Origin of the sequence: Runella sp. SP2, from assembly GCF_003711225.1 — a bacterium.
Taxonomy (GTDB): Bacteria; Bacteroidota; Bacteroidia; order Cytophagales; family Spirosomataceae; genus Runella.
Genome location: NZ_CP031030.1, coordinates 5,740,001 through 5,797,671 on the forward strand (window position 1 = coordinate 5,740,001; position 57,671 = coordinate 5,797,671).

At 45.1% G+C, this 57,671-nt stretch carries 37 protein-coding genes (1 of these 37 cut by a window edge); 7 read left to right on the plus strand and 30 right to left on the minus strand.

What is annotated here, in order from left to right; all coding sequences use genetic code 11:
* From DTQ70_RS23080 to DTQ70_RS23105, 6 genes are all read right to left on the minus strand, one after another.
* Nucleotides 1-869, minus strand: partial view of an ABC transporter permease gene (locus DTQ70_RS23080; RefSeq protein WP_122932992.1) — the 5' end (the start) only. 1,816 nt of this gene lie to the left of the window's left edge; 869 of the gene's 2,685 nt are visible here — the first part of the coding sequence; the start codon lies at nucleotides 867-869; the stop codon falls past the left edge of the window.
* A 3-nt stretch (nucleotides 870-872) separates the two neighbouring features.
* On the minus strand, nucleotides 873-3,491 hold the full coding sequence (locus DTQ70_RS23085; protein WP_122932993.1) for an ABC transporter permease: 2,619 nt from the start codon (nucleotides 3,489-3,491) through the stop codon (nucleotides 873-875).
* Nucleotides 3,492-3,504: 13 nt separating this feature from the next.
* Nucleotides 3,505-3,840 carry a PadR family transcriptional regulator gene (locus DTQ70_RS23090; protein WP_122932994.1) on the minus strand — a complete coding sequence of 112 codons (336 nt, stop codon included), beginning with the start codon at nucleotides 3,838-3,840 and terminating at the stop codon, nucleotides 3,505-3,507.
* A gap of 262 nt (nucleotides 3,841-4,102) precedes the next feature.
* The gene (locus DTQ70_RS23095) at nucleotides 4,103-6,502 is read right to left on the minus strand and encodes an ABC transporter permease (protein WP_122932995.1); all 2,400 of its coding nucleotides are present in this window, start codon (nucleotides 6,500-6,502) and stop codon (nucleotides 4,103-4,105) included.
* A gap of 128 nt (nucleotides 6,503-6,630) precedes the next feature.
* Nucleotides 6,631-9,285 (minus strand): ABC transporter permease, encoded by a 2,655-nt coding sequence (locus DTQ70_RS23100; RefSeq protein ID WP_122932996.1) that lies wholly within the window; start codon nucleotides 9,283-9,285, stop codon nucleotides 6,631-6,633.
* Nucleotides 9,282-9,620 (minus strand): PadR family transcriptional regulator, encoded by a 339-nt coding sequence (locus DTQ70_RS23105; protein ID WP_028523024.1) that lies wholly within the window; start codon nucleotides 9,618-9,620, stop codon nucleotides 9,282-9,284. Before DTQ70_RS23105 ends, DTQ70_RS23100 begins: the two co-directional genes overlap by 4 nt.
* 357 nt (nucleotides 9,621-9,977) lie before the next feature.
* On the opposite strand from DTQ70_RS23105, the gene DTQ70_RS23110 reads away from it, so the two are divergent.
* A complete protein-coding gene (locus DTQ70_RS23110) occupies nucleotides 9,978-10,409 on the plus strand; it encodes a hypothetical protein (protein WP_122932997.1) in 432 nt (143 codons plus the stop codon).
* 56 nt (nucleotides 10,410-10,465) lie between these two features.
* Here DTQ70_RS23110 and DTQ70_RS23115 read toward each other — a convergent pair whose 3' ends face one another.
* From DTQ70_RS23115 to DTQ70_RS23150, 8 genes are all read right to left on the minus strand, one after another.
* Nucleotides 10,466-12,844, minus strand: a complete 2,379-nt coding sequence (locus DTQ70_RS23115) for an ABC transporter permease (protein WP_122932998.1) — start codon at nucleotides 12,842-12,844, stop codon at nucleotides 10,466-10,468.
* 11 nt (nucleotides 12,845-12,855) lie between these two features.
* Entirely contained in the window at nucleotides 12,856-15,492 is a 2,637-nt protein-coding gene (locus DTQ70_RS23120) for an ABC transporter permease (RefSeq protein WP_206019575.1), read from the minus strand.
* An 82-nt stretch (nucleotides 15,493-15,574) separates the two neighbouring features.
* A complete protein-coding gene (locus tag DTQ70_RS23125) occupies nucleotides 15,575-18,241 on the minus strand; it encodes an ABC transporter permease (RefSeq protein ID WP_122932999.1) in 2,667 nt (888 codons plus the stop codon).
* Nucleotides 18,242-18,256: 15 nt separating this feature from the next.
* Nucleotides 18,257-18,601, minus strand: coding sequence for a PadR family transcriptional regulator (locus DTQ70_RS23130; RefSeq protein ID WP_122933000.1), 345 nt, complete (start codon nucleotides 18,599-18,601; stop codon nucleotides 18,257-18,259).
* Nucleotides 18,602-18,718: 117 nt separating this feature from the next.
* Nucleotides 18,719-19,282: a hypothetical protein gene (locus DTQ70_RS23135; RefSeq protein ID WP_122933001.1), complete on the minus strand. Its 564-nt coding sequence runs from the start codon at nucleotides 19,280-19,282 to the stop codon at nucleotides 18,719-18,721.
* Between the two features lie 12 nt (nucleotides 19,283-19,294).
* Nucleotides 19,295-21,652 carry an ABC transporter permease gene (locus DTQ70_RS23140; RefSeq protein ID WP_122933002.1) on the minus strand — a complete coding sequence of 786 codons (2,358 nt, stop codon included), beginning with the start codon at nucleotides 21,650-21,652 and terminating at the stop codon, nucleotides 19,295-19,297.
* A 92-nt stretch (nucleotides 21,653-21,744) separates the two neighbouring features.
* Nucleotides 21,745-22,422 carry an ABC transporter ATP-binding protein gene (locus DTQ70_RS23145; RefSeq protein ID WP_028523031.1) on the minus strand — a complete coding sequence of 226 codons (678 nt, stop codon included), beginning with the start codon at nucleotides 22,420-22,422 and terminating at the stop codon, nucleotides 21,745-21,747.
* Between the two features lie 130 nt (nucleotides 22,423-22,552).
* Nucleotides 22,553-23,803, minus strand: coding sequence for an efflux RND transporter periplasmic adaptor subunit (locus tag DTQ70_RS23150; protein WP_122934527.1), 1,251 nt, complete (start codon nucleotides 23,801-23,803; stop codon nucleotides 22,553-22,555).
* A 441-nt stretch (nucleotides 23,804-24,244) separates the two neighbouring features.
* Here DTQ70_RS23150 and DTQ70_RS23155 point away from each other — a divergent pair, with 441 nt between their 5' ends.
* Together DTQ70_RS23155 and DTQ70_RS23160 are read left to right on the plus strand one after the other, a co-directional pair.
* Nucleotides 24,245-25,621, plus strand: coding sequence for a sigma-54 dependent transcriptional regulator (locus DTQ70_RS23155; RefSeq protein WP_122933003.1), 1,377 nt, complete (start codon nucleotides 24,245-24,247; stop codon nucleotides 25,619-25,621).
* Nucleotides 25,618-26,946, plus strand: a complete 1,329-nt coding sequence (locus DTQ70_RS23160; RefSeq protein WP_122933004.1) for a PAS domain-containing sensor histidine kinase — start codon at nucleotides 25,618-25,620, stop codon at nucleotides 26,944-26,946. The genes DTQ70_RS23155 and DTQ70_RS23160 overlap by 4 nt, the downstream gene beginning before the upstream one ends.
* A gap of 3 nt (nucleotides 26,947-26,949) precedes the next feature.
* Here the strand turns inward: DTQ70_RS23160 and DTQ70_RS23165 are convergent, their stop codons facing one another.
* The 4 genes from DTQ70_RS23165 to purU all read right to left on the minus strand — a co-directional run bounded on the left by DTQ70_RS23165 (nucleotide 26,950) and on the right by purU (nucleotide 32,273).
* A complete protein-coding gene (locus DTQ70_RS23165) occupies nucleotides 26,950-28,161 on the minus strand; it encodes a DUF1501 domain-containing protein (protein WP_122933005.1) in 1,212 nt (403 codons plus the stop codon).
* Nucleotides 28,162-28,190: 29 nt separating this feature from the next.
* Nucleotides 28,191-29,627: a DUF1800 family protein gene (locus tag DTQ70_RS23170; protein ID WP_122933006.1), complete on the minus strand. Its 1,437-nt coding sequence runs from the start codon at nucleotides 29,625-29,627 to the stop codon at nucleotides 28,191-28,193.
* 124 nt (nucleotides 29,628-29,751) lie between these two features.
* Nucleotides 29,752-31,365 carry a sodium:solute symporter family transporter gene (locus DTQ70_RS23175; protein ID WP_122933007.1) on the minus strand — a complete coding sequence of 538 codons (1,614 nt, stop codon included), beginning with the start codon at nucleotides 31,363-31,365 and terminating at the stop codon, nucleotides 29,752-29,754.
* 98 nt (nucleotides 31,366-31,463) lie between these two features.
* Nucleotides 31,464-32,273 (minus strand): formyltetrahydrofolate deformylase, encoded by an 810-nt coding sequence (gene purU / locus DTQ70_RS23180; RefSeq protein ID WP_229600161.1) that lies wholly within the window; start codon nucleotides 32,271-32,273, stop codon nucleotides 31,464-31,466.
* A 193-nt stretch (nucleotides 32,274-32,466) separates the two neighbouring features.
* On the opposite strand from purU, the gene DTQ70_RS23185 reads away from it, so the two are divergent.
* The 3 genes from DTQ70_RS23185 to DTQ70_RS23195 all read left to right on the plus strand — a co-directional run bounded on the left by DTQ70_RS23185 (nucleotide 32,467) and on the right by DTQ70_RS23195 (nucleotide 38,036).
* Nucleotides 32,467-34,896, plus strand: a complete 2,430-nt coding sequence (locus DTQ70_RS23185) for a TonB-dependent receptor (RefSeq protein ID WP_122933008.1) — start codon at nucleotides 32,467-32,469, stop codon at nucleotides 34,894-34,896.
* 113 nt (nucleotides 34,897-35,009) lie between these two features.
* The gene (locus DTQ70_RS23190) at nucleotides 35,010-35,519 is read left to right on the plus strand and encodes a helix-turn-helix domain-containing protein (protein ID WP_122933009.1); all 510 of its coding nucleotides are present in this window, start codon (nucleotides 35,010-35,012) and stop codon (nucleotides 35,517-35,519) included.
* A gap of 114 nt (nucleotides 35,520-35,633) precedes the next feature.
* On the plus strand, nucleotides 35,634-38,036 hold the full coding sequence (locus tag DTQ70_RS23195; protein WP_122933010.1) for a 3-hydroxyacyl-CoA dehydrogenase/enoyl-CoA hydratase family protein: 2,403 nt from the start codon (nucleotides 35,634-35,636) through the stop codon (nucleotides 38,034-38,036).
* A 360-nt stretch (nucleotides 38,037-38,396) separates the two neighbouring features.
* Here DTQ70_RS23195 and DTQ70_RS23200 read toward each other — a convergent pair whose 3' ends face one another.
* The 8 genes from DTQ70_RS23200 to DTQ70_RS23235 form a co-directional block, all read right to left on the minus strand.
* Nucleotides 38,397-39,026 (minus strand): outer membrane lipoprotein carrier protein LolA, encoded by a 630-nt coding sequence (locus DTQ70_RS23200; RefSeq protein ID WP_122933011.1) that lies wholly within the window; start codon nucleotides 39,024-39,026, stop codon nucleotides 38,397-38,399.
* A gap of 168 nt (nucleotides 39,027-39,194) precedes the next feature.
* A complete protein-coding gene (locus tag DTQ70_RS23205; RefSeq protein WP_122934529.1) occupies nucleotides 39,195-41,729 on the minus strand; it encodes a DNA translocase FtsK in 2,535 nt (844 codons plus the stop codon).
* 171 nt (nucleotides 41,730-41,900) lie between these two features.
* The gene (locus tag DTQ70_RS23210) at nucleotides 41,901-42,962 is read right to left on the minus strand and encodes a quinone-dependent dihydroorotate dehydrogenase (RefSeq protein WP_122933012.1); all 1,062 of its coding nucleotides are present in this window, start codon (nucleotides 42,960-42,962) and stop codon (nucleotides 41,901-41,903) included.
* A 46-nt stretch (nucleotides 42,963-43,008) separates the two neighbouring features.
* Nucleotides 43,009-43,758 carry a DUF2490 domain-containing protein gene (locus DTQ70_RS23215; protein ID WP_229599997.1) on the minus strand — a complete coding sequence of 250 codons (750 nt, stop codon included), beginning with the start codon at nucleotides 43,756-43,758 and terminating at the stop codon, nucleotides 43,009-43,011.
* A gap of 5 nt (nucleotides 43,759-43,763) precedes the next feature.
* On the minus strand, nucleotides 43,764-44,921 hold the full coding sequence (locus DTQ70_RS23220; protein WP_122933014.1) for a chromate transporter: 1,158 nt from the start codon (nucleotides 44,919-44,921) through the stop codon (nucleotides 43,764-43,766).
* Nucleotides 44,922-44,998: 77 nt separating this feature from the next.
* Nucleotides 44,999-45,826 (minus strand): chromate resistance protein ChrB domain-containing protein, encoded by an 828-nt coding sequence (locus DTQ70_RS23225; protein ID WP_122933015.1) that lies wholly within the window; start codon nucleotides 45,824-45,826, stop codon nucleotides 44,999-45,001.
* Between the two features lie 93 nt (nucleotides 45,827-45,919).
* Nucleotides 45,920-47,242: a hypothetical protein gene (locus DTQ70_RS23230; RefSeq protein WP_122933016.1), complete on the minus strand. Its 1,323-nt coding sequence runs from the start codon at nucleotides 47,240-47,242 to the stop codon at nucleotides 45,920-45,922.
* 17 nt (nucleotides 47,243-47,259) lie between these two features.
* Nucleotides 47,260-49,668, minus strand: a complete 2,409-nt coding sequence (locus tag DTQ70_RS23235) for a TonB-dependent receptor plug domain-containing protein (RefSeq protein WP_122933017.1) — start codon at nucleotides 49,666-49,668, stop codon at nucleotides 47,260-47,262.
* A 292-nt stretch (nucleotides 49,669-49,960) separates the two neighbouring features.
* On the opposite strand from DTQ70_RS23235, the gene DTQ70_RS23240 reads away from it, so the two are divergent.
* Nucleotides 49,961-51,301, plus strand: a complete 1,341-nt coding sequence (locus DTQ70_RS23240; RefSeq protein WP_122933018.1) for a sialidase family protein — start codon at nucleotides 49,961-49,963, stop codon at nucleotides 51,299-51,301.
* Nucleotides 51,302-51,363: 62 nt separating this feature from the next.
* Here DTQ70_RS23240 and DTQ70_RS23245 read toward each other — a convergent pair whose 3' ends face one another.
* The 4 genes from DTQ70_RS23245 to DTQ70_RS23260 all read right to left on the minus strand — a co-directional run bounded on the left by DTQ70_RS23245 (nucleotide 51,364) and on the right by DTQ70_RS23260 (nucleotide 57,618).
* Complete coding sequence (locus tag DTQ70_RS23245) at nucleotides 51,364-52,794, minus strand: efflux transporter outer membrane subunit (protein WP_122933019.1); 1,431 nt, start codon at nucleotides 52,792-52,794, stop codon at nucleotides 51,364-51,366.
* A complete protein-coding gene (locus DTQ70_RS23250) occupies nucleotides 52,785-55,955 on the minus strand; it encodes an efflux RND transporter permease subunit (RefSeq protein WP_122933020.1) in 3,171 nt (1,056 codons plus the stop codon). Before DTQ70_RS23250 ends, DTQ70_RS23245 begins: the two co-directional genes overlap by 10 nt.
* 24 nt (nucleotides 55,956-55,979) lie before the next feature.
* Entirely contained in the window at nucleotides 55,980-57,104 is a 1,125-nt protein-coding gene (locus DTQ70_RS23255) for an efflux RND transporter periplasmic adaptor subunit (RefSeq protein WP_122933021.1), read from the minus strand.
* Nucleotides 57,105-57,219: 115 nt separating this feature from the next.
* Nucleotides 57,220-57,618 (minus strand): hypothetical protein, encoded by a 399-nt coding sequence (locus DTQ70_RS23260; protein ID WP_164490168.1) that lies wholly within the window; start codon nucleotides 57,616-57,618, stop codon nucleotides 57,220-57,222.
* Nucleotides 57,619-57,671: the final 53 nt, after the last annotated feature.

A 57,671-nucleotide genomic window follows, 5' to 3' on the forward strand; every position in this document is an offset into this window, starting at 1 on the left:
TTTTGAAACTCGGCATCGTCGTTGAACGTACTTTCTGATAGTAAAGACTCAAAATCGAAACTTGAATTACTCGGATGATTTTTAATGACGGCCGTGATTTTGAAGGGCTTTTCCGTAAAATCAAATCGAAGGGTTTTGCCAACAACATCGGTGCTATTAAATAGCTTTTTGGCAATTTCTTCCACAATTATAATTGAATTAGGCTCTTTGAGGGCCGTTTGCTTTTCTCCCGAAATTATCTCAAAATCAAATACCTTCATAAAATTTTCATCGGCCAAGTTGATGGTCAAATGAAACTTGTTTTTGGTTTCAGGATTCGACAGGTTATCGCGTCCAAAACTGGTCATGCGCGCCGTTGTTTCGATTTCTGGAATACTTTTCTTTGATTCTTCGGCTAATTTATAACTTACGGCCGCAACCGTAAGGTCATCGGTTTTGGTCTTTTTGTGTTCGAGAACTCGGTAAATACGCGACGCATTACGGTGCTGTTGGTCAAAAGTTAGCTCATCGAACAAATACAAGCCAATAATCAAAAAACAAGTGATTCCGAAAGTCAGGCCAGCCACATTGAGGGCTGTGTACAATTTGTGACGGGTAAGGGTACGAAATGCGATTTTTAGGTAGTTGCGTAACATAGTTGGGCTGTATAAATAGGTTATTGGATACGGATTGGGCTTCCGTTTGATGTTTGACCATCGAACGTAGGTGAGGGCGTCACGCCAATAGCGTTGACGGGCGTTATTTTTACCCAAACGCTTAACTCGCAGAGCGTAGCGTTCATGCAAATCGCCCATCACTTCCTCCCGCAAATGTGGTGCGAGCAGGCGACTAAGCCATTTGTCAATCCAAGCTGGGGGTTGATTTTTCATGTTTTACTCCGTCTTCAATGATTTTACTGGATTCATCAAAGCAGCTTTAATGGCTTGATAACTCACCGTCAGCAAGGCGATTGCGATGGCTCCTAAGCCTGCCGCCGCAAATATCCACCAAGATAATTCGGTACGGTACTCATAATGTTGGAGCCAATCGTTGAGCAAATAGTAGGAAATCGGAGCTGCGATAAAGCAAGCAATTAAAACCAGTAAAGCAAAATCTTTGGAAAGCATTTGCCAAAGCCCAGCCACACTAGCGCCCAACACTTTTCGGATGCCGATTTCTTTGATACGTTGCTCGGCAATAAACGAGGCCAGTCCAAACAACCCTAAACACGAAATTAGTATCGCTAACAAGGCAAAGAAGGCCGCAAGTTTGCCGATTCGTTCTTCGTCACTGAACTTCCGACCATAAGCTTCATCCACAAAACTGTACTCAAACGGCGCTTCTGGATTGTATTTTTTGAATATACCAGCCACTTTATCAAGTGCCTTACTTGTGCCCAATTGGGGAGAAAGTTTGAAGCTAATCGTGTTGACTGCGTTGTAATTGATGGTATAAAAAGCAGCGTTAACAGGCTCAAAAGGCGATTGTCGAATCATATTTTTAATGACCCCGATTACTTTGTATTCTTTACCACTTCGGACGATTTCGCCGATAGGGTTTTTGAAGCCCATTAGCTTCAATGCCGCTTCGTTGATAATCATAGCCGAAGAATCAGTGGAGAAGTTTCTTGAAAAATCACGGCCTTGTACCAATTGCCATCCTACTGTTTTGCCAAAATCGTGGGTAACTTGATTCGCCATGAACAATGGTTGGGTATTCGGCGTTTTTCCTTTCCAAGAAATATTGGTGGTTCCTCCATACTGACTTGTAATAGAACCACCCGACTCTGCAAATTCGACCACAGCACCTGTATTAAGCAAATCATTCCGCAAGGCTTCATAATTAGCGTAGAGTTCGGGCGTGTTCATGTTGATTTCTACCAAGCTACTACGCTCATAGCCCGAAGGACGGTCTTTGGCGTGTTGAATCTGCCGAAAAACGGTGATGATGCCAATGACTAAAGTAACTGAAACTGTGAATTGAAAAACTACCAACACTTTGCGAGGGACGGAAGAAAATCTCGATGCTTTGAAAGTACCTTTCAACACCTTAATCGGCTGAAAAGAAGACAAATAAAGCGCTGGATAGCTGCCTGCAATCAGCCCTGTAAGCACGCTAAAACCTAACCCAAACAGCCAAAACCAAGGGTTAGCCCATAAAATAGAGACACGTTTGTCTGCGATTTCATTGAAATAAGGAAGAGCGAGTTGGGTGAAAATCAATGCTACTACAAATGCCATGAGGGTAATCACAAACGACTCGCTCAAAAATTGAAAAATCAATTGACCGCGTACTGAACCAACCGATTTGCGAATACCAACCTCTTTGGCCCGTTTTTCGGAGCGAGCAGTGCTCAGATTCATAAAGTTGATGCAGGCCAACAACAAAACAAAAACCCCAATGGCACCAAAAAGCCAAACAAAATAAACAATGCCGCCCGCGTTTTTCCCGTCTTTAAAGTCGGTGTATAAATGCCATTGCTCCATCGGGTGTAAGAAAAAGGCAGGTTTGTAGCCTGGCGGGTCTTTGCGTTTCATGCGAATATCCTTGATTTTGGCCGAAACCGCCTCCGCACTTGCCCCTTCTCTCAATTGCGCAAATACTTGAAAAGAGTTCTCATCCCATTCGTCCAACGCTCTTTTAACATACGCATCGTTGGCCACAAACAACTCCCAAGGTGCCAGGAAGAGAACATCGCGAAAGGCGCTGTTATACGGCAAGTCTTCATACACACCCGTCACTTTCACGTCGGTTTTGTTGCCCATCCTGATGATTTTATTCAGCGGATTCTCGGTACCGAAAAATGCTTTTGCCACCGATTCGGAAAGGAAAATCGTATGGACGTCTTTCAATCCGTCAGCGCTACCAGCCAACATCTTGAAAGACATCATATCCACAAAGTCGGGCTGTACATAATTGCCGCTTTTGGTTAGCTTCTTTTCTCCTGCCGCCAAAATCACGTCGCGGGTATAGGTCGAAAGGCTCGTCGCCTGAAAATCAGGGTACTTACTGCGCAGTTCTTCGGCCATTGGAATGGGGACGGAATTGTACGAAGAAATCGTCCCGTCAAAATTCACGAACTGCCATACTTGGGCGATACGGTCGTAGTTTTTGTGGCTTTTATTGAACGACAGTTCGTCCCAAACCCACAAGCCAATCAGCATCGCCACGGCCATGCCCGTAGCGAGTCCAAAGATGTTGATAAAGGAGTAACCTTTGTATTTCAATAGGTTACGAAAAGCGATTTTGAAATAGTTGCGTATCATAGCGGGGCTGTATGTATAGGTTGTTGGATACGGATTAGGCTTCCGTTTGATGTTTGACCACCGAACGTAGGTGAGGGCATCGCGCCAGTAGCGTTGACGGGCGTTTGACTCACCCAGCCGCTGTGTTCGTCGTTGGTAGCGTTCGTGCAAATCGCCCATGATTTCTTCCCGCAGGTGTGGGGCCACCAAGCGGCGCAGGAACTCATCGAGCCTCGGAAAAGGGCTTTTATTTTTTAGTGTTTTCATTGTGGCCAAAGCATTAGCTCCATTTTAAAGTCACTTGCGGCACAATGCGCTCCCAAAGGTTATTTCGAACTTGGCGCACGTCGTTCAGCACCCTTCCACCCAGCGCCGTTACGGTAAATAAGCGTTTACGCCGCCCGCCGCGTTCGGCAGTAGCTTCGCCCAAAAGTGAAGTCACGTAGCCCTTTTGTTCAAGCCGCTGCAAAGCAGCATGTACTGCCCCCGTGCTGACGGTTTGTCCCGTTTCTTGCTCCAATTCTTCGGCAATAGACACCGAGTAAGCATGGGGGGCAAGAACCGCTACGGTCAAGAGTACCACTTCTTCAAATTCACCTAAATCACTTCTTCGCATGAGTCATTGTTATTTCATCTATTTCCGTATATAAAATACCTTGCCAAGAAAAAAAGCACCGATTTTGATGTAAAATCGGTGCTTCGTTTACATTGAATTGTCCAAAAACGGACAGTTTCCAGTACGTCAACGGACAGTCTGTTTACTGTTTGAGGTTTAGGGTTTGAGGTTTAATGTTTGGAGTTTGAGGTTTACCGTTTGGGGTTTTTCGGTTCATGCTTTGCTTTCTAAAAATTTGCCACTTGCAAACTTGCCCTTTTCCCTATTCAACCTTCAACGCCTCTACGGGGTCGGACAAGGCAGCTTTGGCACTACGAAAACTGAGGGTAAGGAATGCAATTGTCACCGTTAGGAATCCTGCCAAGCTGGGGATAAGCCAATTCACTTCGATGCGATAGACAAAATCAGCCAACCACTGATTCATGAAATACCAAGCCGCAGGTGTAGCCAGGACAATCGCCACCAAAATGGGTTTTAAAAAGTCGATGGAAAGGAGCTGGACAATGCTTGCGACCGAAGCCCCGAGCACCTTCCGAACGCCAATTTCTTTGGTGCGCCGAGCTACAACAAATAAAACGAGTCCGTACAGGCCCAAACATCCAATAAGAATGGCAACTACCGAGAAAAGGCTCGCCAATCGAACCGTCAATTGTTCTGTTTCGTAAAATTTTGCCAATTGTTCATCGAGGTATTCGTAGCTAAACACCTCATTCGGGTAGGTTTTTTGCCACGTTTGTCGAACGTGGTCGAGGGTTTTGGAGGGAGAAACTGCCGCAACCCGTACGCCTACTTTTCGATAACGGTTGGTCTGGGTAGAAATCACACAGGGCTCAATCTGCTCGCGCAAAGAGCGAAGATGAAAATCTTTGACCACTCCCACCACGGGCGCAGCTACGGGCGACAAGTACGTTTCTATTTTATGACCCAATATGTCGTTGGGGTCTTTGATGTTTAGTTTTTTGAGCAATGCTTCGTTGACCACATATTCCCGAATGGTATCCGACGGCGCGACGTTCCTTCCTGTTACCAATTCCAGCCCATAGGTTTTGAGATAATCGGCATCCCCCAATCGTTCTCGTATCGGAAAAGCTTCCCACTGCGCACGGTTGTCGAATTTAAACGAGCCACCGTTCATCACCGAAGCCGACGGTGGGCGATACGCCGCACTTACCGACTGTATTTCGGGGTATTGAAGCAAGGCGTTTTTAAACGCCGTGAGGGCCGTTGGGGAAGGGTCGGGTAGGTTGACGACCAATACGTTGTCTTTTTTAAAACCCAAATCCGATTGCTCCACATACTTCATTTGCCTCATCACAACCATTGTACCAATAAGTAAGGCTTGACAAATGGCAAATTGTACCACAATCATCGACTGTCGCAGGGAAAAACCTCCCCTTTTCGGCAGAAATCCCTTCCCTTTTAATGCCTGCCAAGGACTAAAGCCCGACATCATAAACGCAGGATAACCGCCCGCTAATCCGATGATACCAACCAAAAGTACTGTCAAAAATAGCATCGCTTGGGCATCGAGGGTAAATGCCAAATTCAGTCCAAGCCATTGATTAACAAATGGTAACACGAGCGCGACCAAAAGCGCTGCCCCGACTGATGCCGTTGCCACAATCAGCGTCGTTTCCAATAAAAATTGACGCATTACTTGCCATTTTGTACTTCCCAACGTTTTGCGAATGCCAATTTCTTTAGCCCGACTCAACGACTGTGCCGTGGCTAAGTTGATAAAATTGAGGCAGGCAATTAGAATTAAAAACGCACCAATCCATCCCAGCGACCACAGCAACGAGCGCTGAATCAATGCCCCACCCGTTCGTTTTACATCGAAATGCACCTCCGACAACGGTTGAATCTGGAACTGAAAAACCGAAGCATCTTTGCCATAGTGTTTTTGAGCAAGGGCAGGAAAAGCACGTGCCACTTGAGCCGCCGAACTTGGGTTTTTGAGCGTAAGATAAACGCGGTCGGTAGAGTTGAGTGCCCACCAATCATTCAGGTTTTGGTCGGGAAGTAGATGCGAGAACGTGCCCATCGAAATAAACAACTGCACATCGTTGTTGGTCGTGCGTGGCGGATCGGCTATAATTCCCGTGACTTTTACTTTGGTCAAATGATTCAAATCCAGCACTTTACCGATGGGCTCCTCGCTACCGAAGTATTTTTTTGCCCACGCTTCGGTAAGTACTACCGTATTAGGTTCGCGAAGGGATGTCTTGGGGTTTCCTTTAAGCCACTGATAATCAAAAATATCAAACCATTCTGACTCGATAAAAGCGCCCGTATTTTGTTCTAAAAACCGCTGCGAAGTTCCATTTTTGGGAACAGGAACACTCACGGTCAATTCACGTAATGTTTTCAACGAAGCCGCTTGCTCTACTTGCGAAAACCCATCGCGAAGCGCCTTCGCCATCGGAAGAGGTGCTTCAGGGTACGTTTCTACGGAGCCGTCTTCTAAGTGCAAATCTAACACGACGCGAAAGATGCGGTCGAACCGATGGTAGTGGCGGTCGGTACTGAGATGATACGAAATGAAGACAAAAATTAGGATTCCTCCCGCCATTCCGACGGTGAGGCCCAAGACGTTAAGAGCAGTGTACGTACGATAACGACGTAGGTTGCGTAGTGCAATGGTGAGGTAGTTTTTGAGCATAAAATAACAGCGGCTTTATTTTATCTCGAAATTACTCAGAACCTTCTACAGACGACCGTTAAAAAATGTTAAGTGTTTGGTTTGGTAAGCCCTTCCAAGTTTCCAAAGCTTGGAAGGGCTTGTCTCCCCTACTCTGCTTTCAGCGATTTTACAGGATTGCCCAAGGCCGCTTTGATGGATTGAAAACTGACGGTGAAAAAGGCGATTAGAATCGACAATGCCGCCGCAATCACAAACGTCCAAACGCTGATGTCGATGCGGTATGGATAATTTTCGAGCCACTGTTTGATGGCATAATAAGCCACCGGAAAGGCAAAAACAAACGATAAACTGACCAGTTTTAGAAAATCAGCCGAAAGTAGCGTCGTGATGCTTGCTACCGACGCCCCCAATACTTTACGGATACCGATTTCTTTGGTGCGTCGCTCGGCCGAGAGGGTAGCTAAACCGAAAAGGCCAATGCACGAAATAAAAATCGTCAGAATCGCGCCAAAGAGCATGATTTGCTTCCATTTAGCTTCGGCTTCGTAGCGTTTTTCGTTTTCTTCGTCCATAAACTTATACTCGTACGGATTTGTTGGGAAGAGTTTTTTGTACGTTTTGGCAAGATGGTTTAGGCTCGCCGTTTCGCTTCCTTCCTTGATTTTAACGAACACTTTTCCGTACTGATTTCCTGGCTTCATCGTAAACATCTGTGGGCTTATTTTGGCGTTAAGTGACTCAAAATGAAAATCTTTCACCACGCCAATCACCTTGTATTTTTCGCCTTCGTTATACCAAAAATCCACCACTTGCCCCAACGGGTTTGTCCAACCTGCTTTTTTCACAAAAGTCTCATTGACCAATACCGACGAAGTAGAATCAGAATTAAACTCCGCCGAAAAATTACGCCCTTTGATAATCGGGATTTGTAACAGCGGAAAGTAGGTAGCATCTACGGTTTCGTAGGCAAAATTTATTTCGGTTTGGCCGTTTACTTTGGCAATCGTGTACCAGTTTCCGCCGTTTTTTGGGGCTACGTCCCGTATATTTTGGTTTTTCAGTAATTCATCTTTAAAGACCTTCGCTTCATTCCGACTCAAACCCGACTTGTTCACCATCACAATGCCTTTGTCGTTGTAGCCTAAGTCTTTGTTGGTCAAATAGTTGAATTGAGAATAAATAGTAAGCGTCGCAATGATTAAAAACGAAGCCAACGCAAACTGCAACACCACCAAGCCTTTTTGAAGATAGTTTTTGCCCGAAAGATTGAAGCGGCTGTAAAGCGTTTGAACAGGATTATAATTGGATAAAACCAACGCAGGATAAAAGCCCGCCAAAAGACCTGTGGCCAAAAACAAACCGATATAACCCGCCACTAATTTAGCATCAAACAAATATGAAAATGCCAATGCCTTGTTAGAAAGCTCATTGAAGGTAGGCAGCACCATTTGTACCAATAATAGCGCAAATCCAAAGGCCAAAAAGCACAGAATAAACGATTCACCCAAAAATTGCATCATCAACTGCCCACGGCCACCACCAACGACCTTGCGTACCCCAATTTCTTTGGCCCGTTTGAGCGAGCGCGCCACCGTCAGGTTCACGAAGTTGATGCACGCAATGAGTAAAATAAACAGCGCAATACCCGAAAGAATATATGAAAACATTGGGTTGCTCGCATCCACCAAGCCATTTTGGGCAGGCATATCTTTATTGAGGTGCATATCAGTAAAGGCTTGCAGCATGTATTCCGTTTTGCTCTGCGGCCCAAATCGCTTGATTTCTTCTTCCAACGCTTGTTTGGAATCTTTTTGAAAAACGCGGTTCATAGTGGCCTCTACTTTTTTGAGGTTGGCATTAGGCTCAAGCACTACAAACGTATTTTGGAAAAAGCTGAACCAGTTACTTTCATTGGCCATTTCTTCTTTGCTTACCACATAGGGAAAAAGAAAGTCAAACTTAATCGAAGAATTCTGAGGGCATTTTTTGGCAATTCCCGTCACGGTATAGGGTTCAAATTCCTTTGAATCTCCTTGCGAATTTCGCACCAAAAGAATTTTTCCTAAAGCGTTGGCGGTTCCAAACTGTTTTTCGGCCATTTCTTCCGAAAGCACTACTGATTTTGGTTCTCTTAACGCCGTAGTAGGATTTCCGCTGACAAGTGGGAACGAAAACAGCGCAAAGAAACTGCTATCGGCATAAAACGATTCAAAACTTTTGACTTCTGTTCCCACTTTGATGTCACTTCGGTTGCTTTGGTAACGCACCGACATTTTGATTTCGGGAACACCCGCCGCAAATTTAGGCCCTTGCAAGTACCCCGTATGAGTGTTGTAAGACTGAAAAACTCCCGCAGGTGTAAACTGTTTGCTTGTAATGCGATAGATGTGGGGATTGTTGGCATGAAACCGATCAAAACTCACCTCGTCTTTGGTATAAAGCATGATCAGCATGGCTGCCGCCAAGCCAATACTCAAACCAATGACGTTGATAGACGAATACACCTTGTTGTGCGCCAAGGTTCGAAAAGCGATGGTGAAGTAATTGCGTAACATAGATGGCTGAATTAAAAAAGGGTTATTGTAAGCTTGTTTTCTTTCGCGACGACGGACAAAAGGAGGCAATACCGATGCTACATTGAGCAAATAACGCCACGTGGCTTGGCGTTTTCCTGCCCGCTCGTACCAGTAGGCGTATAATTCATCCAAATCACCTTCTACTTCTTCGAGGGTATCTTCTGGATGAAACCACTTCAAGACACGGTTGGCCCACTGAGGCGGATGAAGTTCATTGGTTTTCATAGGCTGTTCAATTGCAATTTAGTCGGTGGTAGGAGCTGCCAAAGTTGTTGGCGCAGTTGTTGGATTTCCTGCAAAGCACGATTCCCCAGCGCCGTAACGTGAAAAAGGCGCTTTCGCCGACCGCCGCGTTCGTTCGTCGCACCACCAAGTTCGGAACCGACAAAGCCTTTTTCTTCCAACCGAATGAGCGTATTGTGCACCGTTCCAAAAGTCACGACCCGCCCCGTGTGTTCTTCCAACGCCTGACTGACCGTGACGCCATACGCCTCTCCATCGAGAATGGCCACCATCAGCAAAACAACTTCCTCAAATTCGCCTAAATAGGTTCGACGCATGGGTATGATGATTAGTTTATATTTTATCGTACAAATCCGTGCCAGAAAAAAAGAGACTGTTTCAAAAGTCTGACAGTACCAAATTATCTTTTGCGTCTATTTTTCAACCTCACCCCCTAAATCCCCCTCTCCTTTCAGTAGAGGGGGACTTTTTAGGCCCTTCTCCTTTCTGGAGAAGGGTTGGGATGAGGTGAAAGCGAAGATAATTTGGTATTACTAGACTTTCAAAACAGCCTATTTTTTTAAAACCTCCTGTCCGTTTACGGACAATTGCTGTCCTACGGTGGACAGGCAAGTTTCTAAAAAGTATTGATTGCATAGCGCAAGCAGTTTTACTATTTTTGGTAAAAATATGTTATGCTTACGATTGACAAACTTACTTCTGAAACCAGAAACAAAATCAAGTTGATTCGTTGGGATAGAATCATAGAAAAACATGAAGGCCCGTTTAAGTGGGAAAATGAATTGGATACCCAACCTTTACCTCCCGAAATGGCAAAACATTTTCCAAACTATGACCCTATCGCAGAAACCCCCGAATTCATAGAAATAGGTTCCTACGATGTGCTTTTGCCCATAGGTCGCAAACATCACCCCAACATCACAATCTTACACTATTTTTTTAGCCAAGATTTAAACAAAATGGTCATTTATCTGAAAGATACGACTTATGACGATGATCCATTTTGTTCTGGCTTTGTTGCAATTTGTGATATGATTCAGCCTGAAAACTTTTTTGTGGCTACGCTTTACCACGAATGGTTTATCATCGACTACGATACCAAATGATGGGATATAAACCTTCCAGGTTTTAAAAACTTGGAAGGTCTGTTTATTAGCCAACCCTACTCTGACCTCAAGCTCTTCACGGGATTGGCCAAAGCTGCCCGAATGGCTTGAAAAACAACCGATATAAGGGCAATGGCCAAGGCAAAAAACGAAGCCAGCCCCAGATACCACCACTGCACCTCCACTCGGTAAGCAAACGATTGCAGCAGTTTTTTCCCCAACCAGTACGAGATTGGGAGCGCAATAAAAAGGGAAATAGTGACCAATTTCATAAAATCGGCCGAAAGCAGGGCTGTGATGTTAGCAACACTCGCTCCTAGGGTTTTGCGGATACCGATTTCTTTGGTACGTTGTTTGGCCACCAACGAAATCAACCCAAAAATCCCCGCACAGGCCGTCAAAATGGCAATCAGGGTAACAAAACCCGTCATTTGTAAAATGTTGCTAATTGATTCATAGACTTTATTTACTTCTTCATCGAGGTAAAAATGGTCTAAGCCGCGTCGGGCAGGAATCTTTTTAAAACGCGCTTCAAGTTGGCTCACGAGTTCTTTTCCTTTGGCTTCGTCGGTCAGGCGCACCGTCAGGTAGCTCGACAGCTGCTGTTTTCCACCGTACCAATGCAACAACGGCTCTACTTCATCTTTCAGGCTTTGGTAGTGAAAATCTTTCGTTACCCCAATCACCGTATAAACCGCATCGTTGTTGTTTTGACGAATGCGTTTTCCCACGGCCGTCTGCCACCCAAACGCCTTCATGGCGGCTTCGTTGATAACCACCGCGTTATTGGCCGAGTCGGCCGAGTTGTCACGAAAACCGCGCCCTTCAATCATCGGGATTTTGAGGGTTTCAAAATACTTTTCTCCCCCACTTACGTGCCGAAGCATAATTTTCTTGGCGTCGTTTCCTTCGGGATAATAGCTGTTGAAGTTTTGCCAATACCGCATCGGTACTACTTCCGAGGTCGTAAACGAGACTACATTAGGGTTTTGGCGCAATTGGTCCAAAATCACGCGTCCTTCTGAGACTGCCGTGGTTTCGTTTTTATAGGCCAAATCGGTTTGAAATACCAATACATTTTTTCGGTCAAAACCAAGGTCGGCACTTTTCATAAAACTCACCTGCTGACGAAGCCCAATCGTTCCAACAATAAGCACCACCGCCAACACAAACTGAAGCACAATGAGGCTGTTTTGGCGCAAACGACCCTGGCGCGGGTCAGCCGATAGCTTTCCTTTGACGGCTTCGGTGGTATTGAGGCTCATCAAATAACGCGCAGGATAAGTGCCCGCAATAAACGTCACCAACATGGTAATGCCTACAATGGTCAAAACCGTTGGATAGTCTTGCGTCCAAGAAATATGTAATTGCATGTTTTGTTTACGCAGCTCATTGAACGACGGAATCAAATAATAGACCGCAAATCCACTCGCCAACACCAGTGAAAGCAACATCACAAGGCCAGATTCTGTCCAAAACTGCCGCAACACAATGCCCCTACTCGCCCCTACCACTTGTCGCACAGCCACTTCTTTGACCCGAGGCAAGGCCGCTGCCATATTAAGGTTAATGAGGTTGATACTGATAATAAGCAACAGAAAAACGGCAATGCCCACCGCGCCGTAAATCAAGTTTTTAAACGTTGGATTTTGGTCGTGAATGTAGTGGGTAAATGCGCTTAAATGTAACGTTTGCTTTTGGGAATCGGGCGAAAAATGGGTTTTCACCAAGGTCGGCAACTTGGCTTCTAACGCCGCTTTATTTGCCCCTTTTTTGAGTACCACAAACACATTAGCAAATGTATTGTACCAATCGGCGCTTTCCTTAAACGAAGGTTGCTGTTCCAAAATCGCTATCGGTAGCAACGCTTCAAATTGCTGCGACGAATTGGCGGGAAGTTCGGCCAATACACCCGACACTTTCATGGGGAGTGTATCGTCGAGCGTGATGGTTTTTCCAACAGGATTACCCTCGCCAAAAAGGTGCAAAGCCGTTTTTTCACCAATCACCAACGAGTTTCTGTCGCGTAGGGCGGTAGCAGGATTTCCGTATTTGAGTGGAAAACTAAAAACGTCAAAAAAGGTAGAATCAACAAACAGCGAACGTGGTTGTACATCTTTGGTTGCGTGGTGCATCCACGGCCAATACCATGACTGAACGTGGGTGCCTGTTTCGATTTCGGGGTAATCTTTTAGCAATTGCCCCAAAATAGGATAGACGGTATTGGTATGCGTTTTACCTCCCGATTCCGTTTGAACATAAAAAAGGCGGTCTGATTTCTCGTGAAAGGCATCGAAAGTGAGGCTTTTTTGAGCAAACAACACCAGCACCACCACGCAAGCCATGCCGATAGACATTCCGAGTAAGTTAATACCCGTAAAAAGGCGGTTTTTCCAAAGATTCCGCAGCGCGATTTTGACGTGATTCTGTAACATATTGGGCTATTTTATTCAGATTTTAACGATTTTATGGGATTCGCCATCGCGGCCCTAATTGATTGATAACTAACCGTCAATAGGGTGATTGTTAAAGCCCCTAACGTAGCTGCTGCAAAAATCCACCACGAAATTTCGGTATGGTATTTATAGTCTTTCAACCAATCACTCAAGAAATAATAAGCAATCGGAATAGCAATCAGGCACGAAATAATCACCAATACAACAAAATCTTTGGAAAGCATTCCCCACAAGTTGAATACGGAAGCTCCAAGCACTTTGCGAACGCCAATCTCTTTGGTACGCTGCTCCGCCACAAACGACGCCAATCCAAACAGCCCTAAACACGAAATAAAAACGGCCAACAAAGCAAAAATGGCAGCAAGTTTACCAATACGTTCTTCTGATTGGAATTTTTTACCAAACTCTTGGTCGGCAAATTTATAATCGAACGGCGCGGCAGGAAGGTGTTTTTTGAACGTTGCTTCAATCATCGCCACCGACTCTGAGGCACTGCGAGCTGGATTGAGCTTCATGGTCATCCAATTCACATTTTCGTAATTCATAATATAAATCGTTTGCTTCACTGGCTCATATGGCGACTCCATAAGCATGTCTTTGATAACCCCCACAATGGTGAAATACTCGGCATCTTTACCTTGGCCCCATTGCACTACTTTTCCAACTGGGTTTTTCACTCCCATAAACTTCACCGCTGCTTCATTGATGACAATCGCCGCTGTGTCGGTCGAGAAACTCCGAGAGAAATCGCGACCTTCTTTAAACTGCCAACCGACCGTTTTACCAAAATCATGCGTAACCCAAATCGTCGCAAACTCTGGTTGGAGACTAGGGTCTTGACCTTCCCAATGGAAGCCACCGTTGTTTGACCAAACCCCAGTGAGTGGACTTGACGACTCAGCCATTTCGACAATCGCCCCTTGTTTTTTCAACTCCGTACGTAGCAAATCATACTTCCCGTAAAAATCGGGCGACATCATTTGCATCATCACAAGGCCATTGTTGTCATACCCCATTGGGCGGTCTTTGGTATGTTGAATCTGACGATAGACAATCAGAGTTCCGATAATCAGTGTAATAGACACCGTAAATTGCACCACCACTAACACCTGACGCGGTACCGAAGCAAAACGCCCCGCTCTAAAAGTACCTTTTAACACTTTTACGGGTTGAAAAGACGATAAGTACAGTGCGGGATAACTTCCTGCCAGCACCCCCGTAAGGACAATAAAACCTACGCTTACGAGCCAAAATACAGGCTCCGTCCACGGGAAGACCATTTTTTTATCGGTAATTTCGTTGAATAATGGCAAAACAGCTAATGTCACTCCCAGTGCTCCCCAAAAGGCAACAATTACCACCAAAAACGATTCGCTGAAAAACTGATTGATTAACTGCGCCCGAATCGACCCAACCGCTTTGCGAATTCCTACTTCTTTGGCACGTTTTTCGGAACGTGCAGTGCTTAGGTTCATAAAATTGATACAAGCCAACAGCAATACAAACAGTCCAACGATGGCAAATAGCCATATGTATTGAATGAAACCGCCCGTTTTCACACCTTCTTCCCAGTTGGACTGCAAATGCCAGTCGCTCATCGGGTGTAAAAAAATCTCCGCTTTAAATTTCTTCTCTTCCGCATTTACTTTGTCCAGCTTCACATTTGTGATTTTGTCGCTCAGCTGCGTCATATCAGCGTGATCGGCGATTTGGGCAAATAGCTGAAAGGAGTTGTTATCCCACTGCCCTTCGTCGAGCGCGCGTTGTACCCATTTTTGGGAAGAAACGTAGAGTTTCCATGGGGCAATAAATTTTAAGTCGCGAGCGGAGGTATTAAAAGGCAAATCTTCATAAACTCCCGTCACTTTTACGTCCAACTTGTTGTCAATCCGCACGAGTTTACCCATGGGGTCTTCATTACCAAAAAGTGATTGGGCAACCGATTCAGAAAGTAAAATAGAGTTGAGTTCTTTCAGTCCGTCATGATTGCCTTTGAGCATTTTCAATGAAAGCATGCGAGGAATGTCCACATCCATGTAGTTGCCCGAACGAGTGATTTTAGTTTCTCCATACGTCAGAATGCGGTCTCCTCCCCAGGTGGCCATGGCCAAATATTTAAAATCGCTCCCGTATTTTGCTCGTAGTTCCGCTTCCAATGGCATCGGAATAGACGATTCCGTTCCTCTGTGCCCATTAAAAGTCTGGTGTTGCATCACTTGCGCAAGGCGGTTGTAGTTTTTGTGGTACTTATCGTACGACAATTCATCGTAAATCCATAGGCCAATCATCATGGCCACGGCCATACCAACGGCCAATCCACCAATATTGATGACCGAATACCCCGTATTCTTAACAAGATTGCGAAAAGCAATTTTTAAATAATTACGTAACATAGAAGGACTGTATAAAAAAGTGAATGGATAGGAATTGGGTTTCCGTTTCAGAGCAAATGGACGGATAAAACTCAGTACGTTTAGTGCATACTGCCTCCGTGCGATTTTTACGCCAAACAGCGCCACCTGCCGCTCGAATCGCTCCTGCAAATCCCCTTGAACCTCTTCCAATAGGTGAGGCGCACAGAAAAATTCAAGCAGGCGTTCGGCCCAACGGGGCGGATGATTTTGCATATAATAATTGTATTGTAAATGGAATTGTAGAGACGTTGCATGCAACGTCGTCTCCACGCATGCAACGTCTCTACAGGGGGATTTATTCTGATTTCAAGGTTGTTACAGGATTTATCAGTGCCGCTTTCAAGGTCTGATAGCTAACCGTAAACAGAGAAATGGCTACAATCGCTATACCCGCAACGGCAAAACTTTCCCAACCTACCTCCGTACGATACACAAAACCTTCGAGCCATTTGTTCATGGCATAATACGACAAAGGAGACGCGATGGCAAGTGCAACCAAAACGGGTTTTAGAAACTCTTTGGAAAGCAAGGTCGTGATACTGACCACACTGGCACCCAGCACTTTCCGAACGCCGATTTCTTTGGTACGCTGCTCGGCAGTAAACATCGCCAGCCCAAACAACCCCAAACAGCTGAGAAGAATGGCAATCAGCGTAAACGAATTGATAATTTTACGGAGCGTTTTTTCCTCTGAATACTGCTTCTGAATGTCGTCGTCCAAAAACGAATATTGCAGCGGTACAGTCGGGATGAGTTTTTTCCAGATTTTTTCCACGTTGGCAAACAGGCTTTCATAATTGTCGGCTTGCACGTCGAGAACCATGTATTCGGGTTGCGAACTGTAATGCGTCATCACGGGTGTCATTTCGTCTTTGAGCGAATTGTTGATGTACGCTTTGTGTACCCCAATGATGTTGTAGGCTTCGATATTGTCTCCCGCCCCCGTGAACACCTGCGTACCCACAGCCGTCTCCACCGTCAAATTCAAGTCTTTCACGCTTTTCTCGCTCAAAATCACTTGATTATTGGTATCAGCTGGCGTGAAGTTTCGGCCTGCAATGAGTTGGATGCCAAGGGTTTTGAAAAAGCCTTCGTCAACGACGTTGTTTTTGATTAAAACACCTTTGTCCATGGTTCCCCCCGACTTGAAGACCAGCATATCCTGCAAAAACTGTTGCGAAGGATAATACCGAACTCCTCCAATATTTTTAATCTGATGTTGGGTCAATAATTCGTTTTTCAGCGCTGTGAAGTGCTTTTGCGCGTTTTCGTTGGACAAAGACACCACGACTTTCTGCTTTTTGTCAAAACCCAAATCCTTGTTTTGCATAAAATCCAATTGCTTCGAAATCACCAATACCCCGATAATGAGCACAATGGCAATCGAAAACTGAAAAACAACCAAGCCTTTGCGAAGAATAACCGAAGCAGGATTGAACTTAAACGTTCCTTTCAACACACTTACGGGTTTGAAACTCGACAAATAAAGGGCTGGGTAAATACCTGCCAATAATCCCGTGGCCACCGCTACCAACACCGTAATCAATAAAATATCAAGGTTTTGGGTAATATTAAGCGCTAACGTACTGTCGGTAAGCGAATTTAGAAACGGCAAAAGGAGCTTGACAATCGGCAAAGCCAAGAAAATAGAAATAAAAGCAATCAACATCGACTCGCCCAAAAACTGCCCAATCAACACCGACCTAAAGGCGCCAACGGCTTTTCTAACACCCACTTCTTTGGCGCGGCGCACCGAGCGGGCCGTGGTCAGGTTGACAAAATTGATGCAAGCAATCAGTTGAATAAAAGCAGCGATGGTCAGTAAAATGTACAGAAACGAAATATCAGACACTTGATTCGTTTGGTTGGTTATGCCTTTTGAATACAGGTGAATATCCGTTACTTTTTGCAGCGAAACCGTTTTTTTCATCCCCAGCTCCGCAATTCTTTTTCCGCCATAACGCTGCAAAAGCGCAGGCATTTTGGCATTGACGCTTTCGGGATTGGCGTTGGATTTGAGCTTTACGTACGAATAAATAAAGTTATTGCCGCCCCATTCGGTGTTGTTTCTAGCAAACTCTCCAAGCCCACCGCTGTTTAGGCTCACCAAAAAGCTGGGTCGAAGGTGTGATTTGCCAAAACTATCGTCATACACCCCCGTCACGGTGAGGGTAGTGGTATTGAGATTGTTACCAACTTTGATGCGTTTGTTGATGGCTTTTTCTTGGCCAAAAAGCTTTTCCGCAATCGTCTTTGAAAGCACCACGGTATAAGGTGCGTCCAACGAGTGTTCTGGCGCCCCTTCCACAAATTGGTAAGTGAAGACGTTGAAAAACGTAGAATCCACCAAAAAGCCTTTGTCGTCAATGAACGTTTCGGTTTTTCCTTCTACCCCCAAAATGTTGTTTTTTGCGGTAAAAAAATTGAGCACCCGCGTATATTCCACCACTTCGGGAAAGTCCTTTTTCATCGTAGGCGCGATGATGGGCGAACTCGTAGCGCTGTTAAACATGGGCTGGTCGCCGCCGTTGTGTAAGATATTTGTGCGGAGGCGGTAAATGTTCTCAGCGTCTTTGTGGTAGTTGTCGTAGCCAAATTGGTCTTTGACGTACAACAAAATATACAAGCAACACACGGTTCCTACCGTCAACCCAAGAATATTGAGTGAGCTGAACATCTTGTGGCGAACCAGGTTCCGAAAAGCGATTTTTAAATAATTGATTAACATGGTTGGGCTGTATAAAAAAGTGGTTGAAAACTCCGTTTTTTTACGTTTTAAGGCAAAAGGACGAATAAAACTCAGGACATTCCATACGTACTGACGACGCGCGATTTTCTCCCCAAACAGGGCTACTTGGCGCTGATAACGCTCTTGTAAATCACCCTGTACTTCTTCTAACAGGTGAGGTGCACAGAAGAACTCGAGCAGGCGTTCAGCCCAGCGGGGTGGATTTGTGGTCATAGTCTATTTATTCGCTTATATCGTCATCCCAAATGCTGGCAACGATTGTGGTGCAATCGAATCCCACAAACGGTTTCGTTGTTCGCGGACTTCTTGCAAGGTTTTGCTCCCCAGTACGGTTACACTAAATAAGCGCTTACGACGCCCGCCACGCTCGGCGGTAGCATCGCCCATTTTCGACGATAGCATTCCTTTTTCTTCAAGCCGATGCAAGGCCGCATGTACCGCACTGATGCTCACATTTCGTCCAGTTTGTCGGTCTAACTCGTCGGTGATGGCTATTCCGTAAGCTCCTTCACCAAGAATAGCCACGGTCAAGAGTACAATTTCTTCAAACTCGCCTAAATACGTTCGTTTCATAATTGAATATCGTTGTTCTAAAAGAGGAGAGGTATTACTTCAACTTTTGTAGAATTAATACTTCCAAAAAAGGTTCAACCTCAAAACAAAGGTTGAACCTTCTTCAAACACCCAAGGCTATTTTTTCAAGCCCAGCTCTTGTTCTATTTTTTCAATGATGTTGTTGCGCTCTTTTTCTGATTTATCGGCGGCATTGATTGTCCGTTCGTAAATCACCTCTTCACCGTCTTTATTAAAACGGTAACGCATAAAAAGCTCGCCCGTTTCCGAGTTATATTTTACCTCTTTTTCAAACCCATCTTTCAACGGTTTGGAAGTAGAATGGCCGCTGCGGTGATACCCATCCGAATACGTTGCCCCCGAAAACGGCGTTGGAGGGGTCGGAGGTACAGGAGGAGTTGGAGGAGTAGCCGGTGTGGGGGGCGTTGGCGGTACAGGAGGTGTAGGGGATTGAATTCCTAACGAATCCAAGACATGATCGCGCAATTCTTTTCGTTCGGTTTTGCTCAAATGCGCAACGTCGAAGGTGCGGTCATACTGAATCGCCCGCCCGTCTATCGTTCCTTTGACCCGAATTGACATCGTTTGGCCGTTGTCATCAATACTGCTACTGATAGAGCGGTGTTGGGCTACGACCATTGAACTCACAAATAATAAACCAACGATTGATAAGGTTTTCATGGCAGGAAAGGGTTAATCAGTTTTCAATGATTTTACAGGATTCATCAACGCGGCGCGAATGGCCTGAGAACTCACCGTTAGGAGCGCTATAAAAACCGCAACAACGGCCGCCAAAGCAAAATACCACCACTCAATTTCGATGCGATAGGCGTATTTTTCGAGCCAACCTTTTAAGAAATACCACGCAATAGGAAAGGCAATCAAAGTAGCTACCAACACCAATTTGATAAACTCTGCCGACAGCATACCGACCAAGTTGGTCACGCTGGCTCCGAGCACTTTTCGCACGCCAATTTCTTTGGTACGTTGTTCGGCGGTGAATGCTGCCAAGCCAAACAGCCCTAAACACGAAATAAAAATAGCCAAGAAGGCAAAGAAATTTGACAGTTGATTGACCACCTCCTCGCTTTTGTATTGTTTGGCGTACTCTTGGTCGGTAAATGAATATTTAAACGGAAAACTCGGATTAAACTTCTTGAATGTTTTTTCAAGGTTCGCCAACGCATCCTTGGTTTTGCCTGCTTCTGCCCTCACAATCACTACCCCCCAATTTTCAGTTTTGGGTTGTAGGCGTAGAATCAGGGGTTCGATGGTTGAGTGCAACGAGTTATAGTGAAAATCTTTCATCAAGCCCACAATCGTTCCCTTACGTCCCCACATGGTCATTTCTTTACCAACGGGGTCTTTGTAACCCATCTTCTTAGCACTTGCTTCGTTGATGATGTAGTTGGTCGTATCCGTGCCGTATTGCTCACCAAAATCACGTCCGCCTACAAGCTTAATGCCCATGGTTTGGATATAATCGTACGAAATGGCATTTTGGGCAAACAACAATAACTGAGTTGTGTCTTTGCCTGGCCACGTAACGCCTTGGGTAGAAGAACCAACTTCCAACGGATTGGCCTGCGAAAGCGTGACGTGCTTAATCCCTGGCTGCCGTTGAAGTTCTTGTTTAAACGAAGAGAAATTTGTTTGTAAATCCCCTTCTAACGGCATATATACTAAGTTTTCGCGGTCGTATCCCGAATTTTTGGTTTGAAGATAATCCAGTTGTTCGTGAACAATCACCATGCCCACTATGAGCATAATCGACAACGCAAACTGAAACACTACCAAGCCTTTACGAAAATAAGTAGCGCTCGGTTTAAACTTCAATGAACCTTTGAGTACCACCACGGGGTTGAGCGAAGACATAAAAAGTGCGGGGTAACTTCCTGCAACCAAGCCCGTGAACACCGTCAAGCCCAGCAAAGTGGCTAGAATGCGCGGGTCGGTGAAATTGAGCGTCAGTTCTTTTTCGGTAAGAAGATTAAATGTTGGCAGTAACAAAAAGACCAACACAATCGAAATCAGCAGCGACAATAACGTAATCAGGATAGCCTCTCCCATAAATTGCCCCACCAAAACACCTTTAACGGCTCCAATCACTTTGCGAACGCCTACTTCTTTGGCACGTTTGACGGAGCGTGCCGTCGCCAAATTCATAAAGTTGATGCAGGCAATGAGCAAAATAACGATGGCTACAATTGAGAAAATCCGCACGTATTCGATGCGCCCACCGTCTTGCTTTCCCGAATCCCATTTTGAATACAAATACGATTCTGGAAAAGATTGTAAAAACAATTCAACGTTGCTGTCTTTATTCTTGGTTTTGATGTAGCCCTTGATTTTGGCGTTTACCTTCTCCAATGAAGCATTTTTGGCCAACAGCACATAACAGCGCGGACCATTATTTCCCCACTCTTTCGACCACGCATTGGTTTTTTGCCAGCGGTCGTAGCTCATCAAAAAATCAAACTGTATCGAACTCTTTTGGGGAATTTCCTTGAGTACTCCCGTTACCATGACCGCGTCTTTGTTGTCCACCTTAATGGTTTTACCGATGGGGTCTTGGTTAGGAAAATACTTTTGGGCTAACTTTTGTGAAATCACCACGCCATCAGGACGTTTGAGGGCGGTTTTAGCGTCGCCTTTTTCCAATGGGAAACTAAACAAACGCAAGAAATCGCCTTGGACATAACGCCCTTTTTCCTTGTCAAAGGTATTTCCCACGGTAAAGAGCGGCTGTTCTTCCCACAAAAACTGGCTCGCCATTTCTATTTCGGGGATGTCTTTGGTGATGTTTTCAGCCAAAATCCCAGGAGTAGAAGGATACGTTTCAATTTTTCCAGAATAGTACTGATTTTCCATCACCCGATAAAGGCGAGCGCCGTTGGCGTGAAAACCATCCATGTTTATTTCATCTTGCACCCAAAGCATAATCATCAGGCTGCAAGCCATACCAAGGGCCAACCCCATGATATTAATAAACGAATAAACCTTGTTTTTGAGCAGATTGCGGAACGCAATCGTGAAGTAATTTCTTATCATAGCTGTATGGGTAAAAGACAATAGAAAGGGCAAAGAATTGTAGAAACTCCGTGCCCTTTACGTCAAGAAATATAATGGATAGGAATACGTGATTAGACGCGCATTTTTTCCGTAACTACCTTACCATCAAACAAATTGACAATACGGTGAGCAAATCCTGCATCGTACGGAGAGTGAGTTACCATGACGATACTCGTCCCTTCGTCGTTGAGTTGGATGAGGAGTTTCATTACCTCTTCGCCGTTGGCAGAGTCGAGGTTACCCGTAGGCTCATCGGCCAAAATTAGTTTGGGTTTGGCAACAACCGCCCGCGCAATTGCCGTACGCTGTTGTTGCCCCCCTGATAGCTGTTGAGGGAAGTGATTGCGACGGTGCATGATATTCATGCGGGTCAATACGGTTTCGACCATTTCTTTGCGCTCGTTGGCTGGTACTTTCAAGTATAGCAACGGAAGCTCGACGTTTTCATACACCGTAAGTTCGTCGATGAGGTTAAAACTTTGGAACACAAACCCAATGTTTCCTTTGCGGAGTTGGGCCCGTTGGCGCTCCGACAAAGTAGCCACTTCGGTTCCGTGGAAGTCATAGCTTCCTCCCGAAGGGTTGTCTAGCAAGCCTACTATATTTAGTAACGTAGATTTTCCACAGCCTGATGGCCCCATGATGGCCACAAACTCGCCATCTTTTACTTCCAAGTCTATTCCGTTCAGGGCTGTAGTTTCAACTTCTTCAGTTGAGAAGATTTTTTGAAGGTTGGTTATTTTGATCATGTCAAGCCCCCTAACCCCCAATGGGGGAACGCCAGGGTCAGCGGTTTTGTGTGTTTATGTTTTTTTCGAAATAATTGGCTGTTTAAGCCCCCATCGGACGGTACGCCAGCGAGGTTTGGGGGCTTGTATATTACTTCATTTCCAATACTTCCTTATCACCAAAATTAGCATACGAGCTGGTGATAACTTTCTCGCCTGGTTGCAAGCCTTCGAGTACTTCGTAGAACTCTGGGTTTTTGCGACCAAGGGTAATGTTGCGTTTGCTTGCGCGCTTTCCGCTGTTGTCTAAGACATACACCCAATTTCCGCCCGTATCAGAGAAGAACCCTCCGACTGGTAGCAACATTGCTTTTTCGGCCTTGCCCAATTCCAAACGAATCGGGGTCGATTGCCCACGCTTGATTCCTTCTGGCGCTCCTTTCGGGAAGCTCATATCTACTTCAAAACGACCGTTGCGTACTTCTGGATAAATGCGGGTGATTTGGAGGGCGTGTTCTTTTCCATTAAAATCAAAATTTCCTAAAAGCCCCACAAAAATCCGTGAAATATAATGCTCGTCAATCGCTACACGCATTTTAAAACCATCCAAGTCATCAATTTGGCCAATGTTTTGTCCTTGGCTGATGTTTGACCCTACTTCTACGTCAATCGACGACAACATCCCGCTTACGGGTGCTTTTACCACTAAGTTATCGAGGGTTTGACGCCACAATTCCACGTTTTTCTGAGTACGCACCAGCGTTCCTTCCAGCTGTGAAATCTGCATTTTGGCGTTTTCTTCTTGATAGTTTTGCGACTCTGTTTCAATATCACGTTGTTTTACCAACAATTCGTAATCACGCTTCGACTTCAAAAAATCAGACTCAGGAATGACCTTGTCTTTGAACAACTTTTGGTTACGGTCGTAACTATCTTTGGCTTGATCAATTCTAAAATCAAGGTCATTGAGTGTACGACGCATATTAAATCGGTTGACGCGCAACTGCTGGCGGGTATTTTGAAGGTCGTTGACCAATCGACTTGCTTCGGTTTCTGATTGCAAGAAGTTAAGCTTCAAGTTTTGGTTTTCAAGGCGCAAAAGCACTTGGCCTTGGCTTACCATACTCCCCCCTTCTACTATTTTTTCTTTCACGTATCCGCCCACAATCGCGTCAAGGCGAATCGTTTTGAGGGGTTGAACTACGCCCGTTACCACAATAAATTCATCAAACGACCCCGTTGAAACGCTTGATACCGTCAATTTATCGGCTTCTACGTTGAGTTTTGAACGTTTATCTGAAAAGAATACTTGGTATCCAATGAAAGCGATGATGGCGCCGCCGCCTACCACCAAAATGATACGCTGTGTATTCCAAAATTTCTTTTTCCGAACGCGATCCATTGATCCTTGTGTACTGTTGTTTGAAGTTTGGTTGCTAAGTGGATGTTTGACTTCCATGGGTGCATTTGTTAATTCTGATGAATTTAAAATTTTTTAAACAATAATGGCTGTTAAAAACAACGCCTTGTCTGGCTCACGGTTCTCTAACCTAAACTAAAATCCTTCAATTGTATGTGTTCTTATGGCTGTATGAGTACTGTACCTCTCTTTATCCAATACCCGTGCCAGAACCATAAGTGATTGAATTTTAGACAATTATTCAAAAATACCATTTCTAATTTTGTCCGTTTTCGGACAAGCATTGTACGGCGGTGGACAGGATTAAAAAGTACGTATTTTCTTACTGATTGATTATGAGGGATTTTGTAACTTGGCACTCTTATTGGGTAAACTCCGTTAGCGTTTAAAACCCTCTGTAAACAACAATCGTATAAATACCTCATGCTTTCAGCCAAAATCCTCATTGTTGACGACGACGTAGATGTGCTTAGTGCTGCTAAACTGATGCTCAAACGCCATTTTAGTCAAATAGATATTGAAAAAAATCCGCAACGAATTCCATTTTTGGTCACCAACGGCGACTATGACGCGATTTTGCTGGACATGAACTTCACCCGCGACGTTATCAGTGGTAAAGAAGGATTTGATTGGCTCGACCGTATTTTAGACATTGACCCGCTGGCCGTAGTAGTTCTTTTTACGGCTTTCGGAAACGTAGAAATGGCCGTTCGTGCGATGAAATCAGGGGCGATGGATTTTGTTTTGAAGCCTTGGGAAAACGACAAACTGCTCGCTACCCTGCAAGCAGCCGTCCAAAAACGGGCAGAAAATAAAGCACATGCCAATGTGCAACCTACCTCCGCTACGCCCACCGCCCCGCCTAAAACCGTTGCCAAACCGACGCAATCCACTTTTTTGGCAACCAGCCCAATCATGCAGCAGCTGTATGCTACCGTTGAGCGCGTAGCTTCTACCGATGCAACAGTATTGATTTTGGGAGAAAACGGGACGGGAAAAAGTGATTTAGCCCAACTTCTTCACCAAAAATCCAACCGTACCGAAAAGCCATTCGTCACCGTCGATTTGGGAGCTATTCCCGAAAGTCTGTTTGAAAGTGAGCTTTTCGGAAGTGTCAAAGGAGCGTTTACTGATGCAAAAGAAGACCGCGCAGGACGGTTTGAAGAAGCCCACGGCGGAACGTTGTTTTTGGACGAAATCGGGAATTTATCACTTCCCATGCAAGCCAAATTACTTTCGGTCTTACAAAGCCGCCTCGTGACGCGCGTCGGCTCCAACAAGCCCAAACAAATCGACGTCCGCGTGATTTGTGCCACCAATCAGCCGCTCGCCCAAATGGTAGCTGAGCGTACTTTTCGCCAAGATTTACTATACCGTATCAATACCATTGAGCTTCGCCTTCCCCCACTTCGCGAGCGACCAGAAGACATTGTTCCGTTGGCGGAGTTGTTCTTAAAACAATACCGTCATCAGTACAAACGTGTGGTGACGGCGTTCAGTGCGGCCCTTGTCAAACAACTTCAACGCTACAATTGGCCTGGAAATGTGCGAGAATTGCGAAGTGCGGTAGAGCGGGCCATTATTTTGACCCAAAACTCTACCCTCCAGCCCGAAGATTTTTTCCAAAACGCCTTTACCGAAGCTTCTCAGTTCAATGAAACGTTTCAGTTGGAAGAAATGGAAAAACAACTGATTGTGAAGGCCATGAAGAAATACAACGGTAATATCACAGAAGTAGCGCGCGAATTGGGTCTTTCACGGCAAGCGTTGTATCGGCGCATGGAAAAATACGGACTATGAGACATTTCTCTATTGGTATTCTTTGGCGCATCGTCCTACTGGTATTTTTTGTTGGAATGGCGGTTTATTTCGGCAACAAAGAACAGTGGACGGCCGTATCGCTGCTTGGGATATTGGGGGCAGCCGCCATGTTTAATTTGTACCACTATGTCACGAACATCAACCGAAAACTGTCTCGTTTTTTTGAATCAGTTCGGTACTCTGATTTTGCGGTAAAATTCCGTTCAGACGACAAAATGGGGGATAGTTTTCGCGAAATTAATCAGCAGTTCAACGAAGTACTCGAAGCCTTTCGCATCGCTCGTGCCGAAAAGGAAGCCAATTTACAGTACCTCAACACCATCGTTCAGCAAATTAATACGGGTTTGATAAGTTTTGGCAGCGATGGTCGCGTCGAACTGGTCAACAGCGCAGCCCTAAAGATGCTGAGTATTTATCGCCTCCGCCAACTTGAAGATTTACAAGAACCTCATCCTCAACTATTTTCGCTTATATCAAACATTAAAACGGGAGTAAAACAACTCTACGAAACCCCCGACGACGAGTCGCTTTCGGTACAAGCAACCCAAATTCAACTACGGGGCAAAGTCCTTAGGATTGTGGTTCTTCAAAACATTCAGTCAGAACTCCAACAGAAAGAAGTGGAGGCTTGGCAAAACCTGACGCGCGTGCTTCGACACGAAATAATGAATTCGTTGGCGCCGATTTTGTCGTTGGTTGGAACCATGAAAGAGATTGTCCAATTGGACATTCAACCCGAAATCCCTGAAAACGAAGGACTTCAAGATTTGACCGAAGCACTCCAAACCATTGAAAAGCGCAGTACAGGGATTATTCAGTTTGTGAATGCTTACCGCGACTTCACGGCGCTGCCAAAACCCACTTTTGCCGAAATTTCGGTCAAGGAGCTTCTTCAGCGGGTGGTTCAGCTGTTCCAAAAAAGCTTACAAGAATCGTCGGTACAGTTAAACGTGAGCGTCGTTCCCGATACCCTTCTTCTTAATGCCGATGCTGATCAGATTGAGCAAGTTATTATCAACCTCATTAAAAACGCCATCGAAGCTTTGCAGGGCAACCCTGAACCTTTGATTACTGTCAAAGCCCATTCGGACATCAACCAACGAACCTACATTGAAGTCGCTGATAATGGTTCGGGCATCGAGCCTGAGGCATTGGAGCGTATTTTCATTCCGTTTTATACCACAAAAAAAACAGGCTCAGGGATTGGTCTGAGCCTATCAAGGCAAATTTTACAGCAACATGGCGGCTCACTTACGGCTACCTCAGAAGTTGGCGAAGGCACTTCGTTTGTGATGGCGCTGTAAGGATTATCCAAACAATCGTACAGGCTCAAACGCTTGGCCGAGCACCAAACGAGAATCCGCTTTGAGCCAGTCGTCGAGCAGCGTCGAATATATTTGACGAAAGTCTATTTTGTATTTTAAATCTCCGTTGTCCAAATCTGTCAAATCAGGCGCTTCCGACAGTACAGGCTTCGTACGGTGTGGCCCGCCAATGACAAATACGTTGTTGGCCGTACCGTGGTCGGTACCATTTGAGGCATTTTGTTTGACCCGACGCCCAAACTCACTAAACGTCATAATCATGACATCATCAAGACGGTTAGTTGACTTTAGGTCTTCCACAAATACACCTACCGCTTCGGCGTACTGGCGCAACAGGCGGTCTTGCTGGTCGTTTTGACGAATGTGCGTATCAAAACCCGACAGCGAAACGTAATACACCCGCGTGCTTACGCCCGAGGTAATCAGCTCCGCAATAGTTTTGAGGCTTTTTCCTAATTCCGTTGTCGGATACAACTTACTAGATTTATGTATTTGGGCTTTGTTGTACACATATTCAGCCGACGACACGGTTTCTGCCAAGGTTTTGTACAAATACGCCACATTTTCGTGGTCGTCGGCAGGGGTTAGTTTTGAATTAGCTTTTACAAAACCATTTTGGGTTTGGGAAAACAGCTTTTCTGGATTCTGAAGCGCTAACCCGTTCAGATTTTTTCCCTTCAACGCCAAACTCAACGTATCGTCGATTTCGAGGGCTTGGTGCGGGGCGGCTTTGACACTTTGACCCGTGCATTGTGCATCTAAATAGCGTCCAATCCAGCCCGTTGACAAATACTCGCTGGCACTGCTTCCCGTTTGCCAAATGTCCATCGAACGAAAGTGCGAGCGGTCAGGATTTGGATATCCTACATTGTTGATAATTGATACTAACCCGTTGTCGTACAATTCTTTGATTTTTTCAAGGGCGGGATTCAGTCCAATGTCATCGTTTAGGCGCAACACATTCGTTGATTTTATGGCGATAGACGGCCGTTCACGGTAATAAATATCATTCCGAAACGGCACCACGGTATTGAGGCCATCGTTTCCTCCCGACAATTGGATGATGACAACCACTTTTTCGTTGAGCGTAGAAGGTGCGGAGTACTGCGTTTCGTAGGCTTTCAAAAATTGAGGGACTAATAACGAGCCTGCGGTCGTAAAAGTCGTATTTCTTAAAAATTCACGGCGTTTCATGGTGCTAGTGGTAGTTATAGATAGTGTGTTTAACCTACTTGATACTCAGGAATTGACATCAACGCCACTGTCAGCTGTTTGACACGCTCGACTCGGCTTGGGGCATTTCCTTGTTTATCAATTTGTTTTAACAAAGAGCTGTTAATAGGTACTTGTATCAAATGTAATGCCAGAGCTTGGGTAAGCTCCTGTTCAGAAAAAGAATTGAAAAATGAGGCGAACTTTTCCCAATTCATCGTTACCTCAAATTTATTTTTCCGCTTCACCGTTTCTTCATTCGCATCCCCGCTTTCTTTTACGCTTGCCGCCAGCATTTCGTTGCGAAAAAGTACTTTTGGCAGCTGCATTCTTGTCAGCAAACTTGAGCTATCAATCCAGGCAGTTCCCGATGGCCAGCCCGCCACGTTGGGGGGATTGAACAACGTTTGCCCCAATAATTTTTGAGCGTACAAAACAGGGGTTTTATCCACAAAATCCATTTGGAGCGTTCGTTGCATTCCCGCTAATAATTCGACGGGCGATTTGATTTGTGCCCCAATATTGACAGGATCGTAAAACCAATCCTGTGTAAATACATACTCCATCACCTCCAAAATGTCACCATCGGTGCGTAAAAAGCGATTTGTCAATGCCTCAATGTGCTCGGGATTTACTTTTTGATTGACAAAATAGCGGTACAGTTTGGTAGAAATAAACTGAGCTGTTTTGGGATTGGACAGTAGCATATCCACTACGTCTTCTCCCGTGAAGTTGCCCGTTTTACCAAATACCGTTTTGGTACCTTCGTCGTGGAATACCTGCCGAAACACAAACTCTCCTTGGCCGTTGAATCCCCAGCCCGTAAACGCCCTTGCGGCTTCTTTTACGTCGGTTTCGGTATAATTTCCGCGCCCCAGCGTAAACAATTCCATTACCTCACGGGCAAAGTTTTCGTTAGGGCTTTTTTTACGATTTTGTTGGTTGTTCAAAAATTGAAGCATGGCGGCATCTTTGGAAATGGCCATCAGCAAATCACCAAATTTGCCAAGGGCATGGCGGCGCAAGGTATTGTTTTGCTGCTGAACAAAGAGCGCCATTCTGCTACGACACGCGAAATGATTGTGCCAAAACAAGGTCATTTTTTCCCGAAAAGCCCCCTGTCCTTGCCCCATTCGAGCCACCCACGCATCGTTTAAGTTTCCAATGCTTTCGCGGCGCTCTTCGGCTACGGCCTTTAGTTTATCTTTGATTCCTTCAAGTTCTTCCGTAGGGTTGGCTTTCATATCGCGTTTATCATTCCGCAACGAAAAATAGGGCATTGGCCCAACAACATTGAAGTCGTGAACCTCTTTACTGTCTCGAATAAAATCCTTGACTACCCGATGCTTAGGGGCAGAGAGCGCTGCTTTGACCTCATCGGGCGAAGCCCCAAACCCTGCCCTCCAAAAAAAGTGCTGAAGCTGACGCTGGTGTGAATTTGCTTCCATAGTGTTTCCTTGAACTGTTTTTTTCTTAGAATCACTTAGAAGGAATAGGTTTAATGAAGCTACATTAAAAAATCCCCTGCTAGACTTGCTAACAGGGGATTTTTAGAAAAAACGAATATTTAGCTTACCAGAATACAGTGTAAAGAACAGCTACCACAACTACTACAACGGCAGCTCCAACGGCAAATGTGCCTTTTACACGGAACATCGACGCATCAATTTCAAGTCCTTTATCGCTTGGTTTCCAAAGTCCGAGGGCAATCATCACTGCCACACAGATAAGGAACACGATTCCCATACGGTCGAGGAACGGCACTGTTGACCAGTCAGCGCCTGGGAGCCAGTTGTTGTGCATTGAAAACGCCAACAAGAAACCACCCACGATGGCAAACATAGCGCCCGCCGAATTGGTCTTTTTCCAGAAAAATCCTAACAAGAAGGCCGCAAATACCCCTGGAGAAACCAAGCCTGTCATTTCTTGAATGAACTGGAATCCACCTTTTTTATCAATACCCATGTAAGGAGAAATGACAATCGCCAAAATCATCGCAACGACAATCGTTACCCGTCCCATCCAAACCAATTTTTTCTCATCGGCTTCAGGAGCAATGTATTTTTTGTAAATGTCCAACGTGAAAATGGTCGAAATACTGTTTGCTTTTCCAGCCAATGACGCCACAATCGCGGCCGTTAGTGCCGCAAACGAAAGCCCTTTCAAACCTACTGGCAGCAGGTTAAGCAATACAGGGTACGCACGGTCTTGATTTAGCTCTCCACCTTCAAGCATTTCAGTTTGGAATAAGCCGTGTTGGTACAACGTATAAGCAGCAATCCCTGGCAAAACCACGATGATTGGCATCAAAAGCTTCAAAAATGCGGCAAACAAAATCCCTTCACGAGCCGTCTTGAGGTCGGCACCAAGGGCCCGTTGCGTAATGTATTGGTTACATCCCCAATAGTTAAGATTCACAATCCACATCCCACCAATTAATACGGTAAGCCCTGGAAGCGCCATGTATTGTGGGTGTCCTTCTTTAAATATCATGTGGAAGTGGTCTTCCGAATGTTCCATCATGGTTTTAAACGCACCCGCCAAACCTGGCGCATTAAATTCTTGCGACACCAAATCCATGGCAAGGTAAGTAGTAGCCAAACCTCCTAAAATCAAGAAAAACACCTGAATTACGTCGGTGTAACCAATTACTTTCATCCCTCCTACCGTAATTAAAACGGCAAAAATGGCCAAGCACCACATACAAACTGTAAAGTCAATTCCTGAGATGGTCGATACGGCCAAAGCTCCTAAAAACAGGATTGAGGTTAGGTTTACCAATACGTACAAAAACAACCAGAAAATCGCCATAATCAAGCTAACGGTGGTATTGTAGCGTTGATTCAAAAACTGAGGCATGGTAAATATCCTGTTTTTGAGGTAGATAGGCATAAAGAATATCCCTACAACAAGGAGTGTTGCGGCCGCCATCCATTCATAAGTAGAAATGGCAAGTCCCATCAAAAACCCATTTCCTGACATTCCGATAAACTGCTCTGCCGAAATGTTGGAGGCAATAAGAGAGGCGCCAATCGCCCACCAAGTCAGTGAACCTTCGGCGAGGAAGAAGTCGGTGGTACTTGCTTCGGCTGATTTTTTTCGTTGGTAAATCCAGTAACCGTAGCCTGCGACTACGACAAAATACACTAGAAAGACTAAGTAGTCTAGGGTTTGGAGTTTTTGCATTTTAATTGCTGGGAGGTTAGTTGTTATTAGGGTCAAATACGTCGCAAGATACGGAAACGTCCATAAAAAAGTAGAAAAAATACCGTTTTAATACTATTTTACAAAATAATCGTTCGGTTGCCGTGAATAAACACACGGTCGTTGAAAACCAGCTTCAATGCCTTCGACAACACCGATTTTTCAGTGTCTTTACCAAGAGTGGCCATGTCAAATGCCGTCAAGCGGTGATCTACTTCCTTCACATCTTGGGCAATGATGGGGCCTTCGTCCAAATTATCGTTTACAAAATGCGCCGTCGCTCCAATGATTTTTACCCCTCTGTCGTATGCTTGTCGGTACGGATTAGCCCCAATAAACGCAGGTAAAAACGAATGGTGAATATTGACAATTCGGTTAGGGTAATGTTTCACAAAGTCCGAAGTAAGCACGCGCATATATTTGGCTAACACCAGATACTCAGGCTGATAGATTTCGAGGGTGCGTAAAATTGCCTCTTCGTGCTCTTCGCGGGTTTTGTGTTCGTGGGAGATGTAGTGAAAAGGAATCCCAAATTTGCTCACCAACGGCTGCAATGTATTATAGTTACTCACCACCGCCTGAATCGTTGCGTCAAGTTCATCAAAAGCGTACCGTATCAACAACTCGCCAAGGCAATGATGCTCTTTGGTGACAAATAAAATCACGTCTTTCTTTTTCTTTGGATTCAACCGTAGGTTAAGTCCCGCAGGAAGTGTAGCCGTTAAATCATCCAAAATACTCTTCGGATTCCCCTCTCCCTCAAATTCAGTACGCATAAAAAATTGACCCGACGGACTCACGTATTCGTCCTGACTAATAATATTTTGGTTGTGATTGTACAGCACATGCGTGACTTGGTAGATGAGTCCTTTGTGGTCTGGACCATCCATGAGGAGAATCTGCTTCATTCGAAGGTCAAAGTTGAATTGGTATTTTTGTTCAAATGTACGAATTAAGGCTATTTTACCCATTTTTTGAGCAAATATCCTTCTTATTCACCGCCGTTAGTGTAAATCCCCCCCTTTGGGTGAACCCTCACACGTAGCCTAGGTAGTAGTTTTGGACTACCAAACTCATACAGCTATGTTTCGTTTTACATTACTTTTATTGCTTTGTGGGGCTACACATGCTCTTTTTGCCCAAACACTCTCTGGACGCGTCACGGATGAAGTCGGGAAAGGTGTTGAATTTGCCACCGTTACTCTTTTACGAGCCAATGATTCGACCCTCGTCAAAGGCGAAATTACGGATGCTCAAGGGGATTTTTCCTTCGAAAAAGTCGCTTTTGGCCGTTTTTTTGTTCGAGTTAGTCAAGTTGGCTACGCGCCGTTTAGCAGCCCTATTTTTGTCCTCAATTCCGAAACACCTACCCTTCATTTACGCACGTTGGCTCTGACCCAAGCCGCGCAAAACCTCAACGAAGTCACGGTGCGCAGTACCAAACCCTTTATCGAACGTCAACTTGATAAAACGATTGTCAATGTCGAAAACAGTATTGTCAGTGCGGGAAGCAATGCGCTCGAAGTGCTTGAACGCTCACCTGGCGTAGTTATTGACCCAAACGACAACCTCAGCCTCAAAGGTAAGCAGGGTGTTGTGGTGATGATAAATGGTAAACCTTCCGTTATTTCTAACCAAGACCTTGCCAACTACCTGCGAGGCTTGCCTGCCAATACCCTAGAAAAAATTGAAATCATCACCAATCCGTCGGCCAAATACGACGCCGCAGGAAACGCGGGTATTTTGAATTTGGTACTAAAAAAAGACCAAAGCCTCGGCACCAACGGCACGCTAAGTTTGTCGTATGGGCAAGGCGTTTACGCAAAAACGACCGAAGGAGTAACGTTCAACCACCGCAACAAAAAAATCAACCTCTACGGAAACTATAATTACTCCTACCGCAAAGGATTTAGCCACCTCCGCCTCGACCGTCAGTTTTATAAAAACTCGGCTTTAGAAGGCGTTTTTGACCAAGATAATTTTATTCGTTTTCCCTTCAAGACCCATACCGCTCGCCTTGGGCTTGACTATTCTCTATCATCAAAAACGATGATTGGGGCGCTCATTACGGGGCTGGACAATCGCTTTAACCCCGTCGGAAATACCACAACACGCGTTTTGGATGGCCAACGAAATTTTCTCCGAAACGACTTAAATACCAATGATTCTAAAGACAAATTGCAAAACTACGCGGCCAACCTCAACCTCAAGCACAATTTCGATACCAAAGGCCACGAGCTAAGCATAGACGCCGATTATGTCCATTACCAAAACACTTCTGACCAACGCTTTGATACCGATTTCTTGGATGGCTTGGGGCAAAAAGTGCTGCCAACCACTATTTTAACGGGCGACATTGCGGGTTCTTTAGACATCAAATCGCTCAAATTTGATTACACCCGCCCACTCAAACAAAAAGCAAAATTAGAATTGGGAGCAAAAAGTAGCTTTGTTCGTGCCGACAATGACCTCAAATACTACAACCTCAGCGACGGACAACCTGTATTTGACCCTCGGCAAAGCAATCATTTTATTTACAACGAAAACATCAATGCTGGCTACCTCAACTTTGCCAAAGAGCTGAATAAAATCAATTTTCAATTGGGTTTACGCGTCGAACAAACCCGCCTTAACGGAAACCAACTTGCAACTCAAGCACAGTTTGACACGTCTTATACGCGACTCTTTCCCAGTGCTTTTATCAACTACAAACACTCCAAAACCCACCATTGGGGACTTTCGCTGAGCCGCCGCATCGACCGCCCAAGCTATAAACAACTCAATCCGTTTAAGTTTTTTATCAACAACAGCACCTACAGCGAAGGAAACCCCTACTTACAACCGCAGTTTACGTATTCTCTCGAACTGTCGCACACCTACAAAGACCAAATCACAACGACTCTTTCCTACAGCAAGACGTTCAATAACATCACAGAAGTTATCGTTCCTGCCGATGGTGAAGAAAAAATTACCATTCAAACCAACCGAAATTTGACCGAGTTTGAGTTTTGGGGAATCAACGTTTCGGCACCCATCCAAGTGGCCAAGTGGTGGAATAGTGTCAACAACATCAATACTTATTACGGAAAATACACGGGTTTTACGGCCAATACGCCACTGCAAAATGGGAATTTCAACATAAATATCAACAGTAATAACAGCTTTACACTTGGCAAAAAAGGCTACGTAGCTGAGCTTACCGTCGTGTATCGTGCCCGCGAGATTTATGGATACATGGACGTCTTACCAACGGGGCAACTGTCGGTTGGAATTCAAAAAACCTTCTGGCAACGCAAAGGGACGTTGAAACTCAACGCCACTGATTTGCTTTATACTCAAATCGGACGCGCTACCGTGACCTTCAATGATTACGTAGAAATATTTCGGGTAAACCGTGATACGCGCGTAGCGACATTGTCTTTTTCGTACCGTTTTGGGAACAACAAAGTGACCCAGTCGCGCCGTAGAAATTCGGGGGTTGAAGATGAAAAACGCCGAGTAGGAGCCAGTTAACCCCATTTAACATACTTTAACGGAACGAATAGCGCTTCATTGATTCAAAATTCTGATGTTTGCACAAGGTTTCCAAACCCCTATTAGCAGCCTTGTTTTATCAAGATTTTTAAATGAAACGACCCTTCCATGCAACGTTCCCCTGGCATTTCGCATCTTATTACAAAATGAGCAGCATTATGACGGGGGAGCGATTTCATTTTGGGCATTTATTCAGGCGCGTGTCACTGGGTTTTCTCGGTCGGCGCCCGCAAGAACGTCCCAGTCAGCTCGTTCACCGACTCTTTTTTTTATTAAGCCAAGAAAAACTCTACCTGTCTCCTCATTTCTCACTCGACTCGCTGGCCCTTCGCCTCAACGTTGCGCCATCGCTGCTATCCAAAGCGCTCTGCGAAACCATCGAACAAGATTTTTTAGAGCTTATCAATTATTACCGCATTCAGGAAGCCAAGAAAATTCTTGCCAACCCCAATAACATCGAGGTCTGTCTCGAAAATATTTCGTCCCACTTGGGGTATCTTTCGCACAGCAACTTCCTCAAAACCTTCTACCAACATACCCTTCTTACTCCCGATGAATACCGCCAACAAATGAACTTGGTGTGCGGGCCGTTGGATTCTTAGCTACTTGAAGTGGTTGTCAGAGATATTTTTTGAAAATATTATGCTTGCATACTATTTTTTTCTACTTTTGGTTCACCAAAAATATCTCATTCAACACATACTGATTTAGATACAATGAACCGTAGCATTAAGAAAGTAGCCGTGTTAGGCTCAGGCATCATGGGGTCGCGTATTGCGTGCCACTTTGCCAACATCGGCGTAGAAGTATTGTTGTTAGACATTGTTCCCAAAGAACTCAACGCGGCTGAGCAAGCCAAAGGTTTGACGCTCGAACACCCTGCGGTTCGTAACCGTATTGTGAACGACGCGTTCCAAAATACCCTCAAAGCCAGCCCTGCGGCCTTGTACAGCACCAAATTTGCGAGTCGGGTCAAGCTTGGCAATTTTGACGACAACCTCGCCGAAATCAAAAACTACGACTGGGTATTGGAAGCGATTGTGGAGCGTTTGGACATAAAACGGTCGTTGTTTGAAAAGGTAGATGCGCTTCGTAAGCCTGGAACGCTCATTACGTCAAATACGTCGGGGATTCCGATTCATTTGATGTCGGAAGGCCGCAGCGATGATTTTCAGAAGCATTTTTGCGGAACGCACTTTTTTAACCCTCCTCGTTACCTCAAATTGTTTGAGGTAATTCCAGGTCCCCAAACCGACAAGTCAATCCTCGATTTCTTGATGCACTACGGTGACTTGTATTTGGGCAAAACTACCGTACTGTGTAAAGATACCCCTGGCTTTATTGCCAACCGTCTCGGAATTCATGCACTTGTAGAAACAATTCGAGTGGCCGCCGAAATGGGTCTTACGGTTGAAGAAGTTGATAAATTGACGGGGCCTGTGGTAGGTCGCCCCAAATCAGGTACGTTCCGATTGTCGGACGTGGTCGGTTTGGATACGACTGTCAACGTTTGTAACAACCTTGTGCAAATGAAGCACGATGAGTCAAGAGCGGCCTTTGAGCTTCCGCCGATTATGGCCAAGCTAATGGAAAACAAATGGTTAGGCGATAAAACTGGCCAAGGTTTTTATAAAAAATCAAAAGACGAAAAAGGAAAAACGCTCATTTTAGCCCTCGACCTCCAAACGTTGGAATACAAGCCGTCGGTGAAAGTGAAGTTTGAAACCCTTGAAAAAACCAAAGCGATTGATGACCTCAAAAAACGTTTTGGCATTTTATTGAAAGGAACCGACAAAGCGGGCGAGTTTTATCGTCGTACGTTTGCGAGCGGTTTCCGTTATGCTTCCAACCGTATCCCCGAAATTTCGGACGAACTTTACCGCATCGACCAAGCCATTTGTGCGGGTTTTGGTTGGGAAATGGGGCTCTTTACCACGTGGGATGCCATCGGAGTGAAAAACATGGTCGGCATCATGGAGTCGCTTCAGCTCAATCCTGCTCCGTGGGTATATGAGATGCTAGAAGCAGGGAATGAAACGTTCTACAAAGTACAAGACGGGAAAAAACTGTACTACGACATTCCGTCGAAATCGTACAAAGCCATTCCAGGTCAAGAGTCGTTTATCATTCTTGAAAATAAATCACAAAATATCATCTGGAAAAACGCTGGAGCGTCGATTTATGACCTTGGCGACGGCATTGCGGGCGTGGAGTTCCATTCAAAAATGAACACCTTCGGTGCCGAAGTAGTCGAAGGACTTAATCGCGCGTATGCCATTGCCGAAAAAGATTTCCGTGGATTAGTCGTCGGAAATGACTCCAACGAAGCTTTCTCAGCAGGAGCTAACTTGGCCATGTTGTTTATGTTTGCGATTGAGCAAGAATACGACGAAATCAACCTGATGATTGCGCAGTTCCAACAAACGATGATGCGTGCGCGCTACTCGTCGATTCCTGTCGTGACGGCGGCTCACTCGTTGGCGCTTGGAGGCGGTTGTGAATTAAATTTACATTCCGACAAAGTCGTGGCTCACGCCGAAACGTATATGGGCTTGGTAGAACTCGGAGTAGGGTTGATTCCTGCGGGAGGTGGTACCAAAGAAATGGCCCTTCGCTGCTCGGATTTATATAAAACGGGCGACCCTGAGTTAAACATTTTACAAACGGCCTTTATGAACATCGCCCAAGCGAAGGTTTCGACCTCGGCACAGGAGGCAGTGGAAATGAATTACATCAAAGCCGACCGCGATCAAATTGTGCTCAATCGCAGCCGCTTGATTGCCGAAGCCAAACAAGCAGCGGTGGATTTAGCAGAAAACGGTTACACGCAACCGAAACACCGCACCGACATCAAAGTGCAAGGTAAAACGGGCTTGGCTTTGTTTAAAGCAGGAATCGGAAGTATGCGCATGGCAAATTACATCTCTGACCACGACGCCAAAATCGCCGATAAGTTGGCCTACGTCATTTGCGGGGGCGATTTGAGTTATCCACAAAACGTGACCGAGCAATACCTTCTCGACCTAGAGCGCGAAGCTTTCTTATCGTTGACGGGCGAAAAGAAAACGTTAGAACGTATTCAAGGACTACTTACGGGTGGAAAACCTCCTCGGAACTAATTGTTAAGTAGTTGCGCATAAATTTTAGTGTATTTGTAGTTTATATCGCTTCGGAGAAGCACAACCTTTGTAGTAGTAGTAAAGAGGGCCATCTATAAAACCCTTTTGCTTCGGAGAAGCATAACTTGATGCTTTGTTATGCTTCTCCGAAGCAAAAACTAAAAAACCACCTGCTGTTACTACAAATGTTGAGCCTCTACTGAGGCTACTTTGAATTACCCTAGAACTTTTGCTTTATTACTTAATGCACCTAAAAGCTTTTGCTAACAAAAAGCCCCTCCAAGTTTTTGAAACTTGGAGGGGCTAATTAGGGGGCGCCCAGCCTTGGAAGGACTAAAAAGGCAAACCTTCAATTCTTGCTTACCGCAAATCAATCACCTCTACTCCTTTGTATTTTGAAGCGTCGAAGGCAAATGACTTATCATCGACTTTTACGTTTGGCACAAAACTATCTACCTTAAAACCAAGGCGTTGTCCGCTACGCTGAAAAATTTTCCAGCTTTTCACCGACTTGTCTTTTTTATCAACTTTGATTTGGAGTTTGGCCACTTTCGAGTCTTTTTTCTCGGGTGTAAGCTCCACTACTTCGTAGGCTTTTCCCGCTTCAGTTACTTCTTCCAAGAAGGTGTATTTATACCCTTTTTTGTAAATCGTATATACCTTCGTTGGGTCAATATCCCCCGCTTCTTTCGGGTCATAGTTATTAACAGTTGCTTCGTTGCTTTCTTTGATGTAGGTAGTCATGGTTTTTCCATCGTTGAAAATCTCTTGACCCGCCATCTTCAAACGAAACTTTGTTCCCTTCACGGTGGCATCCCCTTTTAGAGTCTCTTTCGTTCCTTCATTGATGTATGTAAACGCAACTTTGAACGACGTCATTGTTTTGTACTTATTGCTCATTGCATCCAAAATGGTCGCAGCGCGTTTGTCATTTTGGGCATTTGCGAAAAGGCTCCCCAAAAGAGCCATTGCAACTAGGGCTTTTCTCATTTAATATCTGTTTTTGTTAAAGATGCTATATAGACCGCTTTCCAACGAAAACGTTTAAAACAGCACGCCTATATAACCAAACTTGATTGAGCAAAGTTACAAGAAGTACCGAAGTGTTCAATATTTGTTGGTCGATAGAAGCCTAGCATCCGTCGAGACAAAAAGGCACTACCCCATGTTTTTGAGCATTTGCTCCAGCGTGGAAATGTCGTTTATCAACACTTCACGGGCTTTACTACCTTCAAATGGCCCGACGATTCCTGCGGCTTCGAGTTGATCCATGATACGACCTGCGCGGTTGTATCCCAGTTTTAGTTTCCGCTGAATCAGCGACGTACTTCCTTGCTGACTCACCACAATCACACGTGCGGCATCGTCAAACATCGGGTCGCGATCGGCCAAATCAATCGTTTCTTTGCCTCCTTCATCGTCATCTCCGCTAAATTCAGGCAAATGATAGGCCGAAGGATAGCCACGTTGGCTACCAATAAACTCGCACACTTCGTCGATTTCGTCGGTATCGGCAAAGGCACACTGAAGACGAATCATGTCCGAGCCTGTCGAAAGCAACATATCCCCCATCCCGACGAGCTGTTCCGCCCCTCCCGTATCCAAAATCGTTCGCGAGTCAATTTTTGACGTTACCCTAAACGAAAGACGGGCAGGGAAGTTGGCCTTAATCAAACCCGTAATGACGTTGACCGAAGGCCGCTGAGTGGCTACTACCAAGTGAATCCCAATTGCCCGCGCCAACTGTGCCAAACGAGCAATCGGCTGTTCTACCTCTTTGCCCGCCGTCATCATCAAATCGGCCAACTCGTCAATTACCAAAACGATGTAGGGCAAAAAGCGGTGCCCCTTCTCTGGGCTAAGTTGGCGTTGGGTAAATTTGGCATTGTATTCTTTCACGTTACGAACCCCTGCTTCTTTAAGCAAATCGTAACGCGTATCCATTTCAATACAAAGCGAATTGAGGGTATAAACCACTTTTTTGGTATCCGTAATAATTGCCTCTTCGCTGTTGGGGAGTTTGGCTAAAAAGTGACGTTCGATTTTGTTAAACAGCGTCAATTCTACCTTTTTAGGATCTACTAGCACAAACTTGAGCAAAGCAGGGTGTTTTTTGTAAATCAAGGAAGCCAAAAGGACGTTTAGCCCCACCGATTTCCCTTGACCCGTAGCCCCTGCCATCAACAAGTGGGGCATTTTGGCCAAATCGGTAATAAAAAACTCGTTGGAGATTGTTTTTCCCAACGCCACAGGCAAGTCAAACGAAGTCTCCTGAAATTTCTTACTTGCCAAAACCGACCGAATCGACACCATTTCACGGTTTTTGTTGGGTACTTCAATCCCAATCGTTCCCTTCCCAGGCATCGGAGCAATGATACGAATCCCCAACGCTGCCAAACTCAATGCAATATCGTCTTCAAGGCTCTTAATTTTAGAGATACGAACCCCTGCTTCTGGAATGATTTCGTACAATGTTACCGTTGGCCCGATGGTTGCTTTGATACTTGCGATGCTGATGCCATAATTAGCCAACGTTTCGACGATGCGGTCTTTGTTGGCTTCCAATTCCTCTGCCGTTACTTTCGACTGTCCTTCGCCTCGGTTGTGTAACAAATCAAGGGTGGGATATTTGTAATTGGCCAAATCCAGCGTTGGGTCATACGGCCCGTGTAACTCCACTAATTCATCCGCTGCTTTGTCAGCATCGGAAAAAGGCACGACTGGAATCTTGGTCGTCGTACCTGAAATTGGCGTATCATCTATTTTATCTTCTTTGGCTGCCACCACTTCGTCGGCATTTTCCACGATAAGGGTCAAATTAGGAGCTGCTTTTGGCGTTTTGGGGGCTGAACTATTTGCCGTAAAATCGACCGTTTGTGCTTTTTCTCCAGGCTCATCCACTGGTTTTGTTTCCACTTTCGGCGAGGCTGTTGGAGCAGGGCGTTCTTTTGGGACAGCGACTTCATCTATTTCGTCTTTCTCCTCCAATACTACCTCAATATCCACGGGTTGAACGCGTTTTTTGATGGGAGTTTCAACCATTTCGGCAAATTCATCAAAAGAAGAAATACCGTGAAAATAAACCATGATAATCCCTAATAAACCCAAGACAACAAACAACCCACCAAAACCAATGTATTTGTTGAGCAGGGCATTGATTTCGTAGCCTATCCCACCACACAAAAAACTAAGCGAGCCAGCCGTATCGGTCTGAAACACGAAGAAGCCAAAAAACAACCCAAGCCACATCAGGTAAATCAATACCAACTGGGTAGTGCGCTGCAAGGGCAACAATTCTCGCCCAAACGAAATTTTCACCCCGATTAGAAACAGTAGAAACGGTAATCCCAAAGCGGCGATTCCAAACCAGCGAAAAATAAAGAAGTGTGAAAGCAAGAGCCCAAAAAAGCCCATGATGTTCTCGGTTTCTTTGACTGATACCCGCATTTTGGTGGTAAAAGCCGAATCGACCACACTTTGGTCGGCCGCGCCTGTGAATAGGTACCAAACAAAAGCACCAAAAATATAAAGCGATAAAAATAACAATACCCAACCCCAAACTTTACGACTACGCGGGCTTGGATTAAAGGGGATTGCCATTTGCCTGCCTCCTCCGCTGGGTGGGGTAGGCGGGGGTGGCGTCGTCCTGCGATCTTGCTTCGACGAATTGGGAGGAATAACGTTTTTGGCCATTAGATACTCGTTGTAGGGTTTCGTTACTAATTCTTTTCGAGTTACTATTTTATCAAAAAATGCTAACGAAGAATAGACATAGTTATTGAGACCGTAGAAAAAAAGCGTTCTACCGTACACAACTCACTCAGTATGAAGGTGTGCTGACGCACAAATGGGGTATGTGAAGCACTAAACGAGGGATTGACAGATGCGCTTTGCCAAGGCGGGGCCTTCATAAATGAAGCCCGTATAAATTTGGACAAGGCTCGCTCCTGCCTCCAATTTTGCTTTGGCGTCTTCGGGGGAAGCAATACCTCCTACTCCGATGACGGGAAAAGCCCGATTGGATTTTTCACAAAGATAACGAATTACCTCAGTAGAACGATGTGTTAGGGGAGCGCCACTTAGCCCTCCAGCCCCAATTTTTTTTACAAACTCATCATCTGTTTTCAAATCGGCACGGCTAATGGTGGTATTTGTGGCAATAACACCAGCTATTTGGGTAGTTGTTACAATCTCAATAATATCATCCAACTGGCTATCGGTCAAATCGGGGGCGATTTTCAACAGAATGGGCTTAGCAGTGAGTGATGAGCGATGAGTGGTGAGAGATGAGTGGCCTGCGAGTTCGTTTGCTCTTTGCTTGAGCGCCGCCAAGATTTTCATCAATGGTTCTTTTTCTTGCAGGTCACGCAAGCCTGGGGTATTGGGTGAGCTCACGTTGACGACGAAGTAATCAACTGTATCATAGAGGGCGTCAAAGCTCTTCAAATAATCGTCGAGGGCGTCTTCGTTAGGAGTGAGTTTGTTTTTACCAATATTTCCACCAATCAAAATCGTCGTTTTCCGCTTCCGAAGGCGTTGGGCAGCGGCGGCAGCTCCGTGGTTGTTGAAACCCATGCGATTAATAATGGCGCGGTCGGGTTTGAGGCGAAACAAGCGCGGTTTATCGTTGCCATCTTGCGGTTTGGGCGTCACCGTACCGATTTCCACAAAACCAAAGCCTAAGCAAGCTAGTTCATCTACCAATTCTGCATTTTTATCAAAACCCGCCGCGAGTCCTACTGGATTTTTAAATTTCAATCCAAACACTTCGCGTTCAAGCGAAGGATGTTCAAAATTGAATAATTGTTTTGAAATAAACGGAACGCCAGGAATTTGAAAGAAAAATTTGAGGGTTCCACAGATAAAATGATGCACTTTTTCGGCATCAAAACGGAAGAGAATCGGAAGGATGAGCCACTTATACATGGCTACAAAGGTAAGGAAAATCAATAGGTTTTTGTCTCCGATTAGCTCAATGTTTTACGCCCTGTTTTCTAAAATCAAGGTTTTGAAAGAAAAATAAACGTATCGCATTGATGTTTTTAAACTTGTTTCCAGCTGCCAACTGTTGATAAACGTTCATATAACCTAATTGTAGATTAGTGTGCGAATTAAAGTTATAAGCCAGCCCGAAAAAAAGTCGATTTTGGTCAAAAACGTTGTAAACGTTGTTTTTGGAAAGATTAATCATCGCTTCATTGTTAAGTTGTGCTGATAACGTTTTAGCGACGATTCCTTTTTTACTCAAAGGGATTGTGAGCATAAAATTGTATCGGATTCGTTCATCAAAACGGTACCCTTCGGCCAATTCGTTGTCGTTTTTGATTTTTCGACGAAAACGCTCTTCCAAACGAACCCACTGCATCGTACGAATTTTTCCGTAGCGAGTATGCCATTGCAATTGATGCCAAATTCGATGTTCGGGCTGAGACACGTTGGCGTGGCCTTCTTCGGGAAAGTGATTGATAAAGGCGTAGCCGTTGGTTAATTTTAAATCATCGTTAAAATAATACATCAACCCCAAGCGAATGATGCCTTTGGAGGGCTCTTTGACAAAATGCTCCGTCGTTCTAAAGTGGAAGTCGCCCCAAACACCCCATTTATTAGAAAAACGTGTTTGATTAAAATATCCTACCCATACTTGTTGTTCGTCGGTGGTCTGACGGGCATTCTGAGCAAATAATGACGTGCTAATCAAGCACATGAGAAGAAGTTGTTTCATTTGGATTAGAAGTAAATTTTAACCACAAAGCCGATGGCAGCGGCCACAAGAATGATGTACGGTTCCTGAATTTTTTTGCTGTAAATAAGGGTCAATGCGGCCACAAGTGCTAACAATGCCGTTGGAATATCCACAATACTACGGAGCCCAATCACCCCCACAGCCCCTACTAATGCCCCCACTACCGCCGCGGTGATACCATCCACAAAAGCTTTAATAGACGCGTTTTTGGCAATTTTTTGAAAATAAGGAGCAGGTAATACTGTGAATAAATAACACGGTAAGAAAGTAGCCAATGCGGCGACTGTTGCTCCCCAAAAGCCACTGACCAAATAACCAATGAAACCGACCGTAATGACTACAGGCCCAGGGGTAATCATCGCTACCGCTACTGCATCAACAAACTGCTGCTCTGTAAGCCAACCGTACTGTTGGACCACTCCCGCATGTAGAAAAGGGACAATTGCTAACCCACTGCCAAATACAAATGCCCCAGCTTCTCCAAAAAAAAGCGCAATTTTCCACAACAAAGCAGCATCATACTCCCAAAAACCCATTTGCAGCAGTAATAGGCTATTGGAGGTTTTGAAAAAAGACTTAGGAGGTGCCTTGGCCAACATATACACCAAGCCAGCTACTACAAACAATCCTGCGTTTTCCTTTTTAGTAATAACCGTAATAATACAAGCCACAACAAAAAACAACCAGAGCAACCAATTGTTTTTCAATGACGTAAGCGAAAATTTTCCGATGGATTTTTGAGTAAGTTTATACGAACTTACCGCAATAATGCCGATAACTGCGGCCCCTACCCCATAGAAAACCGCTTGCATCCAAGGCAGTCCACCAAATTGTTGATAGGCCATTCCGAGCAAGACGACCATTAAAAACGAAGGTAAAATAAACGCGCCACCTACCAAGGTAGCTCCCAGTACGCCATAGTGGACAAACCCCAAATAAATGCCCAATTGCGCCGCCAACGGCCCAGGCGCAAGTTGAGCTAATGCCAAACCATTCTTGTATTCTTCTTCCGAAATCCACTGGCGTTTTTCTACCAAATCTTTGTGCATATAGCCCACTAACGCCACTGGCCCTCCAAACCCCGAATAGCCCAATTTTAGGAAATAAAGGGTGAGCTCTTTTAACGAATATTGATTAGCCATTGTCCATTGATTTTTCGGACAAAGTTTCTACCATTTGGGGCTGGAAAATAGAACAGAACTGACCTTTTGTATATTTTTTACTTTTTTGTTTTTCGATACAAAGAAGGATTGACACCAATTATTTTTTTGAAAATACGGGTAAAATGGCTTTGGTCAGAAAACCCCGTTAAGTACGCAATCTCCGTCAGGGTATGGTCAGAGTTTTCTAACAAATCAAGGGCTTTTTCGATACGAAGCTTTCGGATATAATCGCCGTAGCTAACATTTTCAAAGTACTTCGAAAACTCCCTAGACAGGTACGCAGGGTTAATGTCTAATTCTTTGGAAATATCTTTTAGTGACAACTGGGTATCAATCTGGTCCTGAATCATCTCTTTCAGAGCAATCGCCCACGCTGGTTTTCGTCTCGAAGGATTTCGCTCCAATGCTTTTTGCATCGCACTTACCAATAAATCTTCAAACGGCGTTTGTAAATGCTTACTTCTATACAGATGAGTCGCCCAAGTGTACAGTGCGTCATAGATAACCATTCCTTGTTCTAGTAAAGCGTGGTCATCTTTTATGTTATAGGCAAGTCCAGCCGAAATTGCCCACAACCCTGCTGCTTCGGGCGCAAAATCATGTCGGTCGGTATCAGCACCTCTGACAATGCCCGCCATGATTTGCAGCGCATCGTCTTCAATGCCGTATTTTTCGAGAAGTGCATCAAACGTACACTTATCACCGTAATGCGTTAGTTCTACATTCGGAACATCAAAAGGAATGGCCTTCACCTTTTCGCCATGGGTAATCACCTCGTCGAAAGGCACAAAAATAAACTCAGCATCCTCGTCAATAAATTTTCGTATAAGCCACGGACAGGCGATACGGTCAATTTTGGGGCGTTCACGGGTTATCCATTTCATTAGAGCCAACGCAATTAGGATAAAAAATATACTAAAAAGCCTGCCCCTTAGTGCAAAGGGCAGGCCAAATATAATTCACTCTTGGTTGTTTAACTAGAAAATACCGATGTAGTGGTTTCCTGCTTTATTCACCAGTTTTGCCCCTTTGGTAACGACTCCTGTTTTGCTATTGAAAATATAGATATTTCCATCTTTGCCCGTTGGCGTTACTGCCACATACACCTCATCGCCACTCACCAAAATACCTTGGTATTGGGCAAAGTTGAGATCAGCATCGTACTCTATATTTACTTTGGTGGCAGTTTTAGCATTCAAGTCCACCCGGGCAATGTAGCCTTGTTCGGTACCATCGTGGGTATAAAGTACGTACGCAATCCCATTGCCAGCATACTTCCAGCTGTCCACATACGAACCTTTTACGCCTAATGCCGCATCCAAACTAAACACGTACGAATTGTCGTATTCGTTATTTTGGTTAATCCGCAAAATATGCGACCCTTTGCTATCTCTTTGGGTAGCTTGGTAAATGTTGCCATCTTCTGACACAAACGCATTCGGGCTACGGTAGCCGCTGTTGTCGCCATTGCTTACAGTCGAAGTAATGACTTTAGGGTTTTCTAACGATGGGTAGTCAACCACCACCGATTTACTTCCTAAGCGGTCGAAAGTACTTTCGATAGTGCCCGTCGCAGGGTTATACTTACGCATCCACGTGCCGATGATGAGTTTATTTTGTGCTTTGTTGAGTACTGGAGCATCTAAGCGAAAAATAGTATGACCTTTCAATTCCTCTTCCGCCGATAGCGGAATCTCGTATTGTTTGTATCCATTGATAAGTACTTTTTGCAAATCAAGCGCCAATACGGTGGCCGTACCTCGATAGTAGGCAAAGGGTTTGGTTTTATCCGTCGCGTTATTGGCTACGATACTAGCCACGTTTACTGCGATACCTGTTTTATCACCATCAAACAACTTAGACCAGCGTGGTGTGGTTGTCGCATATTGAGAAATATTGACCGTAACGTCTTCTTGGGTGTAACTTCCTGAACCATTGACTTTATAGCGCGCAAACTCCCCTCCGTTATCTCCCGAATAGGCAATATTAAACAACGTTGTGCCATCTTCCGATGCTTGTAAACGAGCGGTTCTGGTTGATTTTACTGGAAATCCATTGTCATAAACACTGATGGAAAAATTGGGATTTTTGGCATCAGCCTTGTTTACTGAATATACCATCGTTCCGCCGTTTCCATCACCCGCTGTTGTTCCCATGAGTGCCCCAGCCACAGTTATCCAACGCTCTTTTGAGGTTTCATCAGGTTCAACCGTCCCGCTTCCTGCATTTTCACAACTCGTAATGGTGAATGCCGCGATAACCGACGTACAAACTAAAACGTTTCTTAGTTGTCGTTTCATTGTGGATAAATTAAATGTTAGAAATTATTAATCAAATAGTTAAGCTTCAAATAAAAGGCCCGACCAGGTTTCTGTACCGCAAAGTTGTCGTAGGCTTGTTGGTCAAATACATTTTTGACGTCGGCACTTACCACAAATTTGTTTTGAGGAAAAGAATAACTCACACCCAAGTCTTGTATGTACTGGCGTGGCGTCCGAAAATCGTCCAAAATCAACCAAGTAGTGTAAAATCGTTCTACAAAACGAAACCCATAATAGAGATTGAGCGCTGATTTCTTTTTGAACAAATCCTTTATCGTGTATTGAACATTGGCGTTGGTCGTCCAGTACGGCTCGTTGGGGAGCTGTCGGTTGTAGTAATCATATTCTCGGCCATTGGCATCATATTGCACATTAAATACCGAGTTAAACTTCGACATGTTCACATCCACCCGCAGGTTGTTATCAAAAGAATAATGAAGGTCAGCTTCAAAACCAATCGCCTTGTTTTTTCCCAAGTTTTCAAAAGGATTGGTTTGCAGGGCGTCATTTACGCGTGGGTTGATGCGCTGCACAATTTTATCGCGGGTATCACGGATAAAGCCCGAAACTGTGAAAGAGTAGCGGTGCTTTCCTGCATAAAAATTTCCTGCGTTTAGGCCGAGATTGTAATTGTAGCTTACTTCAGGACGAATCCCGAAGTTCTCGATAATATTTTCACCTGGGCTACCAAACACTTCCCCTTCAGACGGCAAACGCACAGCTTTCTCAGCCGAAGTCAACAGAATAAAACTTGGATGAAGTGTGTATGACATGGCCAATCCATAGCCAGTGTGTTTTTTACTGCTATTGGCACGGTTTTCTTGACGCACATTTTGGCCATCCACCAAGCGCAATACAGGGTCAACTCGGTCGATGCTTTGCTCATAAAATTTGGCAAAAAGATTGCTTTTCAGCCGATTCTCAAACAACTTAGCCTCGTAGGCTGCTGATGTGATGTTTTTTTGGAGGTTACGCGTTCCGATAAAAGTTCTTTCCAATTCTGAACGCATAAAATCTTGCTCCCGACGGTCGATGGCATAATAAATATGATTCAGCACTAAGCGATGGTTTTTGTTCAAATCATAGTTCAGCCCTGCTCGAAAAGTACTCACATTGCGGTCGATGTGCAGGATGGTTGGAGCTGCCTGTTGGGCACCCGTTGGGCGCATAATGGGATTTCCGTTCAATCCAACGCTTATTTGGCCATACCAATTGTAGTTCCATTTTACCGTATCGACCACCACTTGCCCGCGTTGGCTATACATGGCATTGACGTTGAACTCTAGCCCTCGGGTCAGGAAGTTTTTCTTGACATAATTGAGACTCACGACATTTGCTTGCGATTCGGTGAAGCGCCCCATGTACGGGATAGACATATACGTCCCATGTTGGACTTCTTTGTAATCGTCGGAGCCATTGTAACCAATCAAAAATTGGTCGGCCCATTTTACATTCATGAAACCCAGCTGAACCTGTCCACCTGTGGAACGATAGGCGTCGTTGAAACGTCGGGCTCTTACGTATTCGTAACGTCCATTGGGTAAAATGTTTCTCACAAATTTCCCCCACACCTCGTAGTCGTTGTCTGAGTAATTGTGAAAGGCCGACGCTTTTACCGTAAAGCCCGTTTTTTCGTTACGGTATGTCCCGTTGAAGTTTGTTTGAAACGTATTAAAAGAGCCGTAAGAAATGGAGGCAGAGAGATTATTCATTGCGCCTTTCTTCAAAATGACATTGATAGCTCCCCCCAAGGCATCATCGGCCAAATGCGCTGGAATCACCCCTTTATAGACTTCTACACGTTCAATCAAGGCAGGCGGAATACTATTTAGGCTAAATGACTCTCCGTAGGTAGAAATCGGGATTCCGTCAATGAACACCCGTACTGAATTTCCCGACATCCCGTTTAGGTTATAATTTACGGCAGAGCCCAATCCGCCATTCTGCCGAACCCGTATTCCTACTGTTCGGTCTAGTAACTCATTGGTTTGGATATTTCGTTGGGCTACTTCTTTGGTTTCAACGACATTCACGGCAAACCCTACAGTCTCGATTTCTTTTTTCTCTGATTTTTGAACGACTCGTACTTCGTTCAGTTCAAAATTTTTGGGTTTAGCAGCAACAGAAAGGGAGGTCTGAGGCTTATTGATTGCCACCTTTACTTGTTGTGGTTCTATTTCGACCGACGTAATAACCAACTCATGCTGCCCGTAAGGCACGTTTTTCAGGACAAAAAAACCATTTTCATCAGCCGCTACCACCACATTGCTTTGTGTCAACTTTACATTGGCGTGTCCCACTCCCCCGTTTTCTTTGGTATAAACACGGCCTTTTAACGTGGCAGTTTGTGCAATAACACCTACAGAAAACAAAACCAGTAGCAGCGAAAGAAGTGGTATTTTCATATTGTTACTTATGGTTATACGCGTTTTTTAATCCGTATTTAACCTTGTTTTAATTTAGATTTAATCTAATTTGATCCACAAAACTAGATTCATTCTAAATAAGAACCAAAATTAATCTCATTACTTTGGCATTTTTCTTTGCAAAATCATATAACTACCTCGCAAAACACATTTCTTGGCACCTTTATGTTTGAGCGAGAAGTGCAGTTGCAACATAAATGGCAAAAGTGTTTGCCTTTTCAATTGGGATACACTTTCTTTGTGGGCAATTTAAAATTAGTCTAAATACACCATGTTAAAATTACTAATTCCAATTTCGTTGCTGTTCGTAAGCCTTTTTTGGAAAGGGATGAGTTCCAAAGAAGAGAATCGTGACATTGTAGTATGTGCTGCCACGCCATTGCTCAATGAAGAAATGAGTCCTGACCGACCCACCAACTTAGTTGTGGACGCTCCTATCGCCTTGGATCCAACCAAGTCTTATACCTTACCAACCTTGACTACCAACAGCAAAGGCGAGGTGGTTTTATATTGGACAGAAAAAGACCCTCAAAACCTCATTTCGCTGTATTTTTCTACTTCAAAAGATGGAAAAACGTTTGGGGAAAAGAAGTTGGTCTTTGCAGATGCAGGTTTAGGAACTGGCCGTTTGATGCGCCCCAAGTTATTATTCAAGAAAAATGGGGATATGGTAGCCGTATTTTCTTACCGTCCAGGTGGAGCAACGCCACCACGAGAAGCACGTTCCGCAACCCCTAGTCACGAAACCAATCATAACAATCACGGTACGCAAGCTGCCCCTCCACAGGCAAGGCCAAAACGTAGTTCAGAAATCAGGTTTACAGTTTCTAAAGACGGCGGAAGTTCATGGACAACCCCAACGTCGGTTGATACCGATACCAGCAAACTCATCCGTGGTTTTTTCGATGCAGTAGTGTTGCCTAATGATGAAATTGCCGTGGCTTACTTGAAAGACGTAAAAGGAAGTACCAAGCACGAAGAACGTGATTTGCGTTTGGCGGTATCAAAAAATGGCGTTTTTCAGGCAGAAAGACTTATTGACCCAGTTGTTTGTGATTGCTGTAATATTAGCATGGTTGTGGACCAATCGGGGGCATTGCACATGGTTTATCGCGACAACAATAACGACGTGCGGGACATGGCGCATATTATCTCAAAAGACAATGGAATGACGTTCTCTGCGCCCAAAATTTTGTACAACGACAAATGGGAAATCAAAGGCTGCCCACATTCAGGTGCCACTTCGGCTTCTACAAAAACCGAACAATACATCACTTGGTTTTCAGGAACGCGCAACGGCCAATCGGGCATTCGTTTGACCAACTCATCGGGTAATTTATTAAAAGTGTTGGATGCCAATGCGAAAAATGCTTCAATCGCTGCCGATGCGAAAACCGCCGTTTGGGTATGGGAGCAGACCTCAGAAGCAGGTACTACCAGCGTTTTTTACAGTAAAGTTGATAACGGAAAGTTGCTTGGCAGCCAATCTGTTAACAACTCCAACAATGGACAAAACGCCAGTAGTTTAGCCTACAATGGCAAAGTACTCATCGCCTACGAAGTTGTCACTGCTGATAAGAAAACAGCCCTCGCATTACAAACCGTTGACTAAAACAAATATGGCTATTTACAAAAAAAGCAAGGCTTGCGGCCTTGCTTTTTTTGTAAGCGAACTTATTTCCAGCCTCCACCCAAAGCACGATATAAGTTAACCGTTGTTTGTTGCTGCTGTTTTTGGGTATTGATAAGCACCAATTTCGCCTGCAACGCATTTTGTTGGGCAAAAAGCACTTCTAAATAAGACGCCCTCCCCGTTCGATACAATTTGCTAGACGTTTCTATTGAGCGAGTTAGCAACATCGCTTCCCGATTTTTAAGGTCAAACATCTGGGCTAAATTGCGTAGGTTGGCCAATTGGTTATTGACTTCAATATACCCATCTAAAATTGTCTTTTGGTAATTATACAACGCCTCAATTTGCACAGCTTGCGCCCCATTGAACTGCGCGACAATGGCTGAACGATTGATAATAGGGCCTGCCAAATTTCCTACTACCGAATAAGCCAACGACTGAGGCGTAGTCACCAAAAATTTCGGATTAAATGCCTGTAACCCCAACATTCCCGTTAAGCTAAGCGATGGAAAGAAGGCTGCCCTCGCTGCTAGTAAGTCGGCTTTAGTTGCCATAAGTTCTAACTCAGCCGCTCGAATGTCGGGACGGTTTTTGAGTAATTCTGACGGCATTCCCGTTTGAATCTGGGTCGCGACCGCTCGCGATAGTTGGGTTTTATCCCGAATAATTGGCTGGGGAAAGCGCCCCAACAGTCCATGAATGACATTTTCGGTCTCAGTAATTGCCTGTACTATAGCTACTTCTGTGTGTTGACTATTCAGAAGTTGGGCTTCAAACTGTTCTACGGCCAGTTCGTTGGCTACTCCTGCTTGTTTTTGCACTTTTACAATTTTAAGGGCTTCTTCCTGTAAACCAATGGTTTGCCGAACAATTTCTCGCTCGTTGTCAAGTGCCAACAAATCATAATAAGCATTGGCAACGCCCGCCACCAAATTGGTCGTAATCCAATTTTTTGCTTCGACACTTGCCAAATACCGCGCCAAGGCAGCTTCTCGTTGCGTGCGAAGTTTTTTCCAAATATCCACTTCCCACGAGGCCGTCAAGCCTACAAAAAAATCAGGAAGGTGAGTTGGAACAGCTTTCCCCTCCACAATGTCGGTCGTGGCGTTTCCCGCGCCATCCATTGTATATAGTCCAAAACGGCGCAGGGCCGTTGAGCCTCCTCCCCAAACCGTTGGTCTAAGCAATCCTTCCGTTGCTCTCACGTTGGAACGCGCCATCTCAATCCGTTGAATGGCGGTTAGAGCATCAAAGTTATTGACCAACGCTGTTTCAATCAGCGCCGTCAACGTACTGTCTTGAAAATAGTCTCGCCATTGAATCTGGGCGCTGTTTGCGGTATCTGTGTTACTTTCAAATGTGGCAGGAAGCGGTTCAAATTCGCGTTGGGTAGCCATAGGAGGCACTTTACATCCTGCAATAATTCCTCCCAACAGCAGGATGACTAGCAGATTTCTTGGTTTTATATCCATTTTTTTAGGCGCTCTTCGGTGAGTGGTTTTTCTTCTTTTTGGGTAGTTTTTTTCAATTTTTCGGCCAATGTTCCAAAAATGACGTACAGTCCAGGAATGACAATCACGCCAAAAACAGTCCCAAACAGCATTCCTCCTGCGGCTGCCGTACCGATGGTACGGTTGCCAATAGCTCCCGCACCCGTCGCAAACATCAGCGGTAATAATCCCGCGATAAACGCAAAGGATGTCATCAAAATGGGCCGAAGGCGCACTTTGGCACTCTCAATTGCGGCCTCAACCACCGTCGCACCTTCGCGGTGACGAAGCGTTGCAAATTCTACAATTAGAATGGCATTTTTTCCCAACAACCCAATGAGCATCACCATCGCGATTTGGGCATAAATGTTGTTCTCTAACCCCAAAAAGTGGAGAAATAAGAACGTCCCAAAAATCCCAGTTGGAAGCGAAAACACGACAGGAAGCGGCAACAAGAAGCTTTCGTACTGAGCCGATAACAACAAATACACGAACAGCAAACAAATGGCAAAGATATAAACGGCTTGGTTGCCCGTTTCCACTTCGTCGCGGCTAATCCCCGCCCAGTCAATGTCATAACCCGTTGGGAGTTTTTCGCGTGCCGTTGCCTGCACGGCTTCAATGGCGCTGCCACTACTGTAGCCTTCTGCGGGTTCGCCGTTCAGCTCTGCCGAGGGGTACATGTTGTAACGGGTTACCTGATCAACCCCATATACCCGTTCGATACGCACAAAGGCCGACAAAGGCACCATTTCTCCTTTGTTATTCTTCACGTATAGGTTGAGGATGTCTTCGGGCTTGGCTCGGTATTGCGGAAGTGCCTGTACCATTACTTTGTACATTTGGCCGTACTTGATGAAGTTGGTGGCATATTCACTTCCCAGTAGGGTCTGGAGTGCGCCCATCGCTTTGTTGATGGTCACTTCTTTTTGCGCCGCTTTGTCTTCATCAATGTGCAAAAGGTATTGGGGAAAACTCGCGTCAAAAATGGTAAATGCCGATGCGATTTCGGGGCGGGCTTTGAGGTCTTTGATAAACTGCGTGACGACGGCTTCCATCGCTTTGAAGTCGCCACTCCCCGTTTTATCTAACAAACGTAATTCAAACCCACTAGCATTGCCATAACCAGGCACGGCAGGCGGTGGAAAATACTCAAGGCGGGCGTCTTTGATGTGTTGGGTACGCTCAGTAACTTGTTCAATTACTTCGTCCACCGTTTCTTTGCGACTTTCCCAGTCTTTGAGGTTAATTAAGCACGTACCGTAGGTAGCTCCTGTCCCGTCCGAAAGGATATTGGTACCTGCCAACGTAGAAATCGACTCGACCGATTCGAGGCTTTGGCACGCTCGCTGCACCTCATCGACCACGGCTTTGGTACGTTCGAGGGTGGAACCCGACGGCGTGGTAATACTCACGTAAAAAGTACCTTGGTCTTCGTTGGGAATAAAACCTGACGGAATTAATTTCCCCAAAATACCCGTCCCAGCGCAAAACGCCAGCAATATCCCCAACGTAACCACTCGGCGGTTGACGATGACCGAAAGTAGGCGTTGGTATTGACTCGACAACCCTTCGTACCAACGGTTGAACCCCGCAAAAAAGCGAGCTAAGAATCCTTGATTGGAATGTTCGCCGTGGGTATTTTTCAAAAACAAGCCACAAAGCGCAGGCGTCAGCGTCAAGGCACTTACCCCCGAGAGCACAATCGCGATGGCCATCGTTAGAGAAAATTGTTTGTAGAAAATTCCCACAGGGCCCGTCATAAACGAAGTGGGTACAAACACCGCCGACATGACCAACGTAATGGCAATAATGGCTCCACTGATTTCTTTCATAGCTTTTTCGGTGGCTTTTCGGGGAGAATATTTTCCCGTTTCTAGCTTTGCATGAACCGCCTCCACGACCACAATGGCGTCGTCAATCACAATTCCGATGGCCAATACCAGCGCAAATAACGTGATGAGGTTGAGCGAAAACCCAAACAACTGCATAAAGAAAAACGTCCCTACCAACGACACAGGCACCGTAACGGTAGGAATGAGCGTAGAGCGAACGTCTTGCAAAAACAAAAACACCACCAAAGCCACCAAAATAAAGGCTTCAATCAGGGTCTTGATCACTTCGTGGACGGACGCATCCAAAAAGCGAGACACGTCGTAGCTAAGTTCATAGTCCATTCCTTTCAAGAAAACGCGTTCTTTGATGGTCGCCATTCGTTCTTTCACTTGGGCAATCACCTCACTGGCATTCGAGCCTGGGAGTTGTTTGAGCATGATGGCCGCCGTAGGACGACCGTTGATTTTGGCTTCTACGTCAAAATACGTCGTTCCAAACTCTACATCGGCGACGTCTTTGATGCGCAAAATCTGCCCATCGGCATTAGACTTGATAGGAATGTTCTCGTACTTTTCGGGCGTGTTGTACTTGCCGCCGTACTTGATGACATACTGCAATGCCTGCGGGGTTTTGTCGTTGCTCTCCCCTACTTTTCCTGGAGCAGCTTCCACGTTTTGTTCTTCCAATGCCTCCAGTACGTCTTCCGTAGAAATGGCATAATTGAGCATTTTGTCGGGTTTGAGCCAAATACGCATGGCGTACTCGCGCGCCCCCAAAATATCGGCGTACCCTACGCCTTTTACCCGCTTGAGTTCGGCCAATACATTGATGTCCGCAAAATTGTAGAGGAATTTTTCTTCCATCGTGCTGTCCTTGCTATAGATGTTGAGGTACATCAACATGGCATTTTCCTCTTTGGCTATTTTTACGCCGTTCCGAATCACCTCTGCGGGAAGTTCCCCCATCACGGCAGCTACGCGGTTTTGGACGTTGACCGCCGCCACGTCGGGATCGGTGCCTACTTCAAAAATGACTTGTACTACGCCCACTCCATCGTTTCCTGCGTCCGACGACATGTATTTCATTCCTGGTACGCCATTAATGGCCCGTTCAATCGGAACGAGGGCAGCTTTTGTAACCGTTTCAGCGTTGGCTCCCGTGTATTCGACGGTTACGTTTACTTCGGGCGGGGCAATGCTCGGGAACTGCGTCATGGGCAGTCGGGTGAGCATCAATAAACCCAGTAGTGTGATAATCATGGCGATGACTACCGACAGTACGGGTCGATGTATGAATTGATTAAACATGAATTTTTTGGTTTGAATTGTGCGCTATTTCTGTCCCATACCTGCCATTACCTGACGCATCGGCATCAACTTTGGCGAAACTAAATCGCCATCAGTCACTCGCTGAATGCCTTCGTACAACACCTTATCCGTTGTCGTTAATCCCGCCCCTATTACATAGAGTTGCGGCAACCGCTGGGTGATTTGTACATTACGCTGGCTGACTTTGTTTTCAGCGTCAAGCACATAGACACAGTTTCGGTCTTGCACCTCAAACACTGATTTTTGAGGGATAATCAACGCATTTTTAAGCGAGTTGGTGAGTTGCACTTTTCCACTCGCTCCGTTTTTTAGCACCTGTTTAGGGTTCGGGAATTTGGCACGAAAGGCTATCGTCCCCGTGCTTTTATCAAACTGGCTATCAACGGTTTCGATGACGCCCGTTTGGGAATAGGGCTGACCGTTGGCCAACAGTAGCTTGACTGAGCGACGTCGGCCGACCTCGTTTTGCTCCGTAAAATCCAAGTATTCTTTTTCGGTGACGTTGAAATAGGCAAATACATCTTGGTTGTTGGACAGGGTAGTCAGCAGCGTACCTTCGTCCACCAAACTCCCCGTTTTGTTAGGAATACGCCCAATGACGCCGCTAAAGGGGGCTTTGATTTCGGTAAGCGACAATTGCAGTTGGGCATTGGCCACATCCGATTCCGTTTCTTCGATTTTGGCTTTGAGGGTTTCGAGCTTCGACTCCACGATGTCCAATTCAGATTTCGAGACCACGTTTTGTTCTACGAGGAGGCGGGTGTTTTTTATTTCGAGGGCCAATGTTTTTGCTTCCGCTTGGGAACTTCTGAGGATGGCTTGTGCTTTGTTAAGCTCTTGGCGGTACGCTTGACTTCCTAGTCGAAATAGCGTTTGACCCGCCCGTACAGGTTTGCCTTCGTCCACCAATACCGCTTCGATGTACCCGCCGATTTTGCTTCTCAATTCCACATTTTGGAGCGAAGCAATGGAGGCTACGTACTCTTGGGTGTAAGTTGTGTCAATGATAATAGGCTGGGTAACAGGCAATATTTCTTGGGTAGCTTGTGCAGTTTTTGTCTCTTTGGTGCACGACCAAAGCATTATTAGGCAGGTAGAAATACCCGCCAACACTACGAATGGTTTCATAATAGTTGGATAAAAAGCACAACCGAGCGTAGCTTTTGGAGCTATGCTTTTGTGTTGTTAAAAATTAAGAAAATGACTTAACTCAGTCGAATGACTAGCTAGTTGATAAAGGGCTTTACCCAAGCCTGTTTTTGGGTGGAGGTGGCACAATTTCGGGGTGAAATTGTGAAGCATAGGTATCTCGATAATGGATTGGGCGCTCCGCCGAAGGTAGCACATCTTCGGTCGTGGTCAGCGAGAATACACTAATGGGCTGACAGTAAAAAAGAATTTTGGCGATAGAGATACTCCCACCGTCTTCGGTATCATGTTCGTCTTGTTCGGGAATGATGTTATCAAACCCCAAAATGTGTTCAATCACCAACTCCGCCACACTTTCAATGTCGTTATAACTTAGGTTTTCGGGAACGTGGTCAGGTTGAGCGTCAGGAGAGTCAATGCTACAGTTAAGGATGTGCAATGCCATAAACACCCAAACGATTCGAGAAAGAATATGTTTACGGAGAATAGACATCGGTTGTTTTTGGTAGCAGACAGTTAAGTCAAGCGTGTTTTTACAAAAAAAGT

Bases quoted from the DNA above. Each gene is read 5' to 3' on its own strand.
- DTQ70_RS23085 (WP_122932993.1), bottom strand. From the start codon at position 3,491: ATGAAAACACTAAAAAATAAAAGCCCTTTTCCGAGGCTCGATGAGTTC.
- DTQ70_RS23090 (WP_122932994.1), bottom strand. From the start codon at position 3,840: ATGCGAAGAAGTGATTTAGGTGAATTTGAAGAAGTGGTACTCTTGACC.
- DTQ70_RS23095 (WP_122932995.1), bottom strand. From the start codon at position 6,502: ATGCTCAAAAACTACCTCACCATTGCACTACGCAACCTACGTCGTTAT.
- DTQ70_RS23100 (WP_122932996.1), bottom strand. From the start codon at position 9,285: ATGAAAACCAATGAACTTCATCCGCCTCAGTGGGCCAACCGTGTCTTG.
- DTQ70_RS23105 (WP_028523024.1), bottom strand. From the start codon at position 9,620: ATGCGTCGAACCTATTTAGGCGAATTTGAGGAAGTTGTTTTGCTGATG.
- DTQ70_RS23110 (WP_122932997.1), top strand. From the start codon at position 9,978: ATGCTTACGATTGACAAACTTACTTCTGAAACCAGAAACAAAATCAAG.
- DTQ70_RS23115 (WP_122932998.1), bottom strand. From the start codon at position 12,844: ATGTTACAGAATCACGTCAAAATCGCGCTGCGGAATCTTTGGAAAAAC.
- DTQ70_RS23120 (WP_206019575.1), bottom strand. From the start codon at position 15,492: ATGCAAAATCATCCGCCCCGTTGGGCCGAACGCCTGCTTGAATTTTTC.
- DTQ70_RS23125 (WP_122932999.1), bottom strand. From the start codon at position 18,241: ATGACCACAAATCCACCCCGCTGGGCTGAACGCCTGCTCGAGTTCTTC.
- DTQ70_RS23130 (WP_122933000.1), bottom strand. From the start codon at position 18,601: ATGAAACGAACGTATTTAGGCGAGTTTGAAGAAATTGTACTCTTGACC.
- DTQ70_RS23135 (WP_122933001.1), bottom strand. From the start codon at position 19,282: ATGAAAACCTTATCAATCGTTGGTTTATTATTTGTGAGTTCAATGGTC.
- DTQ70_RS23140 (WP_122933002.1), bottom strand. From the start codon at position 21,652: ATGATAAGAAATTACTTCACGATTGCGTTCCGCAATCTGCTCAAAAAC.
- DTQ70_RS23145 (WP_028523031.1), bottom strand. From the start codon at position 22,422: ATGATCAAAATAACCAACCTTCAAAAAATCTTCTCAACTGAAGAAGTT.
- DTQ70_RS23150 (WP_122934527.1), bottom strand. From the start codon at position 23,803: ATGGATCGCGTTCGGAAAAAGAAATTTTGGAATACACAGCGTATCATT.
- DTQ70_RS23155 (WP_122933003.1), top strand. From the start codon at position 24,245: ATGCTTTCAGCCAAAATCCTCATTGTTGACGACGACGTAGATGTGCTT.
- DTQ70_RS23160 (WP_122933004.1), top strand. From the start codon at position 25,618: ATGAGACATTTCTCTATTGGTATTCTTTGGCGCATCGTCCTACTGGTA.
- DTQ70_RS23165 (WP_122933005.1), bottom strand. From the start codon at position 28,161: ATGAAACGCCGTGAATTTTTAAGAAATACGACTTTTACGACCGCAGGC.
- DTQ70_RS23170 (WP_122933006.1), bottom strand. From the start codon at position 29,627: ATGGAAGCAAATTCACACCAGCGTCAGCTTCAGCACTTTTTTTGGAGG.
- DTQ70_RS23175 (WP_122933007.1), bottom strand. From the start codon at position 31,365: ATGCAAAAACTCCAAACCCTAGACTACTTAGTCTTTCTAGTGTATTTT.
- purU (WP_229600161.1), bottom strand. From the start codon at position 32,273: ATGGATGGTCCAGACCACAAAGGACTCATCTACCAAGTCACGCATGTG.
- DTQ70_RS23185 (WP_122933008.1), top strand. From the start codon at position 32,467: ATGTTTCGTTTTACATTACTTTTATTGCTTTGTGGGGCTACACATGCT.
- DTQ70_RS23190 (WP_122933009.1), top strand. From the start codon at position 35,010: ATGAAACGACCCTTCCATGCAACGTTCCCCTGGCATTTCGCATCTTAT.
- DTQ70_RS23195 (WP_122933010.1), top strand. From the start codon at position 35,634: ATGAACCGTAGCATTAAGAAAGTAGCCGTGTTAGGCTCAGGCATCATG.
- DTQ70_RS23200 (WP_122933011.1), bottom strand. From the start codon at position 39,026: ATGAGAAAAGCCCTAGTTGCAATGGCTCTTTTGGGGAGCCTTTTCGCA.
- DTQ70_RS23205 (WP_122934529.1), bottom strand. From the start codon at position 41,729: ATGGCCAAAAACGTTATTCCTCCCAATTCGTCGAAGCAAGATCGCAGG.
- DTQ70_RS23210 (WP_122933012.1), bottom strand. From the start codon at position 42,962: ATGTATAAGTGGCTCATCCTTCCGATTCTCTTCCGTTTTGATGCCGAA.
- DTQ70_RS23215 (WP_229599997.1), bottom strand. From the start codon at position 43,758: ATGAAACAACTTCTTCTCATGTGCTTGATTAGCACGTCATTATTTGCT.
- DTQ70_RS23220 (WP_122933014.1), bottom strand. From the start codon at position 44,921: ATGGCTAATCAATATTCGTTAAAAGAGCTCACCCTTTATTTCCTAAAA.
- DTQ70_RS23225 (WP_122933015.1), bottom strand. From the start codon at position 45,826: ATGAAATGGATAACCCGTGAACGCCCCAAAATTGACCGTATCGCCTGT.
- DTQ70_RS23230 (WP_122933016.1), bottom strand. From the start codon at position 47,242: ATGAAACGACAACTAAGAAACGTTTTAGTTTGTACGTCGGTTATCGCG.
- DTQ70_RS23235 (WP_122933017.1), bottom strand. From the start codon at position 49,668: ATGAAAATACCACTTCTTTCGCTGCTACTGGTTTTGTTTTCTGTAGGT.
- DTQ70_RS23240 (WP_122933018.1), top strand. From the start codon at position 49,961: ATGTTAAAATTACTAATTCCAATTTCGTTGCTGTTCGTAAGCCTTTTT.
- DTQ70_RS23245 (WP_122933019.1), bottom strand. From the start codon at position 52,794: ATGGATATAAAACCAAGAAATCTGCTAGTCATCCTGCTGTTGGGAGGA.
- DTQ70_RS23250 (WP_122933020.1), bottom strand. From the start codon at position 55,955: ATGTTTAATCAATTCATACATCGACCCGTACTGTCGGTAGTCATCGCC.
- DTQ70_RS23255 (WP_122933021.1), bottom strand. From the start codon at position 57,104: ATGAAACCATTCGTAGTGTTGGCGGGTATTTCTACCTGCCTAATAATG.
- DTQ70_RS23260 (WP_164490168.1), bottom strand. From the start codon at position 57,618: ATGTCTATTCTCCGTAAACATATTCTTTCTCGAATCGTTTGGGTGTTT.